The organism is Candidatus Nitrosocosmicus agrestis (assembly GCF_008389435.1).
GTDB classification, from domain to species: Archaea; Thermoproteota; Nitrososphaeria; order Nitrososphaerales; family Nitrososphaeraceae; genus Nitrosocosmicus; species Nitrosocosmicus agrestis.
In genome coordinates this window covers 1-57,671 of record NZ_VUYS01000015.1, presented here as the reverse complement: position 1 = coordinate 57,671, position 57,671 = coordinate 1, and the positions used below count along the sequence as shown (strand labels likewise).

The following is a 57,671-nucleotide window of genomic DNA, read 5'->3' as shown; positions in this document are numbered from 1 at the left end:
TTTTCACCTTCTGTTAGTCTTATAGTAGGTCCAGGAGCTGTCCCGTTAAAAGTCCAAGCTTTTACTCTTTTTCCTGGGGCTATGTCAATTTCTACATCTTCAGTGACCAATGTTATAATTCTTGTTGTATTGTCGTGTTTGTTTGATGTTTTGTTATAGTCTTCCATAACAATATTTTTATCAATGGAGGAAGTTAGCGACATAGACTTTGGATCGAAATTATCAGCTAGGGTGGCATTTTCATTTAATCTTGTCTGGTTTATTCCTTGGGCAAAAGCCTCTGAAGGCTCCAACCCATTGAAGTCAATTGTTAGGCTAATTATCGTGATGAATGCGCACACTGAAAAGATTATGAAAGAAAACAAAGAAATGGATTTCTTTTGCTGTGTTTTCAAATCGTGATTAGTATTGTCTTTAAATCGTGTACGTAAGTTGGAATTATTGTAGGTCGGCAATAGCCTAGGCCTTAATGAACTCTCTCCTGTTAACTTGGCAAATGCATTTAGATTCAATAAGTTTAATGACCATGCCCTTAATATAATGTTGTCTTATGTTGTTATACACTGTAAAACAAAAAAATAAATAGAGATCAACGCATTGTATTACAAATGCTAACACGATTGTGTCAGTTCTTCTCTTTCCTAAATGATACTTTTACAACTGAAAGGCAAATTAAAAAATGTGTAAATGAAAGAGCAGGTAATACTAATAAATATAGATCACATGTCTTGTGTGAATGGCAATCTGAATTTATCTTATGACATTTGTCCTTCGCTCTGTTCATATTCTCAAATTCCATTTGTTCTGCTAATTAATTAATAAATCATGGATATGACTTCGATACTAATTACAGGTGCAGAAGGTTGCATGGGACAGCATCTGATAAATATTCTTTCTATCTATGGCAAAGAATTCTTTGTATCATTGAGACGTGCTAATCGTTCCAATGTGTTAGGCAGTAGACAAATCCGGGGTTTCAGAAATCAAAGTTTAGTCAATTTTATTGACTTGGATTATGACAATCTCGAATCAATTGTCTGCCATAAACTGGAAGGCATAGAAAAAATCTTCTTACTAACACCAAATTCCAATACTTTGGATGTAACTAAAAAAATTATGACAGAAGCACAAAGAACCCAATCAGTAAAACATATTGTTAAGTTATCAATTCCGGGAACAAATTTAAGACCTCCAACCCCTGAAGGGATGATGCATAGACAGGCTGAAAAAATAATTGCAGAATCTGGCCTTCATTATACTTTTCTGAGGCCTAATTACTATATGCAGAATTTTATAACAATCCCTTTTCGGCATTCCATAAAGGGAACTGCTTTCTATCTTCCTTTAGGAGACGCTAGAGCTAGCTTTGTAGACATTAGAGATGTGGCGGAAGTAGCGGCAAGAATCCTTAACGAACAATCCAACAAACATTATGATATGATTTATGATATAACTGGTAGACAGCATCTAAATTGTGGCGATATATCTGAAATTCTTAAATCAATACTCGGATTGCCAATAGATTATGTTCCCATATCCGAGCAAACTGCAAAGAGAGAACTTATCTTGGCCGGATTGAAACCTGAATCGATAGTCTGTTTTCTAAACTTATACCGGATTATAAGGGAGGACCATATGAGACGTATCTCAAAAGCAGTCGAAACAGTTTTAGGTCGAAAGCCGATATCGTTTGAAACTTTTGTAAGAGATCATATAGAGTTATTTAAAAAAAGATTGAATCCATTATCAAGTCAATAATGACGCCTTCGTAATGTTTGAATAGTATATGGATATTGCATTCCATTTTATGGTCTTTATATGAATATTTGATTCAAAGGTGACTAGATATTTCATTTTTTTAAAAAATAAAAAACTACCAAATTTAAGATCTTCGATAGGTTTTATACCCAATTAAAAATTTTCTCTGATTCATAACAATGCATAATAATATTAGACACTGTAAATAAGGTAAGAAACTGCATGACAAAAACACCGACTACAAATACTGCAATACGTATACCGACTGAAATTTACGAAAAAATTGAATTTCAAGCTTCTACCGAGGATAAAACCGTATCTGCAATAATAAACAATATTCTTAGAAAGTATGTATCTTGGGACCAATTTGTAAGTGACATAGGATTTGTTTTTTTGCAAAAGCCCTTTGTACGAAATATCTTTGAACATGTGTCAGATGATGACCTTGTTAAAGCCGCAAAGACATCCTGCTATACGGGTATGAGGGACGCTATATCTTTTATTCATGGAAAAAATGATGTAGAAAGTATTATAGATGTTTTAAAGTTGTGGTTTTCTGCATCTAATTTTACAAATAAAGTTATTCGAGACGATGGTAAAATCGAATTTAGGATCCAGCATAATCTTGGTCGAAAAGGTTCATTATATATAGGCACTTTAATAAGTACTCTTTTTGCAGATTTAAATATAAAATCAAAAGAGGCATTGCTAAAAGAACATTCCTTAGTTATTGTGTTTAATTCCCAATCTAAGAAATGAATTATAATTTTATTATTGAACCCAAATAAGGCATAGTTTGATTTAGGGTAATGCCAAACTCATTTTAACCTGTTAAATAATTGATAATAGATTCGTATACCATTTAATAGTTATTTATAATCTAGTGGTAAAAGAAACTCGTATTACGATGATCTTATTAAATACTGATATTACGAATTTATCTAAAATCTGATATGTTTTTTTATATCTGATAATCATTGAATAAGTATACATTTTCAAAACTGAAACAACAAGTTATCAGATCTTTAAAAGATTTGCCTTCAATCATCCATTATTAAAAAAACACATGATGGATCAATCCTCAAGTAAAAAGAAATCCTAACAAAAGAAAGAATAATCTTATATGAAGGATCGATATCAATGTACAATACCACACCTAACTAGACTAGTTTTAGATCGATTTTCTTTCTTATTCTTGCATAGATATTTTTGGACAGAGACAACAAGTTGTAACCTATAATTTAGTTTATAGGGTAATAAACTTCCAGATCCGTGTAATAACTCCTACCTACAATACTTTTATTCTACCTAAGGGGTTTCAAATAATATGAAGATTCTTAAAGCAAGTGCTGAAATTCCCAGTATGACATTGGAAGAGGCTGAGCGATTCCTTGAAAGTAAATTGAATTTACAGCTTGCTACCTTTGATAGTAAAGGAGATCCTAATATTCAACCTGTATGGTTCTACTATGATAAAAATGAGGAAAATTGTTCATTATGACGGGTAAAAGGACTACTAAGAGTCAAAATGTTAGAGAAAGACCCACCATTTATTTTGCATAGAAGATGGAAACAGTCCATATAAAGGCGTAAAAGGCAAGGGTGTAGATACAATTTCCAACGAATTTCAGACAGTCATGTCAATATCTAATAAGATAATTATGAAGTACTTAGGTACACTTGATAATCCAATGGCAAAAACTATTAGTGAACGCTCTAGAAGCGAAGATGGGGTAATAATTGAAATAGCCCCAAGATTTTTCTCTACTTGGGATTTTGGTAAAATGTCTATGTCTTGACTGTTATGTAGAAACATTAAAAGATTTGTTCCTAACTTGATAGCGAAAGGACTAACAAAATGCAATTCTGTTCTTATTTGTGACTTGTTTGTTTAATAAATATTAAGTTGCTTACTACAATTATCTTTGATATTTTGAATAAAATGAGGTATCAACACGGCTCCCTAACGCCCAAATTAAATAGTCTCTTCTGTGGTAATATATCCATATTATTTTACAAGCTTATGTGTCTTTGTCAGGTTTTTCTATTTCTCTTTTGATTGATTTTAATGTTCTTTCTTTCTTTTCCTCTGGGGTGTTTTCGGACATTCCTACCATATTAGATTCCTCATACACAAACTCATTTTCTCCACTATCATTAATCGATGACATGTCAGTAATTATTGTGTAAAAAAGGTTAACTATATTGACATGTCTTTAACCTTACTTGATTTTACTAGTCTTTGTTTTTTTTAGATTCCTGTCTGTCTTAACCCACTTTTAATATCTGTCTAAAACATTGCTGAACTCAAACAACATGTTATTTCAAAACACTAAATATGATATTTAAAGTTGAATCAGAGAACCATAGCAGCATGAAGGGTTTTTTTGCGGAAAAAATACGATATACTTTTGATCCCGTCCATACTTAATAGAACCATTGATGCCTTATTATTTATGATTACTCCTTATTTACTGGAATTTTTGTTAGGTGACGTATGTTTATCAAAAAAAGAAAACAGGATCTTCAAATTGAATTGGGGAGGGAGCGTAGATGAGTGATAATACTGAGCCTACACGAAAATTAAAACTACATGTAGAAATGTCTGTTGATGGCTGCATTGCGGGACCCAATAATGAAATGGACTGGATAGATTTTACTTGGAATGAAAAACTTCGAGCATATGAAGATAGATTACATGAACCAGTTGATACTGTCCTCCTAGGGAGAAAAATGACCCATGAATTCATTTCTTATTGGTCTGATGTTTTAAAAAGACCTAAAGACAAAGAGTACTTGTTTGCCAAAAAAATGATTGATACGCCAAAGATAGTGTTTACTAAAACACTCGATAAATCAGAGTGGCCCAATACTGAAATAGCAACTGGTGAACTTAGGGAAGAAATTACAAAGTTAAAGAACCAAAAAGGTCGTGGTGATATCATAGTTTACGGTGGTGCTTCATTTGATTCTTCCTTGATTAGGGAAAACTTGATTGATGAATATTATTTATTTGTCAATCCTGTCGTAATCGGGAATGGAAAGACCATATTTAATGATTTAAAAGAGGTTCGTAAACTATCGCTTGTTGAATCAATAGCATTTGACTCTGGAACAGTTTTGCTCCATTATAATAAAAAGAAAAATTAAGGGTAATTTGGATAAGAAAACAATCATTTTTTTATTTTTTGTGGTCTTTTTTTTGATACAGACAATAATCATTATGGATTCCATTTGACCTTGTTCATATCCTACTCCCAATCTCAATGAAACTTGTATTGATGATGATACTATGATTGAGAGAGTGTAAACTTTTATCTTTATACTGGAGCAATGCTGGTCAATCATATTAACAGTAGATGTGTTTCTATAGCTAAAAACTGGCAGATTCTGTAGGTTCATTGGAATCTTCCATATGTTTAACAATAAAATAAGCATGTCAGAGGCTAGGGGCTATTCATTGGTCTTTAGTTTTTATTAACAATATGTGGTCGGTTCCTGATTCTGCTCCCCAAATTTCGCCTTCTATTCCAAGAATCTGTCTTACGTTGGCTTCTGGGCTAGGAATTTCAAATTTAATGAAAGTTTCGTTTAGAGGATCAAATATATATATCGAATTGGAGCCAAAATCGCTAATCCATACCTTGTCCTTTATATCTACATATGCTGCATATGGTTTTGGGTTATCCACTGGTAATTTCCATTCCTTCCATTGAGCAGTTTGAGGATCATACTTTCCCAACTGCCCTGCATTCCATTCTGATACCCAAATATTTCCCTCAGAATCGGACCAGACTCTTCTAGACCCTTGCTCTGGTGTAAGGGGTTCCAAAATGGTTACTTTTCCTGTATTTGTATCTACACGTCCTACATAATTACCTGCTAGTGATGCATAGTATATTGATCCGTCTGGTGTATTTGTGATCCCATAAGGACCTGTGCCTTTTGGTGCATCAAATATATCGATGACACCTGTCGATGGAAATAACCTTCCATAAATTCCACTCTGACCTGTAAAACACAAAGTTCCATTCTTGTCAAATGCAGCAGTATTGAGATTTGCATACTCGGCACTTTGTGGAAGTGGATATATGGTAACATTTTCTGTAAAAGGATCCACTCTAACTATAGCATTTAACCCTCCATCAGTAATCCATGGCGCACCATCAGGACCTGCTATAACCCTATGAGGAGCTGATCCTTTGCCGAGGAAAATATGTGAAGTCTCTCCGGTAGAAATATTTAATTTTCCAAGTTCGCCAGAAGACTGTGCCGTGTACCACACAATATCTTTCAACAGATTCATTGAGACATTGCTATTGACGTAAGGCATTGATGTGGCAGGTGCAACGTTATGAGGTCTTGAGCTTTCAGGAACGGGATACTCTCGTAAAGTAATGTTTTGGTTATTTGAATCTGAAATGGTGGTGTTTGGGTTCAGTATTTTTTGACTGTATGACACTAATGGAAGATACTAAAATATACTTGTATTTTGTGTCGTTTAATGTTGATATCTGCTTCATTTGGGTCTCGAGATTCTCATTGTAAGGTTGGACCTTGTACGTCAGCTTTTCGTTATAGTACCCAACCGTCATGTTTTGTAATGGTGATAAACTTGAAATACTGATACCATAAATAATTACATATACCACAATTCTTAATTTAAAACAATTAGGCATAGATCCTATACATTTTATAAATGTACAAAAAATTATTTAAGTGTACTTAGGGATTATCAGACTTTGGTATAATGTTTATTCTATATGCATTTACAGACAAATGCATTCTTATCCAGCCAGTTAATAATAACTAAATTATTGCACTATGTATTTGAACCCTGATACTGGGAGAACATTATCCCAACTCTTCCAAATTTAGTTATATTCTACCAGTTAACAGCGCCATGTACAGTTTTATTTCATTGGGTAACCTTTTAAACTTTTTAACAAATTAGCATTATTGAGATGATTTGGCGACTTAAAAGAAATGTTAAATTGTAATAATGGGTTAAATACAACGCTGTTATGACCATAGTTATTCGCTCAGACTTTAAATTTACGGATCTTTTAAAGAATTCTCTAAGATCCAGATATGAAAATAGAAAAAGGTCTGAGGAGGAAGTACATGTTTCTGACATCTTGCCTTCTACATGTATTCGAAAACAATACTATGGACGCAAATTTCCTGATTTCGATCCACTTTCTGAAGAGTCAGTACATCATTTCATCAGGGGAGAATCTAGCGAATTCGTAATTACAGACTTGGCCAATATGGGGGTAGCACAGGCTGATTTAGAATTCGATGGTTTAATTGCCCATCCGGATATTTTGGATAAAGATGTAATTGTTGAGTTAAAGGATACTCAAAGTACCAGGAGTTTAGATATTACGGATCAACGATTCAAATCATATCTTAGACAGTTGCTTTATTATCTTACTATAACTGGTATCGAAAAAGGGATCATATCAATCAGATATAGTAGCAGGGAGATGCGTTGGATAAAATCGGATGAAAAAGGTGATTATTTTTTCCGTCCCTTCAACGGTAAAGGTCCGCACATCGAAAGCTGGTCTGTATTGTTACCTAAAGATGATATAGCAAGAGAGCTTTTCAAAAATGAAATGATGCGTAGGAAAAACCTATTTGTAAAGGCTCTTAAAGAAGCGGACGTGTCTGTACTTCCTAGACTTAATATGAAAATAAGAACCAGCAAGTGTCCATACTGTGTATTTTATCATAAGTGTATGAATGAGGATGAAGAAACAGAGCAAGCCACAAAAATGGCAAATGAAGTTGATCTCTTAGACATTCCAGGACTGGTTGATTTTAAACCATTTTGACATGATATAACTATTATGAATTTACTTGTACCCTCTTTGGAAACTATGATCTATGTTTTTGATCGATGGTTTGAAATAAAACATAATAAGAAACTCTAAATAGGTTCATTCCTCTGCGGTCAACAATTCTCTCTGTTTATATATTTAATATATTTTATATCATCCGTAATCCATCTTCATAAAAGTAAATCTTTATCTAAAAAATGTGTTCAAGGTCTTTCTTTATATTCTATTTAGGTAGCAAATCTCTAGAAACTGCAATTATTGTTTATTTGATCCTATCTAATTCACATATCCTATCAATCTTTATCATTTTCTCTGTCAGGTAACACCTTACCGTATCCATGCATTAGGTTATCATGCCTGTAGTTTAGGTCATTTAACTTACTCCAACTGTTTACTTTGTCTTCTCTGATCATTATACAAGTCTGTGATTTTCCTTTGAGATATCCATCTTAAATTATTTTTGGATTACTCTGCTGTTTTGAATTTATTCTTAATATTATTTAAGTTCTTAATACCTTTTAGTAACATAAAAGACTGTATTAGGAAAGTGTTATCCAAATCAGCTAAATAAATTCTTTCAACTGCTTTTACTTTCATTTGACTTTATCATGTTTCTTTTTAATTTATTTGTCAATCAATTGGTGATGCTCTTTTTTAGTTGAGAAACTGCTTTATAACTTATTTCCAATTATATAAGTGTTCTCTATCAGTTACACGGTTCAGAACTTCTACCACTTGTATTCTAAATATCTATCAGATTAAATTAAATTCTAATTGATAGTTATTCTTATAACCAACTCTTTAGGTTATTGGCTCGTTGTTGAGATGAGATGTTGTGGTTTCAGCTTGTCTGTTTGTTGTCATCAACTCTACTACACTAAGACCTTGATCCTAATAGGCATAAACTATTAATCAACACTAATCAAAATTCTTTTTATGAAGAAATAATCCTTTGAATTAAATAAGAATTGCAGAAGATATATTTTAACATGTTTTTGGGAATGATTAACAATTGTTAAATATGAAAGAAGGTACTATTATATTCACATGATTAAAAGGCGATTGTATTGGCAGCATCAATCTTGCTGGTTTTTGCATTAGTTCTGACCACGTATGATCAAAAGGGCAACTTTATAGTGGAGGGGACTTTTGTAGACAGTTCAAGAAATGGGTCTAATGATGTAAGCGTATATATCTAAGAATATATGCAATACGCGTGAGACAATATTGATTTGATTGATGCAATGTACGATGATGATCCTGCTAGTCCGGATGTGCAGTATACAACTAACATTGATATGCCGTTCATTTAATTGATGCAAAAGAGGATTTTCATCTATGTGTAGTAGATGAGTATAATGGCGAAAGATATGATTGTTTTGAGATTTCAAATAGTCCCAAGAAAGGTCCAAAATATCTAACAGTGAGGGTATGATTGAATCACCCAAAATTCTTATTCTTATTTATCATTTGATTCAGAAAGTCTCATTATTTTAATTCCAACCTTAATTTCATAAGATTGGCATGGTTCTATCCATGATAATTAGTTATTTCTTTTAACAGTATATTGGAACAATTTCTTGTATGATCTTATTACAATACTGAAATCAGCAAGGATATCTGAATACCCAAATGAAATGATCGCTTGTGTTATTATACAATAGTAAATAATAAGGCTCTTAAAATAATAAATTGGATATTAACAAATAAACAGTAATACTTCATAGTAAACAGCCATAATTCAATTAGAGTAATAATAAAAAGTGTGAGGGAATTAGTAAAGTACTCTATTTTGAACCAATCTTAACGAGCTTGGTAATTCTATATTTAATAATCAATAGTAAATCAAGACTTTAAATTCTAAAAAATCGATCAATATAGGATATAAAGAATGTTATACTAACAAATACAATGTCAGAAGAACCACTTAATAGAAAAGATGACCTTCAAGACGATGTTCACGATGCCGCTGATGACACAGAAAACACCTTAGACGAAGCCGGAGACAAAATTAAAGCTGGTGCTAAGGCTATGGCGAACAAGATAAAGGATCCAGATAAGGATATGGGTACAGAATATGACAAGGAAAAGTTCAAAGAAGAAGTGAAAGATTACTAATGTTGGTGATTTTTGGATATTCTTTTTTTGAATCCTGTTGGATTATATCTCCTTAGTAGTAATCCCCATTAAATTAAAAAATTTTTGTGCGGATACTTAACCAAAAGTGGCAAGAAATTTTAATTATTAGAATACATACCGCCTTGAACCAATCCTAATGCGATAAAGCTTGATCCCTATAACTATCGGAAATGCATTTCTCTAATACCTCATACATTCCACTCTAAAAAAACTGATATTCTGGATTTCAAAAATACACAAGATATTGATTTTAATATCTGGTTCTCAAAATAAAAATATAACAGATAGTGATAGAAATTTGATATATGTCATTACGATTGAATGACTGAACTACCATTCGTATTCACTGTTTGATTTGTTCCCGACAGGATAGTGGTGTTTTCTTCTTCAGCAATGTAAACATCCTTATATGCATTTCCTGTAGGTTCGTCTATACCATCTAATACGGTAGCCTTCGTATCTTCTGGATAGAAGAGCGAACCAACTAACACTCCTGTAAGTAAAAACATTATGCCATAGGTCTTGATGATAAATGTTTTCATAATTCTACATCTCTATTACATGTTTATATCTTTGTGCTTTACTATCAACTACCTTTTCAAAAATTTGATGGAAAATCTATTAGATGTGTTGACAAGATTGTTGGATTCCATACAACCTTAAATCGAAACCCTGCAAGTCAAAACTGTTACTGGATATTATAAATTGTCTATAAAATGTTGACTGCTAAATGAATTGAAAAATAATCTTCAGTTTAATGTTGGTATATCAAGGTTATTTAAATCGAAATCAAATGTACAATGAAATGTTCAAAAATTCTATCGGATTGATTACCTTTAAGAAACATTGGTTTCATCAATATAGTAGCCCGAATATAGCTTATGAATATGCGGATGCTGGGTTATATGTAACACTGACTTCTGTAACAGATAATCTTAAAGAGCATTGTCTGTTATTTGATAATTATTATGAACTTATGGATAACTTACAAAATGAGTTACGATATGGATGATCTCTATTCAAAGCGTTTGAAGATAATTTAGTATGCTCGAACAAATTTACTATGGGGGAATTTTGAAAAGAATATTTTTAGTCATATGATGTTACCTTAAAAGGGTATCTTTTATTGTATTTCTTCTGCAATTAAGAAATCTCACCGATATTAGAACCAACTCCAATGTACCAAGCTACTGATGATGTATAATACAACGCTAGTCAAGTTCAATTATTACAGGATCATTGCTACTGCGTAAGTTCTTACCACACATTCAACTCGCTTCTTCAATGTAACTTTTCATAATAGTCTAAGCATTAGCAAGAACATGATAATCGCTTTGAAGATGTTGTTATTCTTTATTGATTTTTTTTTCAACATAAATTAGTGAAATTACCACTGCTATCCGTATAACAAGGCTCCAAAATATCACTGCTGCGGAAGGGAAATTCTCAAATATCCAATCATGGTCCCAGACACCATACATACCGATCGGATTGTAATAATATTTTATCCACTCAACAATACTAGTTGTAGGTATATGATCTTCTGCCCATAATAAATTTCCGTGTAAAAGTCTCTCAATCCCCCATATGGGTGAATCCATGACCACTGTCGAAAGTAAGAACACTGCAATGAAATACTCTATTTTTAATGGTTTGAGAAAGAACATGAATAAAGCTGGTATGAAATGTCCAATAATATTCCAAGGCTGATAAAGATGATTGCCTCCAAATACCTCGCCAATGGATAAGCAATTTATTGGTATATTACTTGCCGGACAATAAGCTATGGAATCAAGAAAGTCAAACCACGTGGCGTAGCTTATCGATACTAAAATAATCAGCATAATTCGCTTCTTTGTCCACACCTTTTTAGTCTTTTTGAACATCCATTTATCACAACCGAAATGACAAGGAGTCAAGAATGTATTTTGAATTTACTGGAATTAATAACAATAATGCCATTATATAAGTGGTTTTTTTATCATTTTTAGAATCTTTGACATTCTCCAAAGATAACTTTCTACTATGCTCTATCTGTATTAATTTTTATAGATTTGATCATTGAGTCTATATCTTTCATGTTGTGATCAAAGAACTTTTCTGAAGACGTATAGGTTATAGAAATCGTTTTGTTGTTTTCAAAAACGGATGTTATGAATAATCCTTTAATAACACCAAAAGAATTATCTACCTGATTTATAAATACAATTGAACCAGCTGTATGTCCATCAATTGTGTAGTTTCCAAGTATTTTATCTACTATTTGTAGGCCATGGTTAAATCTTTCTTGTAAAATTAGTGGATAATAGATCAAAAATCCCTCTTTGAAACTTTTTTCATCAATTTCAATATTTCCCATAGAAATAGTAATAATGGACTTGTGGTCAGGTAAAGTGAATTGAGTAACAGGATCTACAAATTTGATAACAGGTTCTCTGTATTCTATCTTCCAGCCTTGCGGATATTGTAAAGTATAATTGCCATTAGGGTCAGTGTAGGTTGTATTTTGTACGCTTTCTATATTTGATTGAAGTTGTAGTTGCTGCCCATAGGAAAATAAAGATAATATTTTACTATCAGATGAAACTATGAGAAAAAGCATGCAGAACATACATAAGAGAAACGTGTTGTATGGTTTTTGATAATTGTTAACCGAGTGTTTCATATTTCTGATAATATTAAAACAATGTAATTATTATATATGGTGTCTTGAACTTGAGATGATCATAATTTTTTGGGTGCATTTTCATCTACGGTTGTTGATGTAGTCATAAACCAAAATTCAACTAGATATTGACAATGTTAAGGATTATGCACTCTGCCGATCACTAAAATTCCTACATTTGAAAATATCACAGAAGTTCAATACTTTTATGTTTGAGAAACTAGAAACATTGTTACAAAGATAACTTGAATGACTTTGATGATCACTCTGTTAGCATATTATCTGGGAACTTAATTGTATTCGATCTTACATAATAATTCTTCTACCAATAGCGTTCCTAACGACATATCACTTGTTATTGTTTGATTAATTTTTTGGTCCTTGAAAAGAAACCACACTCAAATAACTGGTATCTAGTCACATACGCCATGATGCTTAAAAACTATGGTAAACTATTCTACCTAAAAAAAGATGTCATTGCAAAAATAGTTGATTAGTTATAAAGTATGTTGAACATATTGGAATAATGACAGACAATTTTATTGACGATGCAGCAAAGAAATTGAAAAATTCACAACAGGATGCTGAAGCAAAGGCTCAGACTGCCAAAGACCATGCAGAGGGAAAACCTAGTTCAGAAACATTGAATAAAGCAAAAGAAAAGGTTAAGGATGCTCTCAGCTAATACTTTTTTTAGTTATTTTTTATGATTCTAGTCAACAAAATATATTTGCTAATTTTTGTTACAACCCTGTTATCTCGAATATAATTACAAAGAACCTAAACAAAATAATACTTGTTAGATAATGAAGTCATGTCTAGGGATTTGAATCCTGCCACAAATGCTTATATCAAACTGGTTATTGACTCTATTCCATTATATAATATATTTATACGAACAAGAACTGCTGTTATTTTTGAGTTCATTTAATTAGTTTAAGCGAAGTTGTATGTGGGCAGATAACGGCGAAATTAATCAGTCCGAGGAATTATAGAAAAAAATTCAACAATACTTTACTAAATTAGCAGGATTCCATACAGAAGATAAAAATGTGGTAAAGGAATAAACCCTGTCTAGTTCTATTGGTTGAGATATTAACTGGTATTGGCTGAAATCAATACATTCTTTACCAAACGAGGAAGACCATCGAAGAAATCTGAATCTTTTTTAAACATTGATCCAAGTACCGTATTTGAATATGAACTAAGGCCCCCCACAAGTCCTAAAAATTGAGGATTGTCATTACTAAAAAAAGAGGCAACTGTGCCTTTTTTTGAACTATCCGAGTTTTCTAAATAGTGAAAATATCCTGCTGGGACAAAAAACACTTGACCTTTTACCATTTCGTTTGTCTCCATTTCTCCTTTGGGTCCAAGAATTGTAAAACGCACTTTCCCTTCAATTACATAGTTTAATTCACCAGCGTTTGGATGCGTATGTGGCTCTATTATTCCCCTTGGTTCTAAATCCAGCACAAATACTGATAATCCTGAGAGAATTGGAAAATATGGATTACTTCCAAGTCTGGCAATACCGCCTGGAGTTTGGACTTGTGGTTCGGTAGACCCAAGATTTATTGTAAAAGGATTTGATATATTTTTACCATTCTCTGAATTTGCAAGATTATTCTCGGATTGATCAACTTGCTGGGTTTGTATTATCTCATCATAAGATTCCTCAATTCCTAATTGATCGAATAGTCCTGGCGATTTGAGTCCAAAGATGCTGTTTAGTATTTCTTTTGGTAGAGAATGAACTGATTCTGCCACACCTATATCTTGTGGCTGTTCGTTTTCGTAAACCATAATGACTTTAATCTCTTCATTACCAATATTTTCTATATCGTGCCAATAACCTTTAGGCACAAAAGTCAACTGACCTGGATACAGGGTAAATGTAAATTCTTGAGCGTTTCCATAAATAGTCATTTTAGCTTTGCCGGACAAACAATAATTTAACTCTGCTGAATTAACGTGCCAGTGGGGAACCTGAATACCTCCTTTCTTTAGTCTGAGTAATGAGCCGCCCATCCTGGATAATATTGGAAAGTTATCTTTATCCATTCGTGTTATACTGCCAAGCAAATTATAAACTTGAGAGCTTGAATTATCTAAATCAAATATCCATTGCCGAGTTTGTTTGTTCATTCATTTGCTCCTTTCATTGCTATTGTTATTAAATATTGTGATCAAAAGTAAGTGATTCACTTGCTGATACATTAACTTTGTCGACACCTTTGAAATAAAAAATGCATAAGAACTCTATTATCACTGGGAACTGAATCCAAGAACTCAAAGACGGTTAATATTTTACCCAAAATATATGTCATAAATAAAGCACAACTATTCACTACTCGCTTAAAGATTTATTATGAGATTAAATGTTAAAGAACACAGTTAACAATAATATTGGAACATGTTTGGGTGTTAACTGCGAACTGGTCATTTATCAATTAAACTACTTCCATAAACAAATAGGTGTGATTTCATCTTTCTGATACTATCATTTTGATTTCATTTTTTGGCCTTAATGTTACTAGCGGTTGTAATTTGACATCTGTTAACTTATCATAAAGCGTAATCTTCCATCTTTTCATTACATTTGCTAATACAATTATGCCTTCACTCCAAGCTAGTGATTCACCTATGCATGATCTAGGACCGCCCCCAAATGGAAAGTAGCTGAAGCGGGGAATGGATGTTTTGAATTTCGATGACCATCTTTCAGGAACAAATTTTTCAGGATCGCTAAAATATCTACTATCATGATGAATTAGATATTGACTCATGATGATAACGGCACCAGTAGGAATAGTATAATTGTCATTTAATATGTAGTCTTTTGCGGCTTGACGACCTATTGCCCAAGAAGGAGGATAAAGCCTCATCGATTCCATTAAGACTTTCTCTGTATACTTTAATTTTGGCAAATCTTCAACCGTAATAATTTCTCTATGACTGTTGTTGCTCTCCTTATAATCAGTTATTCGTGTAATTTCTTCTAGAATTTTGGCTTCAACATTAGGATGACAAGATAATAAATACAATGACCATGTCAGTGCATTAGCTGTGGTCTCATGACCTGCTAAAAAAATAGTCATTACCTCGTCTCTTAGCTGTTTATCAGTCATTATTGATGATTTTTCTTTCTTTTTTCCTCCATCTAGTAATAGCATTTCATCCCTAACCTTTGATTCTCTATCAGTAGAATTAATAAGAATAGAAAGGATGTTTGGCTTACTTTGAAATTCTTGAAAGTTATTATTTTCTCTTAATGCAGTGTTATCAATATCATATGTATTAAATTTCTTATTGTCACTGAGTAACATATTTTGTCGTTCTGCATTTATTTTGGCATATATGATATTGTCTAAATGTTTTAACGCATGCTTGTATTCTAAGGTTGATGGTAATGGAAGTTTTTCAATAAATCTTAAAAATGGAATTCTAAGTCTATTGATGAATTCAATAATTAGAGTAATATTATCACTAATTTGGTCTATTTCGTTCACTGTTATTGCATTATTTCCAAACAATAGTTTGCTGATTATAGATAGTGTCAATTTGGTCATCTCTTTATGAATATTTACCGTTATTCCATCTTTCCAGTTTGTGTTTGTATATTCTATGCAATGCTCAGCTAGGATTTTTCCATACACCTCTATTTTGTCTCTGCTGAATGCCTGTTGGACTAGTCTTCTTTGTTTTGAATGACTTTCACCTTCATTTGTTATTAAACCGTTACCAATTACTCGTTTTGCTAACTGCAATCCTGGACTTTTGATGAAATATTGATTATGTCTTACTAAAATATTATCAATAAGGTGTGGGTCATTTACAAGATATACATGTAGCTTTGGCCCAAATTTAAAATGAGATATATCTCCATACTTTGCGGTAATCTTTTTTAATATGGGTAGAGGATTCGATATAAATTTTAAAGCTAAACTGTATGGAATTATTTCTATTGGCCCAGGTGGATATTTATAATCCTTCCGAGTAGCGTTAGAATTGGAGTCAGGGTTCATCAATTCTATTGGTGTAACTATACTTAATTGATAATATCTTTATGGTTTTTTATGGTCCTTTGCTTCAAATACTTGTTTGTGTTGGAACTCTTGTGCTGCAGGAAACTCCATCTATCCCATCCCAATCTGTTACTATATCATCTCTACAATTCATAAAATATTTTGCGCAAATATGCTTTGTCCGGCCAAAAAATCCGTCACTGCTATATGTTGTACAACATCATTTTTCAAAGTGTAAAACTGATGCCATGCCATTGATAAACCTTACGCTTCTTGCTTTAGAAATTGTCATCTCTTGGAGTTAAATTAGTTATTCTGGTGTCTCAATTTGCTGAATGCATTTCTACCATCATCTCTTAGGATTTAGAATGAGTACATATCGTAATATGGGTTAATCAACATAATCTTTTAGTCAGACATTGAGTCAGAATGATATCTTACTCTTTATGTTTGTAAAATTGTGAGGTTAATTCTTTCATTTTGACTTTAATTTCTATGACTATTCGGAGAATAAAATCTAGTCCAAATAACCTCTTTTTTTTGTCTCCATGTCTATTCTTCATTTATTTTAAGTAACTATTTTTCTACATGTGAATACTCTACATTGAGTTTGCATAGATGAAAAGTAAATAGAGTATTGAGTTGAATGGTATTCTGATCGCTAAAAGATAATCAAAAGTAGAAATTACTACAGAAAATTTGAATCATGAAGTAAGCGACATCCACCAATACACAATGACCACCTATCGAAGCGAAAATGAATTAATTTTATATATTTGATTTTAGATGTCGTATATATTTCTCAATCTGTAAAAGAATTGATTCAAAATTAAATCCTAACAAAAATAGAGTTTGGGATATCTTGTTTTCAACTATCTAAAGATTTTTCTGAGCTTCTTGGGTGTGCATAGTTGCACCAGCGTTATCATTTGATTGCAATGCCTTTAGTGCTTCATCAACATGCATCTTTGCAGATCCAATTGCTGAATTGGAAGCTTCATTTAAGTGCATAGTTGCACCAGCGTTATCATTTGATTGCAATGCCTTTAGTGCTTCATCAACATGCATCTTTGCATTATTTCCACCAGAGCCTTCTGATCCTGTTGTATTTGTTTGTCCTATTGCAAAATTATTAGACACGGCGGGTGCTAGTGCTAACACTGTCAGAATAAAGATCGAGGCGATTGTGACATGTTTAATCATAAAAAATGATTTGCAAACAAAGGATATAAACATCGCAAATTAAGAGGTTTTCTAAAATCCTTAATTTGATAGTATAGATATACTGGGTATAAATCAGGTAAAGTCACTGACAGGAAAAAAGCAATCTTACGTGAATTAGAAAAAAGTGATATATGAATGAAAGCAAATATGCTATGAAAATTGAAACCATAGGTACAAATCTTGTGCAAGGTCGATAGCAGGACAAAGCAATGAAATAGAGTAATTATTCTGAAAATGGGATAAAAAACTCGGAATCCCTAAACAGTTTACGCTAATCAGTGGATATCATTCTTCTGGGAAGAAAAATTGCTAATGAATTCATCATTCATTGGAATTAGTGTCGTGATAAAGTCTGATGATCCGATTATGTTTTTGCTATGAAAAGATAGAAACACCAAAAGTTGTTATTACCAAGGCATTTGAAAAATTAATGATCAAGTAATGAAATAACCACAAGGGATTCAAAGGAAGAAAATACCAAGTTATAGAGCCACGAATATAATTGTAGTAATGATATCGTAATTTATTAAGGTACATTATTCGATCCTTTTTTGATTAAAGAAAATCTAATTAATGAATATTATTTGTTTATCAATCCTGTTGCAATTAGGAATAGAAAGTCTGTATTTAACAATCTAACAGAGAATTGTAGATTATGCCTTGTTGGATCCATGGCATATGACTCAAATTGTTTTGCTCCGCTTTGACTTGATAAGACACTGAAAGTAATTTGTCATTTATTTTAGTAACTTTGTTTTTTTGCTGTAATTGAATTGATCCTTAAATCGTGTCTTCGGAACCAATACTAAATGATACTATATATGTTAATAGTATTATGATTAGTGGAACCTAAACAATTTTGTTTCTGCTAGTGAAATTTGAGCGGATAAAAAACCAAATCCACTTGCTTTTCATACTTTGTCAAATGAAACCATATCCTCCTTGGATTGGATCGGTAGAAAATGAATCTGTTTCTGATTTATTCTGTAAGATGGGATATAGTAAGTCAAACAAAAAGGAAAAGAAGGGGTTGTTGAAAATTAAATTTAGAATCAGGTCTTTCGAAGATTACTTAAATGTAGTTGGTTGTTTCTTCGTTGGCTCATTTCTAAGTTCTATTTGAGACGGTCAATCGTACTATTGTAACTTGATGTGTTTGTAATGCTGTCTAAATCAACTACGCCAACTGGTTGAATGATATCTGCAGATACTTCATATACTGCAATGAATGGTTCTCCATCAGGAATCCTAAGCCACACTGAATCACCCACAAATGGAATAGAAGCTGAGAAATATGGTACATGAGTTCCATAGGTTGGCACAATTACTGAAGCAACACTAATTTCGCCAGGCGTTCCTCTTTCATCTTTGTCTTTGTGATATCCTGCATAAAGATTACCAAGTTCCTTTGTGTCTATATTAAAAAAGGTGTCATTATCAATAAAGTCTGTGGCTAATTCCAACCTCTACTGGTTTTGATGCGCTAAATGTCAAAATCCCTGTATATACAGACCCATCGGGATTATTTGGTAAGATTGCTGCTCCATGAGGATTATCTCCAGGTTTTAATGTGGCGCGATCAAAGTCCTCTGAAGAAACTATTCCTCTTAGCACAAGTTTCTCTCCAGACTTTGATGTATTTACTATATCTTCTGTGGTAATAGTAGAAGCGGTGAAGTTCGTATTGCTAGATTGTGCACTTACAGTAGATGAAAGAATAGGGGTTGAATTAAATGCGGATAGCAGGAGTGGGATTGCAATGATTATTACGGTGATTATATATGATTTATCCTCAGTGCTTAATCTTGTCAAGTAAAAAAGGCTTTTGTTAATTATGAAGAGAAGCACGGTAATTAAAAATTGGCTACGATAATGAGTTGTTTTGTTTTCTTATAGAATACTATTATCTTTAACGAGTAATCATTTCTTCCTAGAATTTGTACAGTTTTGGTAAGTTCAAAACATACCTTTGCTGTTGTGAGGTTCGATAAATCATATATGTGCCCTATTCATTCTTGATCCAATTACTCTGGCGCTCAACCTGCGTAATATCTTTTATAACAATGATGTTTACTAATTTATAAAATATGAAAGGGTGTGATATTTAGAATTAGAACAGAAAAACTAGAAAACTTTGATATAAAATAACATTAAATTAAACGGAAAAAAATGATGAATTTATTGCTGACCTGCTGCATTGTTGCCATCATTCAGGTTAAATGACGGTGCAAGGTTGTTACATGATGCTAGTGTATTGTTATTTGAAAAACATTCTGCACTCTCGTCTGTAAGGCTTTCTTGAGTAATGTCTTGAAGAGAGTTTTTGATTTCTTTTTTGTTGCAAATACTGCATTATTAACACCAGAAATGGCTATTATTGATCCAACTAATGCTGCAACAATGAACATGATTCCAAATATGCCGACTTTTTGATTCTTAGTAGGTTACTCATTTTTATTATAATTCATAATCAACATGATACTTATCATAGTTTAGACACTACAAACTGTGATTTTAATATACATTAATTTGGTATTTTTTAGCATTTTGATAATTCTATAACAAAGTTGGGGGAAACTAATGCTCCAATTGCCTGTATGACTATTGTTATTACTGTTACTGTATAGTATGCATTTCAATTGCCTTTCTGTTGTTCAAAATACTCAATGCAACAGCTTTGGCACTTGCAAAGCTTGCATCCGCTAACATTCCATCTGGTCCAACCCAATCTCCTATAATGTATAGATTGTTTACCCCTGGTACTTCTGTATCAGGTCTGTTTTCCATCGTTTCATTATTATTGTAATTAATAACAGTATTGGAAGCTATCATGCTGGGTAAAAAACGTTGCCTTATGATCATTTTTCTCCAACCTGGCTGAATTGTATCCAGCAAACTTTCCAACTGCAATTTATCCTCTAACGGATTTGGCCCAATAGATGAATCAAGATATTTCATAGCATGAAATAACACTCCATTTCCATCAGTCGATAATTTGGCAAACGCAGAATGCAACGATATATACAAAGGCGTATCCATCCCATAAACACCATAGACATCAGGATTGGGAAGACTGCTCAATGCCAAATCTAGTGTTGCCACTCTCGCCGGCCTGTTAATATTTTCAAGTTGTTTAAGAAATTCGCTATTAACTTTTTTGTTGTCCTTTAGTAGACTATAAACATGAAAAGGATTAGTGGCAATAATTACATTATGGTATGATAAAGTAGTATTGTCCGATAAACTAATCTTCCATATCTGTTGAGGGTTTTTTTTGTCATGGGCATAATCCTGCTGGAGTGTTACCACACCTTTGCCATGCACATACTTTACTCCATTTCTTTTTCCGATTTCTACAAGTTGATCTATTAGCGTCTGCCATCCTTCGTCTAAATACACCACACTTCCGGTCACGGCTGTTTTTACTTGATACAATGCCAACCTTGCACTCAAATTTTCTGCATTGTAAGTATATGTGGCAATTCTGCCTAACATTTTTACAAAATCTTTAGAATCAGGATTTTTAAAATTTAAATCCAACCATTCTTGAAAACTTAACGAGTATAACTGGTCAAGTTTCATTTTGTTTAATTTGATAAAAAAGTGTAAGACCTCAACCTTACTACCCCATCCATTTAATAACTTTGTTGTTAGAATCTCGTTTAGTTTTGTAGGCAATTTGTAAAGTTTTCCCTTTTTTGTTATGTAGTATTTGGTAGAATCAACCTTCTTACCAGTATATTTTATATTTAATTCGTCCAAAACCTTTGGACCTATTCCGTTGGCATACAGTGCATGAGGCCCTTGATTAAAATAGAATTTATCTTTTATCGTTGTTCTAGCTCTTCCACCAGCTTTACTGGATTTCTCTATAACTGTAACATTTTTCCCATCTCGAGCCAAGTAGACCGCAGCGGTTAGACCAGCCAGGCCACCACCTATTATAGCTATCTCCTTTGTATTTTCTCTATATATTTTGGTTGGTATATTGGACATTTGGTTAGTCATCCAACTTATTAGGAACCAAGTAATTATTTAATGTTTGGTTGGTTATCCAACCTAAAGCATATAAAACATGTAAATTATATGGGTATAGTGAGTGAAACCAAAGAACAAAAGATAAATGAAATTTTAAATAACGCAATGCAGGTTCTCGCCAAGAATGGATATGAAAATACCACTATTGCATCCATAGCAGCCGCAGCTGGGGTCAGTCGGGGTATAATACACTATTATTTTTCAAATAAAGAGGATTTGGTAAGCAAAGTATTGGCTTATAGCTCGGAAAAAATTATTCAATCTACTATAAAAGACATTCGTGGAAATACTGAAGAAGAAATTGCTGATAATATTATCAATGACTGTATACACAGCTTTAGGGAATACCCTGAATTTTATGGATTTTTGTTTGAGATGTGGTGTGCTTCAAGGAGAAGCGACAAAATAAAAAATGAATTAATTATTTGCAGTGATAAAGTAGCTCATTCAATAAAGAAAGTACTTGATGAAGCTGTCCAAAACGAATTATTAAAAATTGATGATGAAAATACTGAGGAAATGGCCAAGGTCCTTTTGGCGCTATTTAATGGAATTGCTTTTGAAAAATTAATGCACTCCTCCAAGGATTTAGACAGTAGAAAGTATTGGATACAGGTAAGAAATATTATATCTTTATTTCTAAAACCTTTGTAAGTATCTATTGATTATATATTTTAGTGATATTAGGGACATATCATGTTTCATCAATTAAAATGGTGACTAAGCGTTACTGGTAATCTGTCAATCTATTTGCGATTAACTTTGTCTAATAAACTAGTCGTAATTTTACCAAAAGTTGCACCTTAATAGATCTTTATCAAATGTGGAATATTTTAACGACTAATTTAATTCATTCCATGTGTGTTTCAAATGGACGTTGTAGTAATTTTTGTTATTAGATATCAAAATGATTGTCCTAATTTCGGGAATTTGCACTGTTATTTTACTATAAACTAAACTTCCTGTGTAATCTGCTTTTGTAGTGGTTATTTAAGGTATTACATACCATTAATGTTACTTTGCAAAATAAATATGCCTCGAATAATATTGCTCTAATGCTTTGCTTCTTAGTTTCGCTAGTAGGGCTATATGCTTGTTCTACTATTCATCAGTTTTATGTTCGAGCCACTACTATCGTTAATGGTAATGTCAATGAAACTTTGCCTGTAGTTTTAATTCATGGTTATTTGTCTGATGCTAATGTGTGGAAAAAATGGGAAGATCTGCTAAAAAAAGATCATATTCCTGTCTTTTCAATTTCTTTTAACCAATCTGATGATAAGTGCGGTTCTGCTGCTGAACATGCGGAGGAACTGTCAAGTCTAATTTCAAATGTGAAAGATCAAACTAATCAGAACAAGGTGAATATTGTTGGTCACAGTAAAGGTGGATTAGACGCTAGAGTGTATCTGGCCAACAATACACAAGATGTAGAAAATTTAATTATGATAGGAACGCCTAACGCTGGTTCTCTCTTGGCAGAAAATAATGACATCTGTGCACCTGCAGTATATGATTTGAAACCTGGTGCTGCTGATACTAAAGTGAAAGAAAATCCTAATGTCAAATACTATACTATAGCGGGTGATTGGAATCCCGCCAGAGGAAATTGTGATTTATCCCTTTTTTCTCCTATGCAACTAGAAGGGTACAATAAACTTTCAAAACCTAATGATGGTATGGTTTCACTATCCAGCGTAGAATCATTAAAGTATTCTTCTAGCCTTGGACATAGTCAAAGTTGTCACTCAAATTTACTAGGCGAATTTGAGTATAATCTTGCTAAAGATGTGCTTGAAGGGCACAATTAATGCAAAATGTGTAAACCACATCACAATTAGTCTTCTATCTATCCTAATAGATTTATTTTGAATTCTATTACGATATTGAAAAAATATATCCTTTACTACTAGTCTGAATAAAATCTATTTAGGGGGTAGAGGGAAAAGTTGATCATATGTAATCTTCGTTGTAATTCTCCTGTCGCTCAGACTGAATTATCCTAATTGAATTTAAACTAGTGAGTATTCTTGTCATTGTTGGCAACATTAGTAAGGTAATAGTTTTTAAAAAGATCCATTTGATTTAATATTTGATTAAATTTGAATTTAGGATTTTAGATCATAAAATTTATGCCACTAGGGTCATTCTCCATTTTAAATAATTATTTATGATTTATTTTCTAATTGACAAAATGATTTTATATTTATTTTACATAAAACGTGTATCATACTGATAAAAATTACAACTAATATGTCAGAAGCATGTTCTTATTGTTCAAAAAAGTAAAATATTAAAGATTGTTATACAATAGATATTCCATGAGCATTAAAGAAATAACTGACGAACTAAATGATCACTTTGTGCTCTATGGTAAAAATGCTGCAGAAGTTGATTATGACGGGATTGGCGTCTGTCCTTTTTGTAATTCTCGAATAGATGAATTTAATTTTTGTGCCTGCGGCGGAAATCAAGGCGTTGATTAGATAATCTCACATACCGCAGAGATAGTCTCAAGCATAAAGAATAGAATAAGTTAAAAATAGATATAGTATAGATATATTCATTTTTCTGTTAAAAAATTTTCAACTGATGAAATAATTTAATATCTTTAATTTCGTGATACAAGATGTCAGAATCAACTCTAATTTCCTTAATTCCTATAGGTTGTTACTACGATCTTGTGTAGTATATTAGTACCAGATTTTGATTTCTCCGACGACTTCTGTTAAATGGGAAGACTATGTGGATTGGTAGGATTGGTATGGTGTAGTACAAGCCGATAAAAAATTCATTAAAAATCTTTCTCTCAAAATACCAATTTAGTGCTGTCTTTGCCCTGGTTAATATCTATCGGTAATCTGGTTTAAATTACGTTGCTTGTATGTAGTTAACTCGATTCTAACAGATCCAAAATCGTATCACTTTAGCAACTTGACCGTACGCATCAAGGTCAAATTACACTGAAAGGCAACCCAATTAATCTTTACTATAATTAACTATCAACACATATCTGTTAAAATATACTATAAAGAATTTAATTAGGATAAAAATAGAATCAAAAAACCATTGGATGATATCTTCCACCACAGCGGTATTTTACACTATCTATAAAATTATTCATAATCATCAAAGTGTGTCTTTTTTTAGGGCTTTGATCATAAATATATAATAGTTCCAACATGAAGATTGCTTAAATTATCTCCAAAAAAATAAAAAATCTCTGTTTATCCATAGTATTTCAGCTTTCTTCTGTCCTTGTATGTGCCTTTGAGAAAACTATTAGTTCGAATAGACTTCAGATGTAAATTAATGGGCCTGTAACGTTTGTTATTTCATTCTTGTATTCAAACTCTTGTTATACTTCAATAAAATTATTGCAGTAATTATTACATATGATATTTGAAATATCTCTATTACAACTGCCAATTCCATTACACCGGGTGGTGTTGCCTGTGGATTCTTCGCTGATTCAACAACGACATAACCAGTTAGTCCTACTAAAACAGTGGTACCTGCAAATCCAATAATATTCCAAACCTTGCCCCATTTTCTTACCATCGGCAAAATCCAGAAGATCTGCGCCAAACCTGATACCAAAAAAAGCGTTACATATTGTATACCCGTATTGATCGAACTGGGAACAAACATAAGGTGTAAGATCCCAGCTATACCTGTACTTATTGATGCTCCAATATAAAGAAGAATTTCTTTGGTGATTGCCATTTACGATCAGTGTTTTTGTTCGTAATCTTTGATATATAATAAATTTGAACTAATTCAGATTACAAGTGTACTATAATAATTTAATAAATCGCATCTTTGTGTAACAAATTTGATATCATGACCTGCAGACAAATAAGATTATAGTTTCGTTATTTTATCTTGGAATAATATCTAATGTAAGAATTGGTATCATTGCCCATTCTACTTACCAACTCATCATTAGATAATACGCCATTTACAATAATTCAAGAACTGCATCAACTTTTTTAGATTGATATTTGTCTTTTTATTTTCTTATATTTTATTTTAATGGTGCAATAATATAAAATTGTAGATGGAGTTTGTAATAAATTAATATGGGTATTGTGTATTTATAAAAGTAGTAGGATTTTTTAGAAAAATGAATTCTAATAATGAAAAACGCACTAATTTTGCCAAATCCGTTGAGTATGACGACAAGGAGGATGTATATTATGTAAAATCTGTTACTACAGGAGAACGTTATAAAATTAATAGATTGAAAGATAATAACCATTGGTTTTGCACATGCAAAGGCTATTTGTATTCCGTTAGTAATCCCAAGAAATGCAAACATACTCAGAGAATTAGATCTATTGACCAATTGTACAAAAAATATGCTGATAAGATTTCGAAGCTCAAATAGAAAATTGATAGTATATCTGGTTTTTTGCAATTCTGTCTAATTGCAAAAATATCTTTCAGTTTTTGACATGATCTACTCAGCATTAATTAATTTATTATGATGTGTTATAGTTCATTTGTATTTTAACGGGCCTTATTATTACAGTCAATTATATTCATCTTTAACATATATACATCTACCTTGTTTTGAAATTCCTTCATTTATCGATTGAAGTATTTTTTGGTATTTGATTCTTATTTTCAAGTTAATTCGATTTGTTTTTTTTTACTTTTATTTTGCATGGTATTATCGTGCAAATGGAGGTTATTTATGATACCTGAAAAGATCATAAAATTTGATCTTTAGAGATTCCTAGATAATCAATTACAGTAAATCTTATTATTGTCAAAATTGGATATAATATGAAATGCAGAATAAATCCGATAATTATCCAGTAAGAGTATTGGCAATTCTCGAGGCAAAAGAAGAAACAAGACTGCAGCTTAAGGATGTACTTGTTTCACTTGTTATTCCTGCGAGAAAGGAAGAAGGTAACATTTCCTATGATTTACATTATTCAATTGAAAATCCTAACGAATTCTTAATTGATGAAGTGTGGTCTAATCAGACAGCCTTTGACAAACATTATCAGAGTCCGAAATCACACAAAGACCGGGATACTGTAAGCAGTCTATTGACAAAGCCCCTACTAATCAAAACATATGTCAATATAAATGATTAAAAATAACATATAATTTTTATGAATGGTCATTTGACTCATAAATTGTATCTAGATATACTATGATTAAAATTACTGATAAATATTTATTCCAAAATACTGTTTCATATTCATTCACATTAATCATACCTTTATCGCAAGATTTTGTAACTCTAAGAGAGACCTGGTTTTCATAAAAATTTTGATTATCTATATCTACCTAGAGTAAAGGCGAGTAAGTACAGTTCCCCTAATCAAGTAAAAATGGAATTATCATGTTTATCATTTCTTGTATTGAAAAATCGACATAAGTGAAACTGCGCAATATCCTTATACCAGTCTGTTTACTCGGGTTGAATCCTGTATGCTTTTATACCCTTTTATTGATCCAGTATGCCCAGTCACTTTCCCACCGAAATTAGTTAATACAGTCCAACTTAGTCCTATATAATCTTGCAGAACCTCATTATCAGATTATTGGCTGAGTGGATATCTTATCGAATGAGTAACCTGTATATAGTCGCTAATTTTCAGATTTAATGATCTGATATTTACTGATAGATATTTTAACAAATCATTAGCCGAAGAATACATTGCATCATTTGACTGAATAGATTCCGACATGAATTCTAAGTTAACCTCCTTTCCGGCTATTTGGACCATTAGCATATTTGGAATTGATGCTCTGGGGAACCAGGGCTTCTATTGCATTTATACGCATATCCGTGCTACTTATACCAAGAACATTAAGAATCCTGTCCGTTACTAGGTGATCAAATAAGATGTCTTATCTGATGGATAAAATATGACTCAGGACCAATCCGTATATCGGAGTAGCTTGTTTTTTACCTTGTTTAGAATCTAGAGTCGTATTTGAAAAAATCGTATACTTGTGAATGATGTAACTGTGATTTCTGATTCATTATATTGGAAAGTCCGACATACCGAAAATATGATTACCATTTTTAATTTGTAACGCAGTGTCCTTTTTTCCTTCTGTATTTTTTTTCTGTATCTAAAGGAAAAATACCTTTGATCACTTTGATTCGGATGTATTAGTTTTCATGTTTGTGTAAAGGTTTGTGACTCTTTTCCGGATGAAAAGGTGATCTCAATTATGCAGTGTTTATTGCAAGTTTTATTGCCAGATACAAGAATTATGTAAAATATTTCATTTAGGTTAACTGCTTATTTATTGTAAAGCTCGGAAAAGTAGGTTCATATCCTTTTTTCCTTCTTTCACTTTTATCATCACCGTGAGATTTTATAAATAAATTAATGGATGGAAGTCTAAATCTTAAAATACTGCAGTAATATCTATGCATTATGACTCTATTATTAATTCCCAATTAATAATAGATATAAAACCATATGAAACAACGTATTACTCAAAACCTGGTTATTCTAATTATCAACTTCAAAATGTATATGGAATTGAAGATCATATTGATTTTCGATTCTACTGACGAAAAAAATCATTCAGGCTAATAAATTCTCCAATTGAGATTTAGAACACATTCAGGAAAATATTATTGACGTGCTTTAAAACAATATATGATTATCGTTGGAAAATAAATTCGATCCATAAGATGATTCTAAAGCCTAAATAACAATAGCTTGTTTAAATACCACAACGATATTGTCAATTAATCACAATAAATCAAAGCATTTTGGAGAGATCTAAACTAAACAAAAAAGTAGCATTCTGTCAATGATCTATGGATTAAGATCCTGAAAAGCAAATTGATAACAAATGATTTCGTCGTATGAGCAATTAGTCCTTGATATATCAATTGTTTCAAAAAGTATCGCACGAAGTTCAAAGATATGTATTGTTGATGATATCGGAGTATGATTCTTGAAGTCGGATAAGATAGACTGTTCACAAGTTATACTGCTACATAATCTCATCAAATGATTAGAACATGTGGCGATTGCTACATACATCATGGTGATATAAGTGCGGTATAAGGAAGGCAATCGTGGTGCTGATTTTAAATGGTGAGGGGAGGTATACCAAAGGAAATGGGCTTTGAAACACAATTTAAGGTTTATTGAAACTTTACAAATGAAGAAATCCCGACTTTTTTCTACGATTGTAATAAAACTAGTAACGGAAAACTCTATACCTTTGATTGAAGTATCTCATCGACCCTTTTCGAGCAAATTCATGATTTATTCTATAAGATCAAATATCAAATTCTTTATTATTCAAAAATTCATCTAGTGACAAAGAATAGGATTATTATCAGGATCGGCGTAATAATATCTTTAAATATTACAGGATTAGAAGTCATAGTATTTATGAATTCCAAGTTTTTTCTGAAATTTGGCATAGGATTCTGTTTATTGACATTCGTGTTCTTAACGTCAAACTATTCCGATATTTCTTTTGCTCAGCTTAGTGGAATACTTGGTGGTCATGTAATTAGTATTGAGAACTATCAATTTCAAAATGCACAAGGATGCAGTGCAAGCATACAACTTGCAGATACTCCTCCAAGTACAGTAGTATTTCTAAGTTCAGATAATGAAGTGTGTAATAACCTTTTGACTGCATTTCAAAACAATAACGTTGTAGTATCTGAAGTATCATTCCTCTTAAGTCCGCCACCATCTCAAAACGGTAACTGGAATGTGCCAGTATTTGTTGCATTTTCGGCCACGTTGGATGGATGACTTACTAACTAATCTACTAATGTTTGTTATGTGAAAAGGGATAAGTTAAAGATAAGCTTTATGACCTAAAATGAATATGAGTAAATAATTCTGATAACGTTTGTAGGATTGATTATAAATTATCTAATATGCCATCAACAAACCATTACTGCTCATTTGGAATCCTATGCTCGAAAAATTTGAATTATTCTAATTGTCATAGGGCCAATATTACGATCTATACTCGATTATTTTCGGACCAATGCAACGATGATCTCAACCCAAGAAATTTTTTTTGATAGATATGGGTATGTCTTCTTGGATCATTCAATCAGTAAATAGGCTATACTATGATGATTAGGCATTGGACATTGATCATAAAAAAAAGAGATAATATTTTTATTTGTTTTTTTCAAAATCTCTAAAATTTATCTCTTTTATTTAATAGTTCAAATGATTTTCCCTAGTGTTGTGCTAATCCTGATAACTTCAAATCTATTATTTAATGACTGTGATCTAACTAATGCAAGTATAATTGGGAAATGGTTTGGAATTGGCGATGGAATCCATGAGTTTAATTCTAATTGGTGTTGTGAATACAAGATACAGTGACAGTATTTGGAAATAAATTTTTGATTTCACAATACCAAGATTAGGAGAATAGAATACACTGGAAGGGATCGCATGAAACAAACTTTCAATATTTTATCTCAAGTTTGCCTTCCTATTCGTCCCCGGATTCAAAGGCAGATTATCTAAGTCCTGCAAAAGAAATATCTGCCGCCCTAGTCAGTATACTTAGAGGAAACAAGACCTGCATTTCCTCTGATATACTTTTTACAAGTAGTTAGTGGAGCAGAAGCATCACTTAGAAGAACGAGATTAGATTTAGTCTTAAGGCCTTTATCAGTTGCCCATATGAAAGAATAGTATGGTCATTTTGGAACTAATGTAGAACCTGTTCGACATGACATAAACAATCAATTCTTGTATCCATACATAAATTACTTTAATTCAAAATAATAATACCGAGGCAAACCTGGAAGAAAGGTGGTAAAGTAAATATGGAAAAAATTAATCGATTGGTATATCCGAATTACACATCCATTTTTATATATCTTAAATATTACATTTTGATGATGAAAAAACAAGAAGCAGGTTTACCATTTATTGTAATGATGGTAACAATAGTTTATGTACTTTCATTAGGAAATATAGGTTATTCTCAACAACAAAACCAGAATAGTATTTTGGATATTATTGATGTGAAAAATGCTAATATGACTCTTGGTAACCCTTTTTATACTGAAAAATTTGACTTTCCAAAAAGTCAAGATCTAGGATCTGAAAATATAAGTACTATCACCAGTTCTGAGTATTCTTTTAGGGGCAATGGAACCTTGAATAACTTGCAGATAGCTGCCTCTGGAAGTGGTAGTGAAATACCGAGGGATGATGGTACCAATTTCCTTACAGGTAGAGCACTTTTTACTTCTCAAAATGGTAATGCAAGTTATACTTTTGAGGCAATAACTAATACCACTGAAGAAGGTATTCGAACAAGTCTAGGGGCTGCATTTTTTAATGCTAACGCTACAGGCAACCTAGCCTCTCTTAAAAGTATTGTGGGAGTATATGAATCATATATAGATCCAACCGCGGGAAAGGGGGTTTTTGCAATGTGGCATATTAAGGATCTATTGCCTAAAAAATAATCTCACTTTTTTGTGACTGATTTGGAGAATTAGGCTAATATATTTGACCAGTCCATCCCTTTATCATTTATTCATTCCTATTAACTATAACCCTCAACTTCTATAACCCTGGGATAATTGTTATATGTGTATAGAAAAAACGTTATTACTATGTTATAGGGGCATATGGTTATTTCTCTAATTCTTTCTGACCATTGTATAATAAATAACCTATCTCCATCTTGAAGAGGGATAATATAACTTCTATGTTGTCTCTTCTTAACTCCAAATATGATGTTTCACCTTAATTTCGCCCATTAGACTATCAATATTCTATTCCTTTATTGGCATAATAGAGGCATTTACATTCAATATAGCAAAAGATATAAATAATCCGTATGCTTGAAGGGAATTTGGATGTTTTATGAAATATTCTGTCACTTGGTGACCTGATTTAGGATGGGATGATGAGGGGTGTCATTATCTTGTTTACCATTTTTCTATTGTTTATAATTATGTTGTACAGTCTGTTACTTTTTAGTAATAATGGTAATGTGCTTGGACAAACTCTTGAGAGTATAAATGAAAAATACCATGTAACCAATCCTCGATTAGAAGTAGGACTTGAGCCAAATGAAGTAAAGGTTGATAAATTTTTAAACAAAGTATATGTATCCAACGAACGTTCTAATTCCATTTCTATATTGGATAGTAATTCGGGAACCTTAAAAGAAGTTTTTATCAACACAATACCTCACGACGTAGAAGTGAATGATAAAATTCATCATGTTTACATTTCTGGAAAATCTCCATCAAAGACTGTCTCTATAATTGATGGAAGAACCGACAAGTTACTACAAACTTTATCATTAGACCAAGAACCACTCGATATAGAGGTCAATGAAAAAGAAAGCTTGTTATATCTAGTGAATAAAAATGGTGTGATGCTGATTGATGATAATGGTTCCTATCCATTATCCATCGATCCGATCAAGCGATATGATGTGGATGCAAACTATTCTAAAATTGCGGTAGATGAAATTGCAAAAAGAGTCTATATAATTAATCAAGATCCTCCTGAATTACTCGTTTTTAATAATGATTTACAACTATTACAAAATTTGTCTATTCCAGATAAAAAGGAACCACTCGATATAGAGGTCAATGAAAATGATCATTCTGTTTACATAATTACCGAGGATGATTTTTACAAACAAAATAATAATAGTCAGTTGTTGGGCATCGAGTTAAAAAACAAGCCACGTGCACTGGAGGTTGATGAAAGTAATAACTTGGTATACATAATCTCTGACCATGACATTTCAATTATGAATGGGACTGCAAATGCCAGAATAGACATGGTAATTCCTTTACCGTTGTCACCATTAGAATTAGAAATTAATGAGAATATCAACAAGGTATACATATTGTCTGAGTATGGTCTCTACTCACTGGACGAAAAAACAAATAACTTGACTACTATTGGCTTATCTGAGTCGCTATCAAACATTGAGGTCAACGAGAATTCTAACATTGTTTATTTAACCTCTGAGGAGTCAGATAGTCTTTTTGCAATTCACGGTCCCAAACACAAAGTTGCTGTTGGAATTAACTTTAATGTCTTTCCGTTTAATTCTGGTAGGGTCCTGTGCGGTGATGATAAAATTGAATATCCTTTAAATCAATATTTGTATGAAGAACCTGGAATAACGTGTTTAGCACAGGCAAATAATGGCTTTGAATTTGTAGGTTGGAGTGAGAATATTGGCTTAAATATTACGAGACCAATGAAACCATGTATTGAAGGTTCTCATGGTTTTTTTGATTTTATATTGAGTCCAATACAAAAAACTTTGCAAATTTTTAATGATGCTGCAAAAACATCTTTTTGCTTGACTCAATATGGTACATTCACCGCAACTTTCAAAGAACTGCCCGACCCAATTCCTGCACAATACTGGATTCCTTTGTACGGTATCCTTGTTTCGACTGTTATCGGATGGTCTATTCCAAACATAATAGGATGGGTGAAATCAAAATCCGATATAAGAAAATCTAGTCTTCATCATAATAAAATAAAGTCTCTCTACAAAGCAGGTAAACGGGATGATTCTGATATTGAATTACTTAATCAACTAAAAGATGATCTCTCTGATTCATTTTCAAAAGGCAAGATAAATCAAATTCATTATGCATATCTGAAAGAAGAGTTATCCATACTCTATCAGGAAATCTTTGCCAAAAAAATCGATGCCATGGATGATAGTAAAGAAATGAATCTTTCCCATAAAATAAAATTAATACGAGATATTCGGGATGCTTATTCTAAGGGTAAGTTAACGGAACTGCACTACAATATACTTATGAACAAGATATCGGAGACAAAAAAATGAGTAGTTTATTATTATATAAGAACATGATGTTTTGAAGAGATTGTTTTATCTGATTGAATCATTTATCAAATTTGTTGTTAAAATAGCATATGTGTAACTAACGAAAATATTAGGATTTATTTTTACTATTTTTGTATCTTTTGTGCTATAATCACTAATGAGAGTACTATAGCCATCAATTCGATTGATTTCCTAAATTTAGATACTGTGGATATTCTTGGTCAAAGCGTCAAATATGCTATGATGGTAAATGGATGATACCCATAGGGTCCTTAGATATCGGTGGTGGCTTGATTATAGGGACAATATTGAAAATGAAGATAAAATCGCTGTGAGGAAGATATTGATCAGCCACTTGCAATCATTGCAAAAAATCGATGCCGTGCAATTCAAACATTGAAAATGCTTACGACAACATACACACCCACTTTGAACTCCTTTATATTGCAGTCAATGAGTTAAACTCACAATCAAGTTGATCTATATCTGTTACTAAGTCAAGTTCATGATCTTAAGATAAGATAGAAGACTAACGTTAGTGCGATGTATTGTTTTGTGGATGGTAATGCGAATACGATCTCATAAATCTTAACCATATTCTTATTGCTTAAATAACTTATCCATTATATTATACAGGAGCAATTTAAGCAGGTTAAATCAAAGCCTATAAAATAGTTTACTCAGTTAATCCGATCAAAAAAACATTATCAAAATCAGTTCTTGTAGTTTCTATTCTCAATATGCTCAAAATACATTTGACCTTATACCATGGTACGGTTAGAGCGATTTATTCAAAATTATTTATTGTACCATTTTAAATGGAGATCTATCAAACGACTAAACAGAAAAAATACTTGAAACCTGAGATTGGAGTTTTTTGACTTAAAAATGAAATTAAGCCGGGTAAAGATCAGAACAACCGCATCTTTTTTGACTCTTTCAAACAAATTGATTCGAAATTAACAAGTGGATTTTGATCTTAATCTTGTCTTGAAAGTTTAAAAAAGATTTTGTCAATATCTTAGTATTAATCTGCTTTGTATCCCATCAGTCGATCTAGTGATATTTTAGGATTATATGTATTTGGTTTTAATGGAGTTGATGTTGTGATGGTGTATATAAAAGGATTTACTATAGTCTGCTTTACCAGATTTCTGCCTTTATAGGGAAAATCTAATCCCTAGAAAGAATCAAAACAGGATAGTTGGATTACAACTGATGATTACTGACGGGATCTGAACACCAATAGACTAGTTGTCAACAATCTAAAGCATATTTTCTTTTACATCTTAAAGTAAGATTTATTCAGTTATTTCATTTATGTCTGACTATAATTTTAATTAAATTTTAATATTATCTTAATATTTCTTGTTATCTTTGAAAGTATATGCAGATTTACACCTGAATCAGTATTGTTGTTGTTTTATCAAAATTTAATGCTTATAGGTATTTTGTTAGCATTTCTCACGTATTTATTATTTTAATAGTTGCTAAATCAATAAAGATACCTAAAAATAGCCTCTCTATATCATACCGGTCACTTATAGTACAACCTCTTAAACATATGTAGTTTGTTCTAAAACTAAAAAGAGATATTATTTTCCAAATTGATATTAATACCATAATTATAAATTAGCAATAGTTTTTATTAATTGCAGATTTGCATTAATTTTTTCATTATATTCTGCCTTTTGCAATAAGTTATTGATTACAATTATGAGAACCAAATGATCTCGTTTTTCAAATAACTTTCCTGTCTGGTTATTCATAAGGCAACCACTTTAAATTCGGATATATTGATATGTGATTGTTAATATTGTTGTCCTTGCTATTATCCTCATAATACTAATTTGAAATACAATCCGAGGACTAGCGAAAACACCTCTATCAAGGAATATTGTAATTGGGAGGATATTAGCCTTCTTACAAAAATTGTCGTAGACAAAGTGCAAAGATCCAAAAAAAAATATGATATAATATTGGGGATTACGAATGGGGGGATTATTCCTGCAAGATTGATCGCGCAAGAACTTGGTATTGATCATATACAGTTTATCCCGGTTAGATACAAGAAGTTACTTCCAAATGAGATGCCTACTCTTGATGTCACTAAAGAATATCTAGTTGTTGATGATATTTATGATACAGGGGATATTTTCACTAAGGTATACAATGCACTGCGCCATTTTCATTGCGACTATGCCTTTTTAATGAAGAGGTTTGATAACATTATTGAAAATAGGCCAAGAGTATTCACAGGAAGAATCCTGAATCATGAAAAATGGATTGTCTTTCCTTGGGAATGATGAAGGAGTACAAGATCAGGTATTTTGCCTTTATCCACACATTCATTAGGGATAATAGTATTTACTAGTCACTATCAGCGCCAAAAATCGTAAATCATGTACTAAAAATAAACAATTGTCGATTGTATTCCCACACTCTTCGAAGTTATTATGGTAGATGTCTATTAATCAAAAAGAGATTTCTCTCTTTCCAATGATAGTGTCTTGCTGAATATGAAAACTTAAAGTGAAAAGCAAGAGAAACATGATTCGGGCAATTGCTTTATTCTTTCTACCTTTGAGTAAAAATTGAAGTCAAGTTAGAAGCAGTCATTTATTCAGAATCTTTTGTTATACTCAATTTTATTTAATCAATTTAATTCATATGATCGGGTAAGATTAAAAATTGTACTTATTTTTGTTTATTCTAGTAGAAAGTAAAGATTGTGATTTCAGAAGTAATGACACGGATGTATCTTGTGAATCTATCTTTTGTTATCATAAAAACTAGGTTTAAATGATTCTCTTGCAAGTAATGGAGTTTTCTCAATTGTCTTAAAGACAATCTTTAATAACCATTGCCTTTATTATCTTTAGTGAGAAAAAAGGGCCCTGCTTCAACCAAGTCTTTATTCAATCTTTGTTATGCTAATCAAGTTTTCATTTTCATTGGATTTTCTTTGATAGCACTCATGGCGTACAATTTGAATGATAATTTGGTATTGGCTTCATCTTATTTTATCAATTCCAATATTGACTTTAATCTGAAAAATTATGATCAACCGAAAATCTTGCTAGCCGCTGTTGATGATAACACATCATTTTCCGATTCTTCAAACGCTGATAAAGATACTTCCAATAATTTTAATCCTAATGATGATAACGACAACAACAATAACATGATGGATTCTTTTGGAACTGAATCTAAATTCGGGAAAGACTTGAGTGGAAAGTATTCAAATTCCAAATATGGTGTAACAGAACTTATGATTCCAAATGGGTGGTATGCCACAGAGAGTATGAACGGTTACAATGGTTTAATTCTGACTATACTTCCAGCAAAAACCGAGGATTTTTTTACACGGTTAAATACTCTATCTCAAAATGAAATACTTCCAATTATGAATCTAATAATACAAGACAGAGGAGATCTGAACGAAAGACAAAGGACATTCCTACTGGGAGGGGAACCTTCGACTCTTTCAACCACTTGTACTGAATTAGAACCAAATTCCACTTCTACAATAGCTGACAAAAACTTTCAGGTTTCTACGTTGAATTGTTCAACATCTGATAACGATCTTACTCCAGGTAGTATTGATTTTGGTCATGATGAAATTATAAAGTCTTACAAATATGAATCACCTACCACGATTTATGTTCTTCAGTTAGTATTATCTAGTGAATATTCTGCAACCAACCAGTTAGAGTCGGCTTCGCTATCTAGCTTTCAGTCAAATATAGACAATGCAATTCAAACACTTAGAATTAGGTAAGAATGTAGGCTTTTTTCAGCCATAAACTTTGTACAGTTTGGCAGGAATTTTATTTTCAACAGGGAAACTAAAAAACACCCTTTTACAATAATCCTTAGATCTAGATGTCGAACAGAATATTGGAATACTTGAGTTGTATCAAGACTATACCTCAATAAGTTAAATCATCTATTGATGCCTAACAGATATATCGACTGTTCGTTATCCTCTTTTTCTAGAAGTTCAAAATCAGTAAATCTGATACTCGAAGATAATGGATTAAAAGATACTTTTAGTCTTTATCTTTTCTATTCGCTTGGTGACATGTTATTAATCTGTTATTTAAGACTTCTATATGTCAAAATGTTAAAAAAATAGTGATAGAATCTCCTGCTTCCAATGGTTTACATTCCTCATTTAATTACAAAAGTCGGAATATCACACCAAAAGTTGTTTAATATGTTACTAAAGTTGCATCTGATTTCTCTTGAATCACCTATTGAAGGAGGAGTAATTCCAACTGGGTGTTCTATCTTGTCTAGTGCATACGTTAATACGGATTCTATCTTATCATTGATTTGCTCTTTACTTGCAAACGGATTGGCAATTGCTGTTGAATTATTATTTATTGTTAGATCATCTGTACTATTTGTTTTAATGTACCCTATAGTATTTGATTTACTAAAGTCGTCAAGAATTGTGCTTATTAGTGCCGACTTAGCGTTTATAAAGTCATCTGCAGTGCCTGTCATAGAATAAGTGGTATCAAAGTATGTACCAATATAACTAGCTCCGTCACTAATTGTGAAATCTCCTTCAGTTGCTTTTGAAACCTGGATTGTATAGTTGGACTGAGCATGTGCAGTAGGCACTAATACATACATAATTATAACTCCAAAAACTGTCAGAACTTGACCCAACAGTGATTTTTTGAATTTACTCTTCATATCATAGGTCTGAGCGTAATGGATATAAATATATCACAAATACTTTGGTTTCACCGTTAATAACCTTTTTATAAATGAGGATTTGTGATACAAAACAAATCATCTAACAATATGATGTCATGATTTTCTAATACCTGTTGTTTCTTATTTTGACTGTCTAGTAACAAGTCTTTCAACACTGTGGAGTTATTTTATTTCTCATGCTATCATTACCACTATTACACACTGTATGTAAAGTAATATCATCATTTAGGGATTACATTCGAATCCAATAGTCTTTAATTCCATTTGTCGAACACAAATTGATTGTTAATTTATCTCTCAAATCTTATTTTCTATGACCTTACTTTATACCTACTATAACTGGATTAATTAAAAGAGAACTTTTATGTATTTACTACCCTACTTTATCCTATGAAAGTCATAAATGCCAGTTCTGAAATTCCTAACATGACCAGTGAAGAAGTAAACAAATTTCTTGAAAATAAGTTGAACTTGCAGTTAGCTACTATAGATAGTAAGGGTGACCCAAATATCCAACCAGTTTGGTTTTATTATGATAAAAGTGCTGAAAAACTTTGGATAAATACTTCCAAATCGGCAAGGAAGACACAAAACATAAAAAAAAGATCTACCATTTATTTTTCTATAGATGATGAAAATCCTCCAGTTCGAGGAGTTAAAGGAAAAGGAACCGCTACCATAGTAGATGATATGGATATGGTTCTTCCCATGGGAGAAAAAATTTGCATGAAATACCTTGGTACACTGGATCATCCAATTGCAAAAATGATATTTGAAGAATCAAAGCAGGGTGAAGTTGTACTTATTCAGATTACTCCAAAGTTTTTTTCGACCTGGGATTATGGAAAATTGTCATTCTGATCTTTCAAACCCGGCTACGTAAATTGTATTCGGATAGCAAAAAAGTCCTCGTAAACCTTTTTCCGTGTCCAATCTAATTTCTTTACTACAAGCCGATCAAAAATTTAGTATGAAAGACGTTAATTTATTGAATTGATATTATTATTGACAATATCAAAGAAAGAGTCATAATTTGTTTCCTTAATGATATTGTGGATAATCGAAAAAAAAGTAATGTGTAGTTTCGATGGATAAACAGTATCTTTATACTCTTTATCCATCGTCAATTGAACCAACAAATACTATCTCAAACACATTGACAAGATTTGAGAAATAGATAGTTTATAGCATCAGTATATTAGTTTTATTACAAATATTAACAATATGTCTTTGCAGGTCGCGACTATAAGACAAATTCCAATCAAGTTGCACTTTTCACTCATTTTGGTGTTTTTTCTAATTAGCTGGACTCTTGCTCAGGGTTTTATGCCCCAATATGCACCTGGATTAAGTCCGGCACATTACTGGCTAATGAGTGTATCTGGGACTATTATCTTGTTTTTCTCTGTCTTGATTCATGAGCTGTCTCACTCTATGGTGGCAAGGTCCTACGGGATTAGAGTAAAACAAATCATGCTTTTTATTTTTGGAGGTATTTCGGACATTGAGGAAGAACCTAAAGAGTTCCGAAAAGAATTCAAAATGGCTATTGCGGGGCCGGCAGTAAGTTTGGCCCTCTCGCTAATATTTGCTTCATTTTGGTGGCTAACAATATTCATGATGCCAACTTCTTCTGATTTGGTTGAAGATGTTGGTACAGATGTTTTAACTATGCTAAATGGTGTAATTTACTACTCTGCCATACTGAATTTGATTTTAGGTGTCTTTAATTTGATTCCTGCATTTCCCATGGACGGTGGTAGAATCCTCAGATCATTGTTATACCGTAGGAACAAGAATTATGACAAATCTACTCGAATTGCTGTAAAGATAGGCATAATAATTTCTTACTTATTTTTTGGATTAGGATTATTGACAATTCTCTCTGGATCTTTTGTGAGTGGATTCTGGATTATATTAATAGGATGGTTCTTGCAGAATGGTGCGCAATCCTACATACATCAATATGACATTATGAAGATGCTATCTCGTATAAGATTAGCAGACTTGATGAAAACAAATATTATTTCTATTCCGGAAAATACTTCTGTTAGTACTATGATTAGGAATTATTTCAATATTTATATGAAAAGTTCTTTTCCAGTAACTAAACTAGACTATCAGATTGTGGGATTGGTGACTCTTAAAAGCTGTACTGATGTTCCAGAAGCAATGAGGGATACCACATTAGTAGGTGACATTATGATTCCAAAGGACAAAATAAGATTGATGAATATGAATGATACTGCTGAAAAGGCCCTTTCTATTATGATAAACGAAAAACAAGATAAAATCTTTGTATGTAATGATTTTGATATAATTGAAGGTATAGTGAGCAAAACAGATCTGATTGCAGCAATGGATGAAAAAAAATCATCCTTTGTTGATCAGGATAAGAGCTTCTAGATACAAAATTCAATTTCAATTCTGAAGCAATGGTTAACATCTTTTTATTTAGATACCTAACTTTAAAATAATATTGTAATTTTATGTTATTCTTCACAATAACAAATTATCTTATTTATCTCTCTGCCCTGAGTGATATAGCAAAACATATGATCTAAATAATGGAGGCATCAATATTAGATCCTTTTAGAGGAAACATATTACCTTGATTTGGGCATTCTGATAAAAGGGCTGGTTTTGTTGTTAGGGTGCCTGGATTTAAAATATGAAAACTGCATTTGTATTTCTATCTAACGCTCAACCTAGGTACTTATATCTTTATGCAACTACAATTTTTAGTAATTATTTGTTATTCTATATAAGACACCTTGACCTTCGTCACTCCTACTATATGTTAAAATATAGAGATCATCATCGGGTCTTGTTTCTATATCTGTGATCCCTTTGAATCCGCTACCTATCGTTATATAGGAAATCTCATCTTGATTGGTTGCGACTAAATCATTGGCTAGTTTGGGGTTATTATCAAACTGTAAGTCACTTGTGTTCGGATTAACTTCCAAGAAAAATAATTACCACTAGTTATATCTCCTACGAATATATTGTTTTCATATCTTTTACCGACATTGTCAGAATTAACGAATTCCAGATCAGTAACCCTTCTGGACTGTTCCCAACTTAAAACCGGATCAGAATATCATGAACCTTGAGTGTAGACTAAGTCGTTCTCTGTTACTCCCGCCGATCTTGAAATAGGTCCCATAACCAATTTCCAGCCGCTATTAAATCCTGGTCTACCATGTTTATTTCATCGTAAAGGTCTTGGCCGTTTTCCGCATCCCATAATTTGACTGTAATTGGATCAAAGTCAATACCAAAACTGTTCCTTATTCCATATGCGTGATATTTTGCTATTGACGCACCTTTACTATCATTCTTTTCAGCCAAGAACGGGTTGTTATTCGAAGGTGAACCGTCAACAGGATTTACTCTGAAAATGGCTCCACTATTATCAGGTAATAGGTCATATTTAATATTCTGCAACTGTCCTTCTCTTTGAAGTTCGCCAATTACAGCATAAAGTTGGTAATCTGGGCCTATTTTGAGTTTTCCACCTTGATGATTTATCCCTGGACCTGCGGGCAAATCCAAAATCATGAGTGGATTCGTGAGAAATTATCCATCCCATATTATTTATAAATTCTATTTCTTAATCCATTGCTGTTTGATGAGTCAGGTGTTTCTTGATTCATTAATTTACTAGATTTAGTAACAAAAATAAATACACTAAAGTTATTCTCTTGGTTGCTTGTTGAATTTGAAATCGTTCCAATATTGTCGTAAATGGCTATCCCTAAAAGTCCTCTTTCGTTCTTGCTACTTACATCCTTTAACTCTAATAACGTTTCTCGACTTGTAGGATTGTCAAGGTTCAGCTTTGAAATAGTACCTTCTTTTTGAGTAAATAGTATTGAATTGTTTGATAAAAATGCCATACTAGTAGGTGATTGTAGTCCCTCAGCCACGACTTCTATTATTAATGAGGGATCGGTGATCGTCGGTAGTTCTTGTGAAAAAACAGGAGTATCGTTACTGCTCAGACAGAGAGATGCTATTGCGATTAAATATAATAATATAATTTTTTGGGGTTAAAAAAAGTATATACCGGGGTCTATAAACCTCTTGATAACTGTATCCACATGATCCATGGGGTAATATGTTATTAAAATATTGTATGAGCAAAAAATTCGCTTCTAACTTTAATTGATATAATAAATCGACCATTTTAAATGTAACTGGATCAAAAACTTCATTGTGATCCGGCTGTTCGAGAATTGTTGCCTTTGGCAATTAAAACAATTACCTTTATTTATTGTCAAAACTTTTAATTCCAAGATGTTGATGGATTGAGCCGCGAGAATAATTCATAAAATAAGCCTGTATTCTTTTAATATAAACATATAATCTTTCCGGTTTCTATATACTCGTTATCACTTGCTGACAAATGTGTTACAAAAAGTGAACTATTATGGCACAAAGATTTTAACTATTGACAGAAAAGAATGAACATAATAATATCTGAAATTATGTATAATGCTAAAGGTAGTATGGATCCAAATTTTATTACTCCGTCGCAGATTTAAAGTCATATTCATACAGACTTTGATATTGCTGATGATTTTGTGGTGGGAAATTAAAGGAAACGAGAATTTGACCACATGCATTCCCTTGTATGATTTTTCATGGATCCATGAATAAGGACAATTTATTTTGTAAGGATTGTCATGGTATACATGGTATACATGCTATAGAGTCTCATGTTTCCTAGACTGAGTTAAAGATTTTAGAATCTTGATTTATGTGTAAATTTAGTGTTCGTGTAGAGAAAACTGTGCATTTCGAATCAGATTTTTTGTAAGCTATTAATTTGGGGTGTTTATGAATTCTTTAAATCATCCACATTATATTATTTGAAATCTATTGCTATTTTTCATAGATCCATTTCAGAATACAATCCCTTGTTGATTTAGTGTTTTCAAAAATGTGATCCACAAATCTCCCTTTGATTGGAATTGGAAGAAAACGATAAAAATCATCTATTGTCAACGGAGTGTTGTTCAGTGTAATGATATATCGCACGTTGGCTCGATTTGCCGCAGCAATTCCAAAGGGAGAATTTTCTACTATTAAAGCATCTTTGCTGTGCAATTTGGCTCCTTTAATTGCTTTTATGAAGGGCTCAGGGTCTGGTTTTCCTTTGGTTACATCGTCTCCCGTAATGATGATGTCAAAATTCTCGATACCGATCATTTTGTCTATTATATGAATAACTTCTTTTCTTGAGGAACCACTTACAACTGCTTTGATGCACTTTATTTGTGCTAGGTCCTCTAACAGTTCTCTTGCTCCATCAATCAACTTTACATGTTCAATTTCCTTAAAGATTTTTTTCTTGAGACTGACTATTTTATTTATTTCTTCATCGCTGATTGATGATTTTGGAGGATTATGTTTGAAAATCTCTAATAGAAATTCCTCCGCTGGCATACCTTCAAGCAGGTAAATCCATTTCTTATCTAGTTCGTAATCGATTTCCAATTTTAGTGCTTGATACATTGCTTCTGCATGATAGGCCATCGAATCAAGTAATACTCCGTCCATGTCAAAAAAAATTCCCTTCATCGAATCTAATGACAAAATATCAGTGTCATATAATTTATTATTCTATAGATGTATAAATTGCCATTTCTCCTTTAGATGTCAAAATTTTATACAGCCTAGTATTTCTGTTTAAAATTAGAATTTATTTTTGTCAATTTTGGTCGGCTTTAATTGGTATGTTAGTTTTTCGAGCCGGAGGGAAAATTATTGTCGTAACTGTTATCGACATTCTTGACAATATTGACGACACAATAATTGATTTTTAACTTGACTGATATTTTACTTAATTTAGGATTATTTATTTATCGGCTTGTACCTAGAATCATTTTATGAATTCTTTAAGATTTATTTGATGTTATTACTAGTCAATATTGCATTATACTATTTGTAGGGAGATAAGATTTATGGCGCCAATAGTTTCTATGTGTAGGGAAACCTATAGAATATACTGATCCGCGAAGATCTCGTTCATTGGAATTATAAATCGTTGAGTGGTTTTATTATTGTGAACAATAAAAAAAGTTTATGATCTCTATCTCAATTTATCTAGTTTGGACTGAAGAATTTTTTAGTTTCAACATACGCGTCTCCTAAAATCCCTGAAGTTTCATTTAATACCGAACTGGCCGATTTCGATTTGGCGATCTTTTGAGTTACATTCCCTAGAAATTCTCCTGTTTCAATTATGGCCCCCTTTATTGATACTGAAGCCTCATCTTTAGGTGATTTGGATACATTAATGTTATTTGGGGATGGATTGGATTGATTAGTTGTAGTGTTTGTGAGACCTTGATTAGTTGTAGTGTTTAGTTGTGTCTGTGCAGAAACATAAAAATTGGTTGCTGCAGTTAATACCATTCCAAAAATAAATATTGCTCCCAAGTTCATGGTGAGTTTTTTTACATTCTTCATTTTCTTTCTTAATATTAATACTGCATCTAACTTTATATCCTTAAATATATAGATACTTGACAAATAATGCTTTCTTATGACGGAAAAAGTAAATGCATCCACCAATATGAAATACTGACTCCAATAACCATGTATGAAACTAAATTGCTTTAATACTCCTGAAAATGGATATTCTATTTTATCTACACATTTGTTGCAGAAATGATAAAAACATAAGTGCATGAAAAAGTTTTAAGGGTATCCAATTCTATCGTCCAAACCTCAACTGGGTACACCTCACATTGAAAACAATCCTAAATACTGATTTAATGAAATTCTTTTAATTTTTCTATTTATTCACTAACTTCCAGATATTGCCCTAATCAAACGATCTTAATTTTCTAAGTCACTGGAAATCTATGTCCATCAATGCTTACCTAAATTACCATATGCTATTTGGGCACAAAATTGTGCTTTATTCCGCATCAGCTTTGCGAAACTGAATAAAAGTAAGGTCGCATTCTCTAATGAAGAAGAAAAAGAGGTTGATTTCGCTAAAAATAAGTATCTATGTAATAAAAGCATGAATGTAAACTATTCGGTAGGTAGGATAATATTTTTGATTAATAAAATAGTATTTAAATCAGTTATTTCAATTCTAAAACCTAAAAGACCATCAAAATACCTTATACTAGACAAAAAACAAGAATTTTTTACTTGAAAAAAATTTTATGAGGTTTTTTAGATTGTTATATAATTTAATACATGAATTAACAAATTCTTCAAAACATACTACTTGGTATTGTCTTTATCTTATATTTTCTTGATTTGTATAAAATATGTGTCCTGATCGAAATTCCATATAAATTTGGTTGATGTTGATATTTATAGTCTTCACTATAGGCTGAGTGGATAAAAAAGATGAGTAAATTTCTACAGACCAGAGTTCATCTTTTTCATCTCTGATTTTAGTCTTCCTAATCCGATTTCCTTATCTGTGCGCCAATCCGCATATGGAAATAACTGTTTCTTATCTATATTCAAATCTCTTGCGATCATCTTTCCACATTGTTGAAAAATTTGCCTGTAGTTAAAATGTCCTTGTTCTTGTGTTCTCAATTCTATTGCATGGGTCCATTGTCTCAAATTCCCTTTAATGGTTATATCAATTGTATTGCTCATCGGCGATGATAACAAAGTAAGTTCTTGTTCTTCAGATTGATAGTTATCCCATCTATTAATAATAATGGTAAAATATCTATGTCTCTGGATATCTCTAAATGTTGCCAAATCTACATTTGGAATTGTTATTGTAAAGTCGAGCATTTCATATTCCCGGACTGGTTTTATTTTCTTGATCCTATCTATTTGTTCGATATATGGGAGATAATCCATCGTCGGGCCAATATCTGGAGTATAAATTAACTCAAAATTCTCTACTTTATTAACATGAGGTGCGACAAATTCATCATCTTCTATTATTTGAAGTTCTAATTTTGAAGAATAAATGATGTTTTCGGATTTTACTAAATAATCTATTTTATCTTGACTAAAAATGGAAGGAAAGTTATCTTTGAACAGAGTTATTAGTGGGTCAATTAAATCTCTTACATATAGAGAAGACTCATTACGAACTTTTTCTTTTGTCAAAATATTTAGCCATGATCTTAAGTTAGACATGATTCCTATAGAAGTAAAAGTGGATAGTGGTAACAAGGTTCGACACTCGTCTAACGCTCTTGCTCTTAGTGCTCTTACTACTGCTTTATTTGTAAGATCTGTGATTTTTAACTCTTTGATTAATCTATCTTCTGTATTTTTAATTTCTAGGTTATAGTCTTGAATTTGTTGCTTGGACCTTTGATTAAATGATTCAGTTGCATTTGAATTGTGTTTAGGCTTGTAGTAATCAAAAGCTTTTACATATCTTGTGGATTTCTCTATGGCTGATAGTGTCCTATAATGCAAGATATACGTACTCCATAATATCGGAATATTTTCCAAACAAACTGCGAATCCAAGAGGAACTAGCTCGGAGATCGATTCATCTCCATATTGACCAAATACCTTTGCATAAAACTCTTTCCCTCTATCATCATTAGTTACAAATTCTTCTTGATATAATGTCTCTGCATCTTTGTCACTCCTAGAATATCTGGACAATAGTGCACCTAAATCTACTTTGTCCTTAAGTGTTTGGGCATTTATGAAAAAGATGTTTTTAGGATGGGTCTTAGATCTTACAAATTCTAACACAGTTGATTAAACATCTCCTAAACCAAAATTTCTATTCTCTTGCATTTTAATCTTCTAAAATAAAAAAAATACACTACTACAGATCATTTTTTCCTTCTTTCTCTTTTTTTCTCTTTACTAATCCAAACATTTCTCTGGCAAATGCCCCCACAAATGCACCTGCGAATATACTTATGAACTGACCATAAGTAGCCCAAAATTCTTTGAACTGATCCTCGATATCCATTGGAGGAGTTATTGTTACTGTAAGATTGACTGGTTGTGTTAAGTAACCTGCGGTAGGATATTTTTTTGATAGTGAAAATTTCGGATCCAAAGCCCCGCCTAGGGGGGCTATGAAGGTTGGTTTAGTCGTGGTTGCCATCGAGGGTTCCCTTATTGTAGCTATAAGAGGAAATGTGTAAATCCCAAGGGGTGTTTGCTCTGGAACTGTTATCTTAATTAACGGTGGTTGATTTCTTTTAATATCTACATGAATCTCACTTGAGTTAAAACTAGGAACAAAGTTGTTTCCGAATCTATTAGTGTTGAATGAATTTGCAGAACCTACGGTTATATTTATTACATCGTTAGAAAATCCTGATGTGGACTTTATCCTTGCAGGAATTAGCATGTTTTCTCCTTGTCTTATTGTTATGTCAGATGGTGAAGTTGATATTTGTAGAATAGGGGGAGGAATAGTAACCCAGTTTGTAAATTGTCTTACCTCATTTGATTTGTATGATTCTGCAGTATAAAAGAGTATGCTATATTCACTAGGGAAATTAATTGAATCCAAATCTAGGTTCAAATTTACATATCCAGGACCCATCGAAGATCTGCCGTGAGTATGAGTGAAATTTGTCTCTGAACCAACTAGTTTGTACCCTCCCGTGGTGGATAATTGGTAAAGATATCCACTTAAATTTCCATCCAAGGATTCAACATAGAGATCATAGTCTGCACCATTGAAACCTGTCTTAGTGTTTGAATCAGCATCGACTAGCATTCCGTAAGTCAATTTTCTTTGTGAATTGTTGTCCATCAGATTGAATGCAGAAATATTGTTGAAACCTGATCGTAACCAAATAGTAGAATTAAATGTCTCCCCATTGCTAATATAATTTACAGCGAGAATATCGGTATACTTGTTTTTAAATTCTCGCTACTGTTGCCGTAAGTTTGTACCCAATCTCTATTCTCATTTATCAATTCCTGAAGTTCAAATGAAGGTGATGATGCAAATGATGTTTCGACGATTGATTTAGAATCCATAATTAACAATAACGACAAAAACAAACCAAATGTAGCATAAATAAATAAATGATGTATATTAAACTGTGTTTACCTCTAAACATGTATTGGAGTCATTGATAACTAAAAACCTTCTCTTGTTTTTACTGGACGGTAGATTACTAGAGCAAATTAGAAAGATATATTATAAAATAACTGGTAGAACAAATGCAAATATTTTTTCTTCAATTTGAACACGATAATATTTGATAAATACCACTGTTGTTTTGGCTAAAATGGACATCCGATTGTTGTAGTTACTTTTATTAAATGATGTAGAATTGTTAGATTATTTTTTTTCATAACAAAAGGTGGGAGGTTTTAAATGCGATAATGCAAATGAATGACATGTGACTAAAATAATTAAATTACAAGTCATACCATCGTCCGAACCTCAAACTCGATTAATTTCTACACTTGATGAAAGAAATGTTGTTTACAGGGGGGCAGAATTAGAGTCTCATGTATGTGGTAATTGTGGATTTGTCTTGATGCACGATACTATTGTATACAATTACTATGATTTAGTTATAAAATGTCCTAATTGTAAGTCCTTCAATGGGGCACCAACTGAGTACTAAATATTTAGATAGAACTTTGTCCTCAAGATATATTTAATTGAATTGTTATGAAATGGATCAACAAAGCAAATCATTAATTACGATTTGTAAATCCTGATTTTCTGCTAGCATGATTCGCTTTAAAAAGTCGAGTTCTCCATGATCATTTGGTACATATCCTTATAACGAGAATCAAATGATAAATCGGCCAGTCATGGTTGTTTAAATACAATTGATTTACTCTCATTACGTCACCATAAGACATATGTTTATGCGTATTAATAATATGATTATCTGATTCTTATTTTTTCTTTATTTCCAATCCTATTAAATGTAAATGTTGTTTGTAAAATGAAACGAGAATTTAATTATGCACAGTAAATATTCATTAAAAATGATGCTTATTAACTTGAATATTCTAAGAGACGATCTTAATTTTTGATTGTACTGGTATACTATTGAGAATATCAGTGATCATCAGTTGATAATTAATCGTGCGATAACGTTATTTTTCTTTAATTTACTTGTTTTCTTCTGCCCAAAAAATGATTCTTAATCACTACTTTATGCCCAAACTATTCGAAATCTTGCAAGAGATCAATAAATCATACCAATACGAATTGATTCCTTACTATGATTTATAAGCAGTGGTATGTTATTAATTTCAAAGAAAATCCTTATTAAACTCCATCAGTTCAGAGGAATATTATAGTCAGTGAGTATAACTATGATGGGTGTTCTTTCTTATTCTTCTTCTAGTATGTCGTAGTATAGATCAATCCTTCTCTTGAATAGTTTCAAATTGTCTAATCTCCAGTATGCATTTTTTAAGATTCGTGAATTAAAAGGTTGAGACTTTTTATAAAATATTATTTCGGCTTCTACCATATTAATCAAAAAATCTGCATATTTGTTATTATCCTTTCTAAGTTGATGTAAAAGTCTCTTACTATAATAACTATAATTAGACATATCTATTAGTACCTACTATATAGGGTTTATTTATAAATAAGTATATAATCAGAGTCACAATATTGTCGAAATTTTTCTTTACTTAAGAATTTTGATAATTTTGGAATTCTAAATTTGTTAGGATATACGGATACCCACAAAATTTTTTGGTAATAATCTGTAATACTTCTCTAATTTGGATTGGATTGGGGGAAATAAGGAGTAAGGGGGAAGAACTTTGTTTTTAACAGTGCTTACAATAATTCAATTTCCTTTTTGAAAATCGGCTCATCCTTCTTTCACCACGGGGCAATACCAGTATGGTTAAGAATAGTTTGATAATAATGATATCAATATCAACATCAACATCTGAATCCAAATATTCAGATAGAACTCAATATGTAATTTTTTATCTACTTTGAAGTATATTGCACATTCAATATCTGTGTCTGATTTGTCATAAAGTTGATATTTATCTAATATCGATTTTAATCTGTCAAATGCAATTTCAAGTTAGCAGTGATTTACAGTAAATCATATTTTATACCTGTCTATAAACATTATAGCCGTTAAATGCTATTAATAGTATTATTATTATCACTATTTTTTGCCCCGGTCATTTTCATGTGGATAAGGCTCGGGTTTACTTTTTGTTTTAAACAAAGACCTATAAAATTGTCAGTATTTGATTGGGATTCATTGTTATAGTTGGACACATTGATAATAAAGCTTGCAAAGTGAATCTTGCCATATGATCAATTTACTTTGATAGTCAAATGAATTATGATATATCAATAATTTTTTTGTAATTCGAGATCTTGTTTTTTTAACCTCTGAGTTGAAATAGGGTGATACACTGCAGCGATCAGATAAATGGATCTAATTAGGAAACATGAATTAGTTTTGTGATATATTTGGTATATTTTGTTTAGTTTATTCTACCCGCCTACCGATTATCAATTTTGTATCGAGAGTAAAACATGAGAACATGACCTTGGGCTAATCCGCATCCAGTTTGACTTGATTCTTTATAACTACTCTGTAAAGCGTGTTTTTTTAAATACCTTATACTCAGAATAGGTTATTACCAAAAAGTAAATCAATTTACTAAAAATGCGTTATCTATATCACAATAGATCGGGAATAGTAAAATCGTGTAGAATTCTTTACTATTAGACAATACTTAAACTTGTTTACCAAAAATTCTAAAATAGCTAATATATATGGAATTATTGTAATCAAGTTTACAAGTATGAATACAGGTAAAACATTACTAGTATCAGCAGCAGTCGTTTTAGCACTTGCTTTGGTTTTAGCTCCATTGGCAATTTCAGAAGATGCATTAGCAAAAAAGAGTAACAAAGCAAAACAAGCTATTACTCAATCTCAAAAATCAAAACAAAATAGCCAAGTCGTTTCTGGTGGTAGTACCTTCTTTTCAGGAAATAACCTTAACTTCCAATTCCAAGGTAACACTGGTAATAACGCAGCTGCACAATCAAACGACTAACTTTCTTCTTTTCTTATCCAATCCAATTTTTTTTTTGAATAAAATACAAATCTTTAGTAAATTGGCATTTACTCTAAAATTTACCTTATGGATGACTCGTTGCAAACTTTGCATAGACTATAATATTTTTGACTAGACTAGATCAATAACACAAAAAAGTCTTATCCGATTCGCTGTGTTTGAACCTAACAATTTTGATGAATCGTTTGCCTTTTTTGTATATAAAAAAATAAGGTCGCTAATCCATTTAAAAATAATACCTTTGTTTCTCATATATATATACCGGATAAAGATTATGTGACTTTTGTAAGTAACAATAGAACAACTAGCCAGTTAAATTATATTTTTAAAAAGTGCAAAAATCTATCTATTTCTTTTAACTATTGACATAAAAAATAGCCCCAAAATAGCAAGAATAATTGAAGTATGGAGTAAATCTTGAAGTGGGTAAGTAATTGAATAATACCTCTCAATAATTAGTTCCAAAAACATATCAAAGGCAAATAGCGCGAAAGCTGCGGCAGCATACAAAATATTCTGCAGTCTTGTTTTTTTATAGGATGAAATTGACAGAAGTAATAATATAATTGAAAAAATGCCTATAAGTAATGTTTCAAAGTTTTCGACAATTCCGATAAACTCAATCTGTAGTGGATAATATGGGACATTAGATTGTGATGATATCATAATCATCATAAAAAAATTTAAAACAAAAATATCTGACAATTAATTAACTCCTGTCCTTATTTTCAGTATCGAATGAAAGAGATAAAAATATTTCTGCAAGTCTATCGGTCCATCTATCCCAAACACTTGGATAATAATTTTTCAACAGTTTGGTTAACAATATGGAGTCGATTTCTCCAGACAAAGTATATCTCTTAAATCTTCCATCTTTCTTTTCTTTAATCACCTTTGATTCTATTAATCTTTTTAGATTCCAATTTATGGAAGGGGAGGAGATTTTGATATTTTTAGCAATATCTGTTTGTGATGGCTGGCCTTGCTCTATAATAAACATTATTATTTTTCGAGGAGTTTCTTGATTAAGATATTTGATAATCTCTTTCTCATTGTCTTTGAAAATCCCAGTAACAAAAAAGCATTTATGAAGGCCATTTCTAGAGTAACTTATTTTATTATCCTTTTCTAATTTGTTTAGGTGATACTGTATAGTACCCATAGATATACCGAGTCCAGTTTTTATTTGTCGTAAGTACGAACCTGGATTATCTAGTATATAAGCCATAATTTTTGCTTCATTTCCATCACCCGCCCTTGACGTTTCTCCTACCAAATAGCCCTCACACTTTCAACTTCAACACTTCAAGTGATTGTTGAACCATATAAAGCATTTATACAAACCAAGAAGATTGTAGTATAATTCATTTTTAAATTGATCACTAATAAATGATTATTATTTTGATGATTACAAAAATATGATAAATTCCAAATTAGTAAAGTAAATTTAATAGAATATTTGTAACCATGGTAATTAGAAGATTAGAAGAGGAATGATGACGACAATGAATCTGCTCCACTTCATAGTACAGACATCTAATCTATGAGCATTACTAGGAAATACATGGGAAATTATATTTAGCTATTTGTATCAAATTTCTTTTTAATCTGATTCCGATATTTTATTTTATGCATTATTTGGAAGAGAGGCAGAGTTTGAAATCTGGAAAAATGAACCTGGATTTGCGGATTTTTTCTCTTGTATTTAAAAGTCCTAAGATCTTTAACGTTAACAATCTTAAAAGTAATTCGGTAGGAGTTTAAAATAAGCCGACATGCTAAATGATTTTTACATATCGGAAAATGGCTTATTAAAAAGTTTAGGTAACAGACATACATACAGGAAGTCATATTCTATCGGATATCATCTTATAACTAAAGAGGAAAGTAGATTAAAAATTGGCTCAAGAATTTCCAAATAGTATAAACGGCCGGGTTTGTCTTAGGGTTGCTATTGCGGAACCAATATTACTATGTTGCATAAACGAAGCTTCCTTTTCAGAAATATATCTAAATATTCAGAACATAGTTCCTATCCCAAAAATGATTTTGAAAATGTATATTTTCCACTTGGTTAATAACGCATTTGTATCCTACAATGGATTAAGATGCGCATACTTGACAGAGGATTGTGGTAAAGATCTACTTGAAGTGATATATAGTCAAAGGAAAAAGGCTGGTACGAATTTTAGTGATTTAGTGATCGAAATTGATTAATCTATCTGATGCTTAACTGAAGAAACGTCCTAACTTGGATTCATCCCTGTTTGAAAACATGCATTTGACTTTACCATTAGCTCAAAATAATGAGATAACCTTGGCACAAATAACAAGAGGTTTTACAGTAAATGAGCATCCCGCAAAGATCTTGCCAGTTAAACACACTAAGAACTATCGAAAATAATATCAGTCTTTTTTATTGACAATGCCATATAAGTTGTTTCAATTGGAGATATCATTTCATAAAATTTAAACACAGAGAAAGGGGTAAAAGATTTCTTAATGAAATATTTATCGAAAATTATGGTTAATGATGTAACTAGTGATTTTAAAAATACAAGACGTATTAGTTATTCATTTGCACATGAATATCTAATCTGTAAAGAGTATGGTGGAAGAAAAATAAGGGAGATTAATGTATACCACCATTTTGTCAGATATTAGACGCCGCATGAAATGATAGACTGATTCTGAAAAACATGTTCAAAACCTTTGATCGTTAATGCTATGGTTTCAAATTAATACGATGACAATCAAACATACAGAAATAGGTTCAAACATCGAATTTCTTTGCATTAATATTTGACTTTAATACATGACAAATATTTGACATACTTGATTGCAAACTATCGAATTTTTTTTCAAATTATAGTTTAGTTTGAATTAATGTATATTTGGATGGATTCATTTTCTATAAAAACTAGATGCAGTAGAACTGAATAATATTGAACACAAGCAATAATGACAGCATATAGTAGATATATTTGCAGCAAAAAAAAAAACAGACAAGTTTTTATATCTACAAAATCAAGTTAGATCGGAGATTATCAAAAGTGAAAGGTGAATATCTTCCAAAAGGGAACTTTAGTTCTACGAGAAGCCGAGATCATAGATCTCATCAGGAATAAAACTACATTAGACAGATTTCTTGAGAATCTTTTTCAGACATTAGAGAATGGTTTTGTAAATTTTGCTGCAAAACAATTTGTGAATCCTCCCCGACATGAATTCTATTTCACTAAAGGTTCGGTAGAGGCAATGTCAGCATCTGATCAAGAGTATTTCAGCTGTAAAATTGTAAATACGCACAAAGACAATCCAACGCAATATGATCTTCCTACTATAATTGCGAACGGTATACTAGTTGATGGAAAAACAGGGTATCCATTGATGATTACTGGTTCATCCATCCTGACGGCATTAAGAACCGGGGTCGCTTCAGCCATCGCAACAAAATACTTGGCAAATAGGGACTCAAAACAAATAGGTATAATTGGAAACGGTGCTCAGGCTATTCCTCAACTTCACGCTATCTCTTTTGTTAGAGACATAGAGTCCGTCTATCTGTTTGATACTGATATTTCAGCTTCAAAGTCCATGAGCAAATCTGCAAGAAAGTTTATGAAAGATCTTAATATCAGCATTGAAAGCGATATAGAAAAGCTGTGTCAAAAATCAGAAATTATTGTAACTGCCACTTGCAAAGAACATAATACTCTTCCAGTCGTCCGACATCATTGGGTTAAACAAGGCACTCATATCAATGCAGTTGGAGGAGATTCTCCAGGCAAAATTGAGATTGAACAAAAATTACTGCAAAAATCAAAAATAGTTGTCGACTTTCAAGATCAAGCTGTATATGAAGGAGAATCCCAACAGGTATTGGAGGATGGAATTTATTCTGACTTGGCAGAAGTAGTGGCAGGCAAGAAAAAAGGACGAGAAACTAGGGATGAAATTACAGTATTTGATTCCGTTGGATTTGCAATGGAGGATTTGCAGGTTTATAAGATGATCTATGAAATGGCAATTAAAGAAGGCGTTGGAACGTTCATGAATATAACATCTAAGCCTGATAATTGTAAGAATTTGTATAAATCATTTTTCAATCTCTGATTGCAAAACATTGTTCACCAATACTTTTTTTAAATTGATTGATAGTACGCAATAATTTATCTATTATTTGCATTGTTTAATAATGCCTGGTTTTACCCGTAAAGGCTATTATGCCTAAATGATCTTCCTAAAGGTTGATAAATGAATCAAAATAAGATTTTGATTATGAGAATTCTTGAATAAAATATCAGGTTGAATAAAAAATGACTAAATGGCAAGAAAATATTATATCCCAATAAATATGTCAATATATCAAATTGCTTTAGTAGTATATGCATCTTGTTAATGACAATAATCTAGCATAGGAATGGAAGATAAGAATTTTCAACACGAAGTAATGGAAAACGAATTGAAAATATAGAATCAAAGAGCATATCTTGAAAAGAAATGCAACATTATATGAACTCACAAACACCAAATAATTACAAGAATTTGTATAATGTCGTGAAGACTAGATCGCACTTTTATCAGACGAAGGAATTCTCCAAATCTAACAACTTCTGGCATAACGAGACAAAGTAATCTTTAAAAGAGATAAAATTTAAATCTAGTAAAATTGTCTAATCAAAGCAATCAGGTAAGGGTAATAGTTTTAATCCATGCAAAGGAAGGAAAAAAACAAGAATTACTCGATTTATTTGTACCTCTTGTTAATCCCCCTAGAAAGCGCGATGGCAACGTTACTTATACATTTAACATGTCTATTGAAGATCCAAATGAATTGTTGTTTGATGAGGTGTGGGAAAGTAAAGAGGCATACGACAAACACTATAACAATCAAGAGTCTGTAGATTTGAGAGCCAAAGTTCAAGATCTTATATCAAAGCCGCTTGAATACAAACTTTACAAAGAAATTACGGGTCACTAAATCTAAAGCTTTTATATTTAGAGAAGCATTTTTAAAACAAAATATTTCAATTATGTTATAATACTTAATAATTTGTGAATTTACTTCATTTATGAATAATGGTCTGTTGATCCTTCTTATTCTCAAATCTTATAACGAGCAACAAAATTAAATAATTAGATAAACCTTTGTTAGCCGTGAATAACTCAAGTATATTGATAATGACATCGAAATCAAATCAACTAAACAAAATATTTATATTTTCCTTGTTTTCCTTGTTTTCCTTTGCTGTAATCGGGATCACTGAAAGTGTTCAATATTCGTATGCCCAATCAAATAACACTTTAACACAAGGTACATATAATTCAACTTCAGACGAACCACAAACTCCGGTAGAATTTATTAAAGTTATAAGAGGCTTATTGGCTCAAACCATTACCGAATATACTAATGGCAATTACACCGGTGCAGAAGAACTTGCCACAACAGCATATCTTGATAACTTTGAGTATGTCGAATCTCCGTTAGCTGAAAAAGACAAATCATTAATGGAAACTACCGAGATAATGATGAGGGAAGAATTAAGGAAAATGATTCTAGATCAGGTTCCTCTGGAGGAATTGCAAGAACATATTGACAAAATAAATGAGAATCTAGAAAAATCAGTAGAGATCTTGTCTATGTCTGATTAAGATAAATCACTAAATCCTTTTTATACATTTACGGTTATAAACCTAAAAAGATAACGTTACTGGATAGTCTAAATATCTTTGAATAAAATATGCTTCTCCTTATAATCTATAAAATAGATTCTGTTGTTATGAATTTTGTTAAATCTTTTTTTTAAATAGGATTAAATCATTATCTTAATCCATATCCAATCCAAGTAAAATGTCATTCAAGTTAGAGATATCGTTACGAGCAAATAACAAACCTAGAAATGGTGGATTTGAAGTTCAAGGCAACGTGATGAGAACCACATAATACCACCACCACTTCTAGATATACACTACTCATACTTGATTTGCAATACTACCTAGCATATTATACCCTAAGATAAGGTATTTATGAAGTACCATTTCTTGAACTGATAAAAATATATAGAATTTATTCAAATAATATTGTATATTTAATACTAAACTGCTCGTTTCTCACTCCTAAATTAGTGTTAAAGATATTGTTCTTTGTAAATACCCTTTTTTGGTACCGTATCTGCAAAAATGGTTCTCATAATTATCTTCCGAATATTTGGTACCTCTAGTTATAACTCAAATACATAGTAATACATTAAGAGTCTATCCCAAAATTATCTTTCTATAAACAATCATAAAACAAGAGAACTGTATCAGCCCAAGATAGTTCTCAGCCTTCTTCTCATATCTGGTAAATAACTTTCTAAATCTGTTATGCCATGAATT

54 protein-coding genes (1 of these 54 running past the window's edge) are annotated in these 57,671 nt (G+C 31.9%); 29 read left to right on the top strand and 25 right to left on the bottom strand.

The features are described 5' to 3' along the window. A protein-coding gene (locus F1Z66_RS15880; protein ID WP_159357438.1) for a multicopper oxidase domain-containing protein crosses the window boundary here: on the bottom strand, positions 1-512 show its 5' end (the start). The gene continues 1,333 nt to the left of window position 1, outside the view; only the first 512 of its 1,845 coding nucleotides appear in the window; its start codon is at positions 510-512; its stop codon lies off the left edge, out of view. Positions 513-831: 319 nt separating this feature from the next. Between F1Z66_RS15880 and F1Z66_RS10400 the strand changes: the two genes are divergently transcribed. The 3 genes from F1Z66_RS10400 (at position 832) to F1Z66_RS10390 (ending at position 3,259) form a co-directional block, all read left to right on the top strand. Then, positions 832-1,758, top strand: a complete 927-nt coding sequence (locus tag F1Z66_RS10400; RefSeq protein WP_159357439.1) for an NmrA family NAD(P)-binding protein — start codon at positions 832-834, stop codon at positions 1,756-1,758. Between the two features lie 222 nt (positions 1,759-1,980). Next, the gene (locus tag F1Z66_RS10395; RefSeq protein ID WP_149863553.1) at positions 1,981-2,517 is read left to right on the top strand and encodes a hypothetical protein; all 537 of its coding nucleotides are present in this window, start codon (positions 1,981-1,983) and stop codon (positions 2,515-2,517) included. Positions 2,518-3,085: 568 nt separating this feature from the next. Beyond that, positions 3,086-3,259: a pyridoxamine 5'-phosphate oxidase family protein gene (locus tag F1Z66_RS10390; RefSeq protein WP_149863552.1), complete on the top strand. Its 174-nt coding sequence runs from the start codon at positions 3,086-3,088 to the stop codon at positions 3,257-3,259. A 520-nt stretch (positions 3,260-3,779) separates the two neighbouring features. Here F1Z66_RS10390 and F1Z66_RS15550 read toward each other — a convergent pair. Beyond that, entirely contained in the window at positions 3,780-3,929 is a 150-nt protein-coding gene (locus tag F1Z66_RS15550; protein ID WP_154670544.1) for a hypothetical protein, read from the bottom strand. Positions 3,930-4,311: 382 nt separating this feature from the next. Between F1Z66_RS15550 and F1Z66_RS10385 the strand changes: the two genes are divergently transcribed. After that, positions 4,312-4,908, top strand: a complete 597-nt coding sequence (locus tag F1Z66_RS10385) for a dihydrofolate reductase family protein (RefSeq protein WP_149863551.1) — start codon at positions 4,312-4,314, stop codon at positions 4,906-4,908. 307 nt (positions 4,909-5,215) lie between these two features. Here the strand turns inward: F1Z66_RS10385 and F1Z66_RS10380 are convergent, their stop codons facing one another. Next, a complete protein-coding gene (locus F1Z66_RS10380) occupies positions 5,216-6,220 on the bottom strand; it encodes a Vgb family protein (RefSeq protein ID WP_201448567.1) in 1,005 nt (334 codons plus the stop codon). Between the two features lie 562 nt (positions 6,221-6,782). Here F1Z66_RS10380 and F1Z66_RS10375 point away from each other — a divergent pair. From F1Z66_RS10375 to F1Z66_RS10370, 3 genes are all read left to right on the top strand, one after another. Continuing rightward, positions 6,783-7,598, top strand: a complete 816-nt coding sequence (locus F1Z66_RS10375) for a hypothetical protein (protein WP_149863550.1) — start codon at positions 6,783-6,785, stop codon at positions 7,596-7,598. Positions 7,599-8,671: 1,073 nt separating this feature from the next. After that, complete coding sequence (locus tag F1Z66_RS16280) at positions 8,672-8,803, top strand: hypothetical protein (RefSeq protein WP_255437917.1); 132 nt, start codon at positions 8,672-8,674, stop codon at positions 8,801-8,803. Positions 8,804-9,515: 712 nt separating this feature from the next. Next, positions 9,516-9,722 carry a hypothetical protein gene (locus F1Z66_RS10370; RefSeq protein WP_149863549.1) on the top strand — a complete coding sequence of 69 codons (207 nt, stop codon included), beginning with the start codon at positions 9,516-9,518 and terminating at the stop codon, positions 9,720-9,722. A gap of 332 nt (positions 9,723-10,054) precedes the next feature. On the opposite strand, the gene F1Z66_RS10365 is transcribed toward F1Z66_RS10370, so the two are convergent. Continuing rightward, on the bottom strand, positions 10,055-10,285 hold the full coding sequence (locus F1Z66_RS10365) for a hypothetical protein (protein ID WP_149863548.1): 231 nt from the start codon (positions 10,283-10,285) through the stop codon (positions 10,055-10,057). 263 nt (positions 10,286-10,548) lie between these two features. Between F1Z66_RS10365 and F1Z66_RS10360 the strand changes: the two genes are divergently transcribed. Beyond that, positions 10,549-10,755: a hypothetical protein gene (locus F1Z66_RS10360; protein WP_149863547.1), complete on the top strand. Its 207-nt coding sequence runs from the start codon at positions 10,549-10,551 to the stop codon at positions 10,753-10,755. A 334-nt stretch (positions 10,756-11,089) separates the two neighbouring features. Here the strand turns inward: F1Z66_RS10360 and F1Z66_RS10355 are convergent, their stop codons facing one another. Both F1Z66_RS10355 and F1Z66_RS10350 read right to left on the bottom strand, forming a co-directional pair. After that, complete coding sequence (locus tag F1Z66_RS10355; RefSeq protein WP_149863546.1) at positions 11,090-11,629, bottom strand: hypothetical protein; 540 nt, start codon at positions 11,627-11,629, stop codon at positions 11,090-11,092. Positions 11,630-11,766: 137 nt separating this feature from the next. Further along, on the bottom strand, positions 11,767-12,345 hold the full coding sequence (locus tag F1Z66_RS10350) for a hypothetical protein (RefSeq protein WP_149863545.1): 579 nt from the start codon (positions 12,343-12,345) through the stop codon (positions 11,767-11,769). Between the two features lie 589 nt (positions 12,346-12,934). Between F1Z66_RS10350 and F1Z66_RS15545 the strand changes: the two genes are divergently transcribed. Next, positions 12,935-13,093 carry a hypothetical protein gene (locus F1Z66_RS15545; protein ID WP_154670543.1) on the top strand — a complete coding sequence of 53 codons (159 nt, stop codon included), beginning with the start codon at positions 12,935-12,937 and terminating at the stop codon, positions 13,091-13,093. A gap of 410 nt (positions 13,094-13,503) precedes the next feature. Here F1Z66_RS15545 and F1Z66_RS10345 read toward each other — a convergent pair whose 3' ends face one another. The 5 genes from F1Z66_RS10345 to F1Z66_RS10325 form a co-directional block, all read right to left on the bottom strand. Beyond that, complete coding sequence (locus F1Z66_RS10345; RefSeq protein ID WP_149863544.1) at positions 13,504-14,556, bottom strand: cupin domain-containing protein; 1,053 nt, start codon at positions 14,554-14,556, stop codon at positions 13,504-13,506. 338 nt (positions 14,557-14,894) lie between these two features. Further along, positions 14,895-16,436 (bottom strand): cytochrome P450, encoded by a 1,542-nt coding sequence (locus F1Z66_RS10340; RefSeq protein WP_149863543.1) that lies wholly within the window; start codon positions 16,434-16,436, stop codon positions 14,895-14,897. Positions 16,437-17,312: 876 nt separating this feature from the next. Beyond that, positions 17,313-17,639 (bottom strand): hypothetical protein, encoded by a 327-nt coding sequence (locus F1Z66_RS10335; RefSeq protein WP_149863542.1) that lies wholly within the window; start codon positions 17,637-17,639, stop codon positions 17,313-17,315. A gap of 1,136 nt (positions 17,640-18,775) precedes the next feature. Beyond that, positions 18,776-19,123 carry a hypothetical protein gene (locus F1Z66_RS10330; protein ID WP_149863541.1) on the bottom strand — a complete coding sequence of 116 codons (348 nt, stop codon included), beginning with the start codon at positions 19,121-19,123 and terminating at the stop codon, positions 18,776-18,778. Next, the gene (locus tag F1Z66_RS10325; RefSeq protein ID WP_149863540.1) at positions 19,098-19,472 is read right to left on the bottom strand and encodes a hypothetical protein; all 375 of its coding nucleotides are present in this window, start codon (positions 19,470-19,472) and stop codon (positions 19,098-19,100) included. Before F1Z66_RS10325 ends, F1Z66_RS10330 begins: the two co-directional genes overlap by 26 nt. 498 nt (positions 19,473-19,970) lie before the next feature. Here F1Z66_RS10325 and F1Z66_RS16275 point away from each other — a divergent pair, with 498 nt between their 5' ends. Beyond that, positions 19,971-20,093, top strand: coding sequence for a hypothetical protein (locus tag F1Z66_RS16275; protein ID WP_255437916.1), 123 nt, complete (start codon positions 19,971-19,973; stop codon positions 20,091-20,093). A 183-nt stretch (positions 20,094-20,276) separates the two neighbouring features. Here F1Z66_RS16275 and F1Z66_RS10320 read toward each other — a convergent pair whose 3' ends face one another. After that, positions 20,277-21,656 carry a phytoene desaturase family protein gene (locus F1Z66_RS10320; RefSeq protein WP_159357440.1) on the bottom strand — a complete coding sequence of 460 codons (1,380 nt, stop codon included), beginning with the start codon at positions 21,654-21,656 and terminating at the stop codon, positions 20,277-20,279. 99 nt (positions 21,657-21,755) lie between these two features. Between F1Z66_RS10320 and F1Z66_RS16270 the strand changes: the two genes are divergently transcribed. From F1Z66_RS16270 to F1Z66_RS15875, 3 genes are all read left to right on the top strand, one after another. After that, on the top strand, positions 21,756-22,352 hold the full coding sequence (locus F1Z66_RS16270; protein WP_275052609.1) for a TetR/AcrR family transcriptional regulator: 597 nt from the start codon (positions 21,756-21,758) through the stop codon (positions 22,350-22,352). Positions 22,353-22,717: 365 nt separating this feature from the next. Next, positions 22,718-23,509, top strand: coding sequence for an alpha/beta fold hydrolase (locus F1Z66_RS10310; protein WP_149863538.1), 792 nt, complete (start codon positions 22,718-22,720; stop codon positions 23,507-23,509). Positions 23,510-24,019: 510 nt separating this feature from the next. Continuing rightward, on the top strand, positions 24,020-24,184 hold the full coding sequence (locus tag F1Z66_RS15875; RefSeq protein WP_195907527.1) for a hypothetical protein: 165 nt from the start codon (positions 24,020-24,022) through the stop codon (positions 24,182-24,184). A gap of 844 nt (positions 24,185-25,028) precedes the next feature. On the opposite strand, the gene F1Z66_RS10305 is transcribed toward F1Z66_RS15875, so the two are convergent. Then, a complete protein-coding gene (locus tag F1Z66_RS10305; RefSeq protein WP_149863537.1) occupies positions 25,029-25,424 on the bottom strand; it encodes a hypothetical protein in 396 nt (131 codons plus the stop codon). A 400-nt stretch (positions 25,425-25,824) separates the two neighbouring features. Here F1Z66_RS10305 and F1Z66_RS10300 point away from each other — a divergent pair, with 400 nt between their 5' ends. The 7 genes from F1Z66_RS10300 (at position 25,825) to F1Z66_RS10270 (ending at position 37,311) form a co-directional block, all read left to right on the top strand. Further along, positions 25,825-26,088, top strand: a complete 264-nt coding sequence (locus tag F1Z66_RS10300) for a hypothetical protein (protein ID WP_149863536.1) — start codon at positions 25,825-25,827, stop codon at positions 26,086-26,088. 406 nt (positions 26,089-26,494) lie between these two features. Then, positions 26,495-26,809: a putative quinol monooxygenase gene (locus tag F1Z66_RS10295; protein ID WP_149863535.1), complete on the top strand. Its 315-nt coding sequence runs from the start codon at positions 26,495-26,497 to the stop codon at positions 26,807-26,809. A gap of 2,202 nt (positions 26,810-29,011) precedes the next feature. Then, a complete protein-coding gene (locus tag F1Z66_RS10290) occupies positions 29,012-29,464 on the top strand; it encodes a hypothetical protein (protein WP_149863534.1) in 453 nt (150 codons plus the stop codon). A gap of 1,043 nt (positions 29,465-30,507) precedes the next feature. After that, positions 30,508-31,158: a hypothetical protein gene (locus F1Z66_RS10285; RefSeq protein WP_149863533.1), complete on the top strand. Its 651-nt coding sequence runs from the start codon at positions 30,508-30,510 to the stop codon at positions 31,156-31,158. Positions 31,159-31,622: 464 nt separating this feature from the next. Further along, positions 31,623-33,530, top strand: a complete 1,908-nt coding sequence (locus tag F1Z66_RS10280) for a YncE family protein (protein ID WP_149863532.1) — start codon at positions 31,623-31,625, stop codon at positions 33,528-33,530. A gap of 1,850 nt (positions 33,531-35,380) precedes the next feature. Further along, complete coding sequence (locus tag F1Z66_RS10275) at positions 35,381-35,836, top strand: phosphoribosyltransferase (protein WP_149863531.1); 456 nt, start codon at positions 35,381-35,383, stop codon at positions 35,834-35,836. A 683-nt stretch (positions 35,837-36,519) separates the two neighbouring features. Then, a complete protein-coding gene (locus F1Z66_RS10270) occupies positions 36,520-37,311 on the top strand; it encodes a hypothetical protein (RefSeq protein WP_195907526.1) in 792 nt (263 codons plus the stop codon). A gap of 392 nt (positions 37,312-37,703) precedes the next feature. On the opposite strand, the gene F1Z66_RS10265 is transcribed toward F1Z66_RS10270, so the two are convergent. Next, on the bottom strand, positions 37,704-38,237 hold the full coding sequence (locus F1Z66_RS10265) for a hypothetical protein (protein ID WP_149863529.1): 534 nt from the start codon (positions 38,235-38,237) through the stop codon (positions 37,704-37,706). Positions 38,238-38,651: 414 nt separating this feature from the next. Between F1Z66_RS10265 and F1Z66_RS10260 the strand changes: the two genes are divergently transcribed. After that, positions 38,652-39,122, top strand: a complete 471-nt coding sequence (locus F1Z66_RS10260; protein ID WP_149863528.1) for a pyridoxamine 5'-phosphate oxidase family protein — start codon at positions 38,652-38,654, stop codon at positions 39,120-39,122. 363 nt (positions 39,123-39,485) lie between these two features. Further along, the gene (locus F1Z66_RS10255) at positions 39,486-40,667 is read left to right on the top strand and encodes a site-2 protease family protein (RefSeq protein WP_149863527.1); all 1,182 of its coding nucleotides are present in this window, start codon (positions 39,486-39,488) and stop codon (positions 40,665-40,667) included. A 335-nt stretch (positions 40,668-41,002) separates the two neighbouring features. Here F1Z66_RS10255 and F1Z66_RS10250 read toward each other — a convergent pair whose 3' ends face one another. From F1Z66_RS10250 to F1Z66_RS15535, 8 genes are all read right to left on the bottom strand, one after another. Beyond that, positions 41,003-41,230 (bottom strand): hypothetical protein, encoded by a 228-nt coding sequence (locus F1Z66_RS10250; protein ID WP_149863526.1) that lies wholly within the window; start codon positions 41,228-41,230, stop codon positions 41,003-41,005. A gap of 169 nt (positions 41,231-41,399) precedes the next feature. Next, complete coding sequence (locus F1Z66_RS10245; RefSeq protein ID WP_195907525.1) at positions 41,400-41,813, bottom strand: PQQ-dependent sugar dehydrogenase; 414 nt, start codon at positions 41,811-41,813, stop codon at positions 41,400-41,402. A gap of 44 nt (positions 41,814-41,857) precedes the next feature. Further along, on the bottom strand, positions 41,858-42,193 hold the full coding sequence (locus tag F1Z66_RS10240) for a PQQ-dependent sugar dehydrogenase (protein ID WP_149863524.1): 336 nt from the start codon (positions 42,191-42,193) through the stop codon (positions 41,858-41,860). Between the two features lie 958 nt (positions 42,194-43,151). After that, the gene (locus F1Z66_RS10235; protein WP_149863523.1) at positions 43,152-43,865 is read right to left on the bottom strand and encodes an HAD family hydrolase; all 714 of its coding nucleotides are present in this window, start codon (positions 43,863-43,865) and stop codon (positions 43,152-43,154) included. A gap of 510 nt (positions 43,866-44,375) precedes the next feature. After that, a complete protein-coding gene (locus tag F1Z66_RS10230) occupies positions 44,376-44,804 on the bottom strand; it encodes a hypothetical protein (protein WP_149863522.1) in 429 nt (142 codons plus the stop codon). Positions 44,805-45,653: 849 nt separating this feature from the next. Then, a complete protein-coding gene (locus tag F1Z66_RS10225; protein WP_149863521.1) occupies positions 45,654-46,976 on the bottom strand; it encodes an FAD-dependent thymidylate synthase in 1,323 nt (440 codons plus the stop codon). A 76-nt stretch (positions 46,977-47,052) separates the two neighbouring features. Then, the gene (locus tag F1Z66_RS10220) at positions 47,053-48,000 is read right to left on the bottom strand and encodes a hypothetical protein (RefSeq protein ID WP_149863520.1); all 948 of its coding nucleotides are present in this window, start codon (positions 47,998-48,000) and stop codon (positions 47,053-47,055) included. An 80-nt stretch (positions 48,001-48,080) separates the two neighbouring features. Continuing rightward, the gene (locus F1Z66_RS15535; protein WP_154670541.1) at positions 48,081-48,230 is read right to left on the bottom strand and encodes a hypothetical protein; all 150 of its coding nucleotides are present in this window, start codon (positions 48,228-48,230) and stop codon (positions 48,081-48,083) included. Between the two features lie 368 nt (positions 48,231-48,598). Between F1Z66_RS15535 and F1Z66_RS10215 the strand changes: the two genes are divergently transcribed. Continuing rightward, positions 48,599-48,829 (top strand): hypothetical protein, encoded by a 231-nt coding sequence (locus tag F1Z66_RS10215; protein ID WP_149863519.1) that lies wholly within the window; start codon positions 48,599-48,601, stop codon positions 48,827-48,829. A gap of 723 nt (positions 48,830-49,552) precedes the next feature. On the opposite strand, the gene F1Z66_RS10210 is transcribed toward F1Z66_RS10215, so the two are convergent. After that, positions 49,553-49,780: a hypothetical protein gene (locus F1Z66_RS10210; RefSeq protein ID WP_149863518.1), complete on the bottom strand. Its 228-nt coding sequence runs from the start codon at positions 49,778-49,780 to the stop codon at positions 49,553-49,555. A 1,231-nt stretch (positions 49,781-51,011) separates the two neighbouring features. Here F1Z66_RS10210 and F1Z66_RS10205 point away from each other — a divergent pair. Further along, positions 51,012-51,269, top strand: a complete 258-nt coding sequence (locus F1Z66_RS10205; protein WP_149863517.1) for a hypothetical protein — start codon at positions 51,012-51,014, stop codon at positions 51,267-51,269. A 363-nt stretch (positions 51,270-51,632) separates the two neighbouring features. Here F1Z66_RS10205 and F1Z66_RS10200 read toward each other — a convergent pair whose 3' ends face one another. Further along, positions 51,633-51,995, bottom strand: coding sequence for a hypothetical protein (locus F1Z66_RS10200; protein WP_149863516.1), 363 nt, complete (start codon positions 51,993-51,995; stop codon positions 51,633-51,635). Between the two features lie 4 nt (positions 51,996-51,999). Then, a complete protein-coding gene (locus F1Z66_RS10195; protein ID WP_149863515.1) occupies positions 52,000-52,566 on the bottom strand; it encodes a winged helix-turn-helix transcriptional regulator in 567 nt (188 codons plus the stop codon). A gap of 623 nt (positions 52,567-53,189) precedes the next feature. Between F1Z66_RS10195 and F1Z66_RS10190 the strand changes: the two genes are divergently transcribed. The 5 genes from F1Z66_RS10190 to F1Z66_RS10175 all read left to right on the top strand — a co-directional run bounded on the left by F1Z66_RS10190 (position 53,190) and on the right by F1Z66_RS10175 (position 56,945). Continuing rightward, complete coding sequence (locus F1Z66_RS10190; RefSeq protein WP_149863514.1) at positions 53,190-53,507, top strand: hypothetical protein; 318 nt, start codon at positions 53,190-53,192, stop codon at positions 53,505-53,507. Between the two features lie 34 nt (positions 53,508-53,541). Then, a complete protein-coding gene (locus F1Z66_RS15530; protein WP_154670540.1) occupies positions 53,542-53,694 on the top strand; it encodes a hypothetical protein in 153 nt (50 codons plus the stop codon). A 656-nt stretch (positions 53,695-54,350) separates the two neighbouring features. Beyond that, complete coding sequence (locus tag F1Z66_RS10185) at positions 54,351-55,406, top strand: hypothetical protein (protein ID WP_149863513.1); 1,056 nt, start codon at positions 54,351-54,353, stop codon at positions 55,404-55,406. A gap of 556 nt (positions 55,407-55,962) precedes the next feature. Next, complete coding sequence (locus F1Z66_RS10180) at positions 55,963-56,274, top strand: putative quinol monooxygenase (RefSeq protein WP_149863512.1); 312 nt, start codon at positions 55,963-55,965, stop codon at positions 56,272-56,274. 200 nt (positions 56,275-56,474) lie between these two features. Beyond that, on the top strand, positions 56,475-56,945 hold the full coding sequence (locus tag F1Z66_RS10175; protein ID WP_149863511.1) for a hypothetical protein: 471 nt from the start codon (positions 56,475-56,477) through the stop codon (positions 56,943-56,945). Positions 56,946-57,671 lie beyond the last annotated feature (726 nt).

Bases quoted from the DNA above. Each gene is read 5' to 3' on its own strand.
- F1Z66_RS10400 (WP_159357439.1), top strand. From the start codon at position 832: ATGACTTCGATACTAATTACAGGTGCAGAAGGTTGCATGGGACAGCAT.
- F1Z66_RS10395 (WP_149863553.1), top strand. From the start codon at position 1,981: ATGACAAAAACACCGACTACAAATACTGCAATACGTATACCGACTGAA.
- F1Z66_RS10390 (WP_149863552.1), top strand. From the start codon at position 3,086: ATGAAGATTCTTAAAGCAAGTGCTGAAATTCCCAGTATGACATTGGAA.
- F1Z66_RS15550 (WP_154670544.1), bottom strand. From the start codon at position 3,929: ATGTCATCGATTAATGATAGTGGAGAAAATGAGTTTGTGTATGAGGAA.
- F1Z66_RS10385 (WP_149863551.1), top strand. From the start codon at position 4,312: ATGAGTGATAATACTGAGCCTACACGAAAATTAAAACTACATGTAGAA.
- F1Z66_RS10375 (WP_149863550.1), top strand. From the start codon at position 6,783: ATGACCATAGTTATTCGCTCAGACTTTAAATTTACGGATCTTTTAAAG.
- F1Z66_RS10370 (WP_149863549.1), top strand. From the start codon at position 9,516: ATGTCAGAAGAACCACTTAATAGAAAAGATGACCTTCAAGACGATGTT.
- F1Z66_RS10365 (WP_149863548.1), bottom strand. From the start codon at position 10,285: ATGAAAACATTTATCATCAAGACCTATGGCATAATGTTTTTACTTACA.
- F1Z66_RS10360 (WP_149863547.1), top strand. From the start codon at position 10,549: ATGTTCAAAAATTCTATCGGATTGATTACCTTTAAGAAACATTGGTTT.
- F1Z66_RS10355 (WP_149863546.1), bottom strand. From the start codon at position 11,629: ATGTTCAAAAAGACTAAAAAGGTGTGGACAAAGAAGCGAATTATGCTG.
- F1Z66_RS10350 (WP_149863545.1), bottom strand. From the start codon at position 12,345: ATGCTTTTTCTCATAGTTTCATCTGATAGTAAAATATTATCTTTATTT.
- F1Z66_RS15545 (WP_154670543.1), top strand. From the start codon at position 12,935: ATGACAGACAATTTTATTGACGATGCAGCAAAGAAATTGAAAAATTCA.
- F1Z66_RS10345 (WP_149863544.1), bottom strand. From the start codon at position 14,556: ATGAACAAACAAACTCGGCAATGGATATTTGATTTAGATAATTCAAGC.
- F1Z66_RS10340 (WP_149863543.1), bottom strand. From the start codon at position 16,436: ATGAACCCTGACTCCAATTCTAACGCTACTCGGAAGGATTATAAATAT.
- F1Z66_RS10335 (WP_149863542.1), bottom strand. From the start codon at position 17,639: ATGATTAAACATGTCACAATCGCCTCGATCTTTATTCTGACAGTGTTA.
- F1Z66_RS10320 (WP_159357440.1), bottom strand. From the start codon at position 21,656: ATGTCCAATATACCAACCAAAATATATAGAGAAAATACAAAGGAGATA.
- F1Z66_RS15875 (WP_195907527.1), top strand. From the start codon at position 24,020: ATGAGCATTAAAGAAATAACTGACGAACTAAATGATCACTTTGTGCTC.
- F1Z66_RS10305 (WP_149863537.1), bottom strand. From the start codon at position 25,424: ATGGCAATCACCAAAGAAATTCTTCTTTATATTGGAGCATCAATAAGT.
- F1Z66_RS10300 (WP_149863536.1), top strand. From the start codon at position 25,825: ATGAATTCTAATAATGAAAAACGCACTAATTTTGCCAAATCCGTTGAG.
- F1Z66_RS10295 (WP_149863535.1), top strand. From the start codon at position 26,495: ATGCAGAATAAATCCGATAATTATCCAGTAAGAGTATTGGCAATTCTC.
- F1Z66_RS10285 (WP_149863533.1), top strand. From the start codon at position 30,508: ATGGAAAAAATTAATCGATTGGTATATCCGAATTACACATCCATTTTT.
- F1Z66_RS10265 (WP_149863529.1), bottom strand. From the start codon at position 38,237: ATGAAGAGTAAATTCAAAAAATCACTGTTGGGTCAAGTTCTGACAGTT.
- F1Z66_RS10260 (WP_149863528.1), top strand. From the start codon at position 38,652: ATGAAAGTCATAAATGCCAGTTCTGAAATTCCTAACATGACCAGTGAA.
- F1Z66_RS10255 (WP_149863527.1), top strand. From the start codon at position 39,486: ATGTCTTTGCAGGTCGCGACTATAAGACAAATTCCAATCAAGTTGCAC.
- F1Z66_RS10220 (WP_149863520.1), bottom strand. From the start codon at position 48,000: ATGGACAACAATTCACAAAGAAAATTGACTTACGGAATGCTAGTCGAT.
- F1Z66_RS15535 (WP_154670541.1), bottom strand. From the start codon at position 48,230: ATGGATTCTAAATCAATCGTCGAAACATCATTTGCATCATCACCTTCA.
- F1Z66_RS10210 (WP_149863518.1), bottom strand. From the start codon at position 49,780: ATGTCTAATTATAGTTATTATAGTAAGAGACTTTTACATCAACTTAGA.
- F1Z66_RS10205 (WP_149863517.1), top strand. From the start codon at position 51,012: ATGAATACAGGTAAAACATTACTAGTATCAGCAGCAGTCGTTTTAGCA.
- F1Z66_RS10175 (WP_149863511.1), top strand. From the start codon at position 56,475: ATGACATCGAAATCAAATCAACTAAACAAAATATTTATATTTTCCTTG.